This window comes from Nioella nitratireducens (assembly GCF_001879715.1).
Classification (GTDB): domain Bacteria; phylum Pseudomonadota; class Alphaproteobacteria; order Rhodobacterales; family Rhodobacteraceae; genus Nioella; species Nioella nitratireducens.
The window spans coordinates 111,665-166,918 of sequence record NZ_MNBW01000004.1; the positions used below are offsets into that span (position 1 = coordinate 111,665).

The window sequence follows — 55,254 nt, forward strand, 5'->3', positions numbered from 1 at the left end:
GCGGTCGGTCATGTCGAGAAGGTTCGCCGTTGCCATTAATTCCCGCTCCTTATTTCACACCGCAGCACACGCGGCAATGATGCTCATGTTCGCCTCTTGTTCTCAACTCCTTTTGGGACCAAAACGCGAACATTTCAAGTCAATTCTTGTGGAACCCAGTTTTTTCCGGGAAGGGTTAAAATTGCGTTTATGGTGATGGGAAAAGGGGAGACTTGGCGAATGTTGGTGTTCTGGAAACAGAAAATCGTGCTGCTGGCGGTGCCGAAAACGGGAACGACGGCCTTGGAATCGGCCCTGTTGCCCCATGCCAGCGCCGCTATTCTGGACCCACCGGGGCAAAAGCACGTGTCCGCCGCGCAGTATCGCAACCGGCTGTCGAAGTTTTTCGAACAACGCGGAAATCGCCCCATGGAAGTCTACGCCGTGATGCGCGAACCGGTTGAATGGCTGGGCAGTTGGTATCGGTATCGCAGCCGCCCACAGCTCGATGGCAAATCGAATTCGACGGCGGGGATGAGCTTCGATGATTTCGTCGATGCATGGCTTGCCCCGAAACGCCCGGATTTCGCCGATGTCGGGTCGCAGGCCACATTTCTGACCGATGACCAAGGGCGCCTCGCCGTGGATCGGGTCTTTCGCTACGATCAGATGTCCGACCTTGTAGACGTATTGGAGACGCGCCTTGAAACCTCGCTCGATCTGCCCCGCGCGAATGTCTCGCCGCAGGCGCCAGTCGCGTTGTCCGAGGCGATGCAGTCTCGATTGCACCGAGAGGCTGCGGCCGAATTCGATCTCTGGACCTGTATCTGACGCATGCCCCGGTCAGGGCAATTGCCGCTGAACGGTCATGGTCAGGTCCTGAAGGGTAAAGGGTTTCGCGAGGAATACCGAATTGGGCACCTTGGCCTCCATGGCATTCAGGACATCCTCGGCATAGCCCGACACGAAGACGACCTTGACGTCCGGGCGTGTTTTCAGCGCCTCGCATACCCATGTCGGCCCATCCATTCCGGGCATGATCACGTCGGTCACAAAGATATCGACCGCCAGTTCCTGGTCGCGCAGCATGTCGAGGGCGACTTCGGCATTCTCGGCCTCCAACACGGTGAAGCCGCGCAACCGCAAGGCCCGTGAGGCGAAGGCCCGCACAGAAGCCTCGTCCTCGACCAGGAGAACGACGGCCTCCGCTCCGGTTTCCGATAGCTGGGTGGGAAACAACCTGGCTGTGTCCAGGTCCTCCTCGACGATCAGAGAGGGGTCATGCGCCGGGAAATAGAGGGTAAACGCCGAACCTTTGCCGACCACACTGTCGGCGAATACGAACCCGCCCGATTGCTTGACGATGCCATAGACCATCGACAGGCCCAGACCGGTCCCCTCTCCCGTGGGTTTGGTGGTGAAAAACGGCTCGAAAATTCGGGTTATCTGGTCCGGCGGAATACCGACACCTTCATCCGATATCCGGATTGTAACGTAGTCCCCCGGCGGCACCTCGGCCCGGTCTCGGCGGAGCGGGCTGGTAAGGGCAACAACCCGTGTTTCCACAAGGATCGTGCCCCCCTCTGCCATCGCATCGCGGGCATTGACGACAAGGTTCATGATCACCTGGTCCAATTGACGCCGGTCGACGCGGATCGGCTTCAACGCCGGATCGTGATCGAGCGTCAGCCCCACCCGTTCTCCCACCAGACGGTTGAGCAAGTGCGCAAGGTCCGACATGGACGCGCGCAGATCGACGATCTCTGGGCGCATTGTCTGTTTGCGCGAAAAGGCGAGCAGTTGGCCGACGAGACTGGCCGCCCGGTTGGCATTCTGCTGGATCTGGGCAAGGTCGGCGAAATCGGGCTCGCCCTGGTCATGGCGCAACATCATCAGGTCGCAATGGCCGGTAATGGCCGTCAGCAAGTTGTTGAAATCATGGGCAATGCCACCGGCCAATTCGCCGATGGCCTGCATCTTCTGGCTCTGAACGAATTGTTGTTCCATCGACTTCAGGGCCGTTGCATCGTGCAGCACGCCCAGCAAGGTTGGCCCGCCCTCGCCCGTGATCCGGCCCAGGGTGATTTGCACGAAGCATTCTTCATCGCGCAGGCAGGCCCGCACCATTTCCGGGCGCGACGGTATCCGCTCTTCCAGCGTATCGGACAGCCAGTCGTTGATCGGGCGCCCCAGCCCCTCGACCACGTCCGACAGGTCCAGATCGCTGCCGGGATGAAGGTTGAGCAAGGTCTGGGCCCGCGGGTTCGCGGCCAGGATTCGGCCATCGCCTGCGATATGGACCAAGGCCACGGGCAGCGCCCCGAAGGCGCGCGCGGCAACGCTGTCTTCTACCGGCAGCAGGTCCACCGGCAGAATGTAAATCTCTCGGCGGCCATCCCCGCCCGATTGCAGGTCGATCGCCACGACCTCGATCCAGCCCTCTGCCCCCCTAAGACGCAGGCGCTGACCCGATTGCACCGGCAGGTGTTCGAACACATCGGACAGGGCGCGCTTGCGGTGGCCGAGCGTTCGCCGCATCGCGTCATTCATCGACAGGATCGTGCCATTGCGGCTGACCACCATCATCGGCAGGCTTCCGGCGGCACCGCGGACGGGCGTGTCACCGCCATCTTCGACGCGCCAGATGGTTCCGGAGCCGACGCGATAGGCCGTGACAAAGACCGCCCCGCGCACCGTAACCACCGCTTCCTGCGCCGAGGGCGCGCGCACAAGCGTCGATTCCAGCCGAAAGGCGACGGCAGAGGCATTGGGCAACGCCCTGGAAAGAGCGCGGGACATGGGCTGTCCCTGGCACGCGCCGAAACGGGTTTCAGCCGCGGGGTTCTGGGTCAGGATCGAGCCATGACGATCTGTGCAAAAGACCGGGGCGGGATCGGTCGCAGCGGTGGACATGGCCAGCGCGAGGCGGGCCTTGTCGCGCCGTTGGAGGCGATTGTGACCGATGCTGAGCAGCGCAGCAGAGGCGACGATCGAGGCAGAGACGGCCAGCGCCGACGCCTGAACGACCAACTCTTCCGCGATGAACGCCACCGGCAGACAGGCAAGCGCGGCAAGGATGAGCACCCAAAACGGCCGCAGGCGCAAACGGGCTGTGCGCTTGCGCGCTACGATTGACTGTTCAGCCACCCTGATCCTCCGGCTCGATTCCTCGACCGCGATCACAGCAGAAAAGTCTTAATGCCCCCTTAACGCTCCGACGCGCCGTTTTGCAGTTCCGCGACGTAGAACCCGTCCGAGGCGTCAAGCGGGCCATAGCGGCGCTCTTGCAGAACTTGCCAATCAGACCCGGCCACCGCGGTGGCTACCACCCCCCCATTCTCGGCCTCCAGCATGGAACAGGTCATGTAGATCACGCGTCCACCATGGCCGACAAGCCCTTGAGCTTGCGCGATAATATCTTGTTGCTGGCGCCCGAGATCAGCCAGCGATTCCGGCGTCAAGCGCCACTTCGCCTCGGGGTCGCGCCGCCATGTCCCCGACCCGGAACATGGCACATCGCACAACACCAGATCGTAGGGCGCATGACCCGGCACATCTTCGGTCGTCACGGATGTATAGGCCACACCGGCCCGCGCCGCGCGCTCTGCCAGGTCGGTCATGCGTTTGGGGTTGGCATCGTGGGCAAACAACATCGCGCGGGTGTGATCGGCAATGGCCAAGGTCTTGCCGCCACCGCCGGCGCAATAGTCCAAGATGCGTCCGGTTCCCGGCCAGTCGATCCCGGCGCAGGCCAGTTGCACAGACAGGTCCTGGATCTCGACAAGGCCGTCCGTGTAGACGATCGACTGGTGCAGCTTTCGCCGCCCCTCGACAACCTCCAGGGCGCTGGACAAGTCAGTTTTTATCGTTTCAATACCGTCTCTTGCCAGCCGATCCGCAACGTCTTCAGCCGTCGCTTTCCGCTGGTTGACCCGCAGGTAGAGCGGCGCGCGGGCCTGCAGGCAGGCCACCACATCATCGGCGCGATGCCCAAGGCTGTCGCGCAGCGGGACGTGCAACCAGTCGGGGATGTCTCGCCATGGGTCAAAGGCGGCGCCTGAAACGGAGGCCTCGGCAGACGACAGCGGGGCGGGTGCATGGCCCTCGCCCGTGAACAGCGTTTCGGGCGCAATCCCTTGCAGCCGCAGAAGGCCCGACATCACGGACCGGCCCGCTTCCCCGCCGCCAAGCATCGCCGCGTTGCCCTTGCAGCGCAGCGCATCATAGACGTGGTCGCGCACCGCAGCCCGGTCCTTGGACCCGGCATAGCGCGCGCCACGGGCCCATCCGGTCAACGCCTTTTCGGCGGCGGTGCCGTCCAACCAGCGATCCAGAACCTCAATGGCCGCCGCAATGCGGGCCGCAGGGGTCATCGCACCACCTCAAGAACGCAGGACAACCTTAACCACCCAAACGATAATTCGGGCTTTCGCGGGTGATCTGCACATCATGAACATGGCTTTCGCTCAGGCCCGAGCCGGTGATGCGCACGAAGCGGCAGCCGCCGCGCATGTCATCGACCGTGGCCGAACCGGTATAGCCCATGGCCGCCCGCAGACCGCCCACCAGCTGGTGCACAACCGCGTTGGCAGACCCCTTGTAGGGCACCTGCCCCTCGATCCCTTCGGGCACCAGCTTGTCGCTGGCCGCATCCTTCTGGAAATAGCGGTCAGCCGACCCTCGTGCCATGGCGCCAAGGCTGCCCATCCCGCGATAGGATTTGAAAGACCGGCCCTGATAGAGGATGACTTCGCCGGGGCTTTCGTCGGTGCCCGCAATCATGCTGCCCACCATGGCGCAATTGGCGCCCGCCGCGATGGCCTTGGCGAAATCGCCGGAATACTTGATGCCGCCATCGGCGATGATCGGCGTGCCGCTGTCGGCGGCAGCGGCGGCACAATCGAGGATGGCGGTCAACTGCGGCACGCCCACGCCCGCAACGATCCGCGTGGTACAGATCGACCCCGGCCCGATCCCCACCTTGATCGCATCCGCACCGGCCCCGATCAGCGCCTTGGTCGCCTCTGCCGTGGCAACGTTGCCCGCGACAACCTGCACGGCATTGGACAGGCTTTTCACACGCTCGACAGCTCGCGCCACGCCTTCGGAATGGCCGTGGGCCGTGTCAATCACGATCAGGTCGCAGCCCGCGTCGATCAGCGCCTCGGACCGCTCAAAGCCCGCATCGCCCACCGTGGTTGCCGCCGCCACCCGCAAGCGGCCCAGGTCGTCCTTGCAGGCGGTCGGGTTCAAAACGGCCTGTTCCGTGTCCTTCAGGGTCAACAGGCCGGTCAGCTTGCCGTTCTCGTCCGAGACCAGCAGCTTCTCGATCCGCCGCGCCTTCATCAGCGACTTGGCTTCCTCCAGGTCGGCGGGCTCTCGCAGCATCGCCAGATCGTTCGAGGTCATCATCACATGCACCGGCGTATCGTCCGAAGTGGCAAAGCGCATGTCGCGGTTGGTGACGATGCCGACCACATGGCCCTTTTCGTCCACCACCGGGAAGCCGGTGAAGTTATAGCGTTCGATAAGCGCCTTGGCGTCGGCCAGCGTCTGATCGGGGCGTAAAGTCACCGGATTGTAGACGATACCGGATTCAAAGCGCTTTACCCGCCGCACTTCGCGGGCCTGTTCATCGACCGTCAGGTTCCGGTGGATCACCCCCATACCGCCCGCCTGCGCCATGGTGATCGCCATACGGCTTTCGGTGACCGTATCCATGGCCGAGCTAAGCAGCGGGATGTTCAGGCTGATGGTCTTTGTGACCCGCGTCCGCGTGTCAGCGTCGCTCGGCAGGACCGAGGATGCACCGGGCACGAGAAGGACGTCGTCGAAGGTAAGTGCCTCACGAATCTCCATGGGGGCCTCCTTGGGCAGGGAGTTTCATTTGGCACGTCCCTATCTCATGGGTCGGGGGGAAGGGAAAGCCCAAAATCGAGTGCTGCGACGGGAAAACAACCCCGCCCGTTGCCTCTCTGCCGCGTGCCGAGACATCCTTGGCCCAGGAGGACCGACCCCAAGTGGCCGACAAGGCCCTGCCCACGCCGCGCCTTAGCCGCGAAAGCCGGTCGCCACGACAAACTTCTCAGAGGAATCCGAGCGGCTCGCCTCGGGTTTGACATTGGCGACCTTGGTGAATTTCTGCTTGAGAAGCTGCTGCAAGTCGCCCTCGGCCCCGCCCGCCAGAACCTTGGCCACGAAAGTGCCGCCCTCTTCCAGCACGTCAAAGGCCAGATAGGCGGCGGCCTCGCACAGCGCGATGATGCGCAGGTGGTCGGTTTGTTTGTGCCCCGAGGCAGAGGCGGCCATGTCGCTCATCACAACGTCGGCCTTGCCGCCAAGCCAGGCCTTCACCTTGTCGTCGGCGCCGTCCTCCATGAAATCGAGCTGGTGGATCTCGCAGCCAGCGATCGGCTCGACCTCCTGCAAGTCGACGCCCAGAATGGTGCCCACCTTCTTGCCTGCCTTGTCGCCAAGCGCATTCACGCGCTTCACGGCCACCTGGCACCAACCGCCCGGCGCGCAGCCAAGATCGACGACCCGCGCGCCAGGCACGAGGAAGCGATACTTGTCGTCAAGTTCAAGGATCTTGAAGGCGGCCCGTCCGCGATAGCCCTCGCGCTTGGCGCGCAGCACATAGGGATCGTTGAGCTGACGCTCCAGCCACAGCGTCGAGGACAGCTTGCGCCCCCGGGCCGATTTGACCTTCACCCTCAATTCGCGCTGCCCGCGCCCGCTTGTCTTGCGTGCCATCCGATGCCCTTCCTTGCGGCCCTGTTTACCCTGCCGTCCGGCCAACGGAAAGCCCCGTCACAACGCGTCCCACGCAGCCTAGCGGGCCACGCAACACCAGTCGTCAGGAAGGGATTGGAGCGGGTAACGGGAATCGAACCCGTAACTTAAGCTTGGGAAGCTCGCGTGATACCTTTTCACCATACCCGCGCTCTGGGAGGCTGAGGTAATCCGGGCCGCGCGGACAGTCAAGACGCGTTCGATGGCTTTGCGGGCGCCGGGGGCACATTTCGCGGTCGACCGAACCGCCAATCTGCCCGGCATGACAGACACGGTCCAGCCGATAGCGGTAACGGCAAGTGGCGCGCGCGGCGATGTGCGTTTGCGGCCCCCCCACCGAAACCGCGCGTGTTGGAATCCGGCACGGCGGTTACCCCCTTGATCGTCAGCCCCTCCGACGCCGACGGCGACCGCCTTCCCCACCGCCACCGGAGGCACCGTAGTTCACATCAGGCAACGGCACCACGCTGGACAGGATCGGGAATGGCTCCACCGAATTGGGAATGGCAGAGGCATTGACGAAATGCTCCTGAAACTTGGGCTCCACCGCCGTTTCCACCTTGTGGATCTGGCCGACGACCTGCTCGATCCGGCTGCGCGCGGCCCGCGAGCAGAGCGCGATGCGCGCACCGTGACCGGCCGCGTTGCCCGCCGAGGTCACCTTGTCGAGCGGCGCGTCGGGGATCATGCCAAGAACCATCGCATGTTTCGGGCTGATATGGGCCCCAAACGCCCCTGCCAGCGTCACCCGGTCGACGGTATCGACGCCCATCTCGTCCATCAGCAGGCGCGCACCTGCATAAAGTGCCGATTTCGCCAGTTGGATCGCACGGATGTCGCCTTGGGTGACGGTAATCCGTGGCCCGCCATCGGCGCTGCCGTCATGGATCAGGTAGGCATGGGTCCGCCCCTCTGGCTCGCAACGCGGGGTGCCGACCTGTTCTGCCGACCCGATCAGGCCCGACGGGTCCAGCACGCCTGCCATGCGCATTTCGGCCACCGCCTCGATGATGCCCGAGCCGCAGATGCCGGTGACACCGGTCGCGGCGCTTGCCTCGGCAAAGCCCGGATCGTCTGACCACAGGTCGCAGCCGATGATGCGGAAGCGAGGCTCCTTCGTTTCGGGGTTGATCTCGATACGCTCGATGGCGCCCGGCGCGGCCCGTTGACCAGAGGAAATCTGTGCCCCCTCGAAAGCCGGTCCGGTTGGGGAAGAGCAGGCCAGAACCTTGTGCTTGTTGCCAAGCAGGATTTCAGCATTGGTGCCGACATCGACAACCAGCACCAGGTCTTCCGACAGGTTCGGCTCCTCCGACAGCGCAACGGCAGCGGCATCCGCGCCCACATGGCCCGCGATGCAGGGCAGGATATAGACCTGCGCCTCGGGGTTTATGGCGGTCAGGTCAAGCGCCACCGCCGGCAGCGTCATCGAAGAGGAGGTGGCCAAGGCAAAAGGCGCCTGCCCAAGCTCTACCGGGTCGATGCCGAGCAGCAAATGGTGCATCACCGGGTTACAGACAAACACTGTCTCGACGATCAGGCGCGGGTCGATGCCGCCCTCTTCCGCGATTTCGCTGGCCAGCGTGTTGATCGCGTCGCGTACGGCGGTGGTCATCTCGACATCCCCGCCCGGATTCATCATGGCATAGGACACCCTGCTCATCAGATCTTCGCCAAAGCGGATCTGCGGGTTCATCAGGCCTGACGACGCCAGAACGTGACCATCGGACAGATCGCATAGATGCGCGGCAATGGTGGTGGAGCCGAGGTCGATCGCCAACCCGTAAATCCCGCTCTCGTGCAGGCCCGGCCAGATATCGAGAATGCGAGAGCCCTCGCCCCCCTGCCCCATGTAAAGCGCCACGGTGACCTGCCATTTGCCCTTGCGCAACGCCGGTTGCAGCTTCTTCAGGATCGGCAGGCCAGCCGAGACATCCTCGATCTGCCATTGCGCGGACAGGGCCTTGCGCAGACGCTCCAGGTCGCCCGAAGGTTCGTGCATGTCCGGCTCGTCGACCTCGACGAAGACCAGCCGCGTGGCCGGGTCCATGATGATGGGCCGCGCCGACGCCGCCTTGCGGACGACCTGACGATGCACCTGGCTTTCCGACGGCACGTCGATCACGACATCGCCCTGCACCGTGGCCTGACAGCCAAGGCGCCGACCGGTTTTCAAACCGCGCACCCGATCGTACCGGGCTTCGACCGCGTTCCATTCCGAAAGGGCATCTTCCCGCACGGTTACGCCGTGCTTGGGAAAATCGCCATAGGACGGGGCAATCTGGCACTTGGAACAAATGCCCCGCCCGCCGCAGACGGAATCAAGGTCGACCCCCAGTTTGCGGGCTGCTGTCAGGATGGGGGTGCCCGCCGGGAAACGGCCCCGTTTGCCCGAGGGGGTGAAGATGACGAGAGGATCTTGAGACATGCGCGCGCCTTTTTCCTTTTGTCCTGTTGTATCTCTCCCCGCAGCGGGGAAAAGCCGTGAAACGTCATTCTCCGGCCAGCCAGCGGCATTGCCCGGCCTGTCAGCTCAATTCGGCAACCACGGCATCCAGCCCGAACTGCCGGCGCTCCACATGAAAACCGGGAAGGGCAGGATCGCAACGGTCAGCAACAAGACCGTCTTGCGCGGCACGAAAAGACCGCTCGCCCCGGCCATCAGGCAAATCCCGCCGCCGCCGCCGATCAGCCCAGACCCCGGCATGTTGATCAGTGCGGCCATGGCCAGATAGCGGTGACGCAGGGCCATTTGCGAAAACCGGTGCGGCAGGGCCGATGCCAGCATCTCGACCCGCTGGTCGGGCGAGAGGGGATCGAGCTGTTCAACCAGTTGGGCCGCGCGGGTCAGGTGCAGATCGAGGAACAAGTGGCGCAGCGACCGGATCGGCACCAGCCGCCCCACGCAATAGGCCAGCATCAACCCCGCCAGCGTCGATATGTAGATCGGCACCGCGAATTCCGGTCCGCGCAACATGAGCAGGGCGATGGCGATCTCGATCCCCGGCACGAAGGGCACGGCAATCAACAGCCCGTAGCAGAGAAATATCGCAACGAATACGAGACGGTGCATCGGCGCCTGAACATGCGCGGGAAGGGAATCGACCCAAGCCAGGGCCACGCCAATCAGACCGTGCGCCAGCAGCACCACGCCGACCAGAACCGCCAGCTTCAGGGCCAGCCGTGGCAGGGCCTCGCGCCATGATGGCGGGGCGGCGGGGGGGCGAGAATGCTCGGACATGGGCCTGTCGGACTGCGAAGATGAGCGCTGGATGTAGGCGAAAACGCAGCCGGAAAGAAGATTTTTCCGGAAAAATCTTCTTTCCGCACCGGCGCCTGACAGTATTTTCGTGAAAATTCCGTCAGGTCCACTGAGAAATCCCTTCAAGAAGGGAATTCTCAGCAAATCAGCCGCACGTCTCGGGGATCGCAGATGATCACGACCTGGTGGCCAGCCTCCACAAGGTGAAATCCGCGGCGGCGCACGGCCAGTTCCAAGCGGGCAAGGCCAATCTCGCGTTCCACGTCAGCCTTGCGCCGCCGGATGACACCGCCCGATTGCACGGCCTTGGCCCAGAATATCTGGTTGAACCAAACATCGTTTCCGTGACTTGGGCGAAGATGGCGAATATCGCCACCCTCGCCCGGAACCGGTTAACGCTGGATCAAGCCCGGCGACGTCCGCCGCGACGCCCGCCCCGGCCTCCGCCGGCCGCCATGGCGGCCTTGGCCGCGTCAGGGAAGGGGGTGCCTTCCTTGGTCGCTTCCAGCACCTTGGCGAAGTTGATCCACTTGCCGCCGTTCGGGTCGTGGTTCATCAGGAAGTTGGCGGCGTTGATCGCCTCCATCTCCACCGGGCGCACCGGGTTCATGATGGCGCTGGTCATGCCCGCGCCGATGGCCATCGGCAGGAAGGCCGCGTTGATGCCGTGGCGGTTGGGCAGTCCGAAGCTGATGTTGGACGCGCCACAGGTAGTGTTCACCCCCAGTTCCTCGCGCAGCTTGCGCACAAGGGTAAAGACCTGCTGACCCGCAGTCGCCATCGCGCCCACCGGCATTACCAGCGGATCGACCACGATGTCATGGGCGGGAATGCCGAAATCGGCCGCCCGTTCCACGATTTTCTTGGCCACGGCAAAGCGGACGTCGGGGTCTTCCGAAATCCCGGTGTCGTCGTTCGAAATCGCCACGACAGGCACGTTGTATTTCTTGACCAGCGGCAGAACCAGCTCCAGCCGGTCCTCTTCCCCGGTGACCGAGTTCAGCAGGGGGCGGCCTTCGGCGGCGGCAAGACCGGCTTCCAACGCGGCGGGAACCGACGAGTCGATGCACAGCGGCGTGTCCACCAGACCCTGCACAAGCTGGATCATCTTGACCATGAGCGGCGGCTCGGTCTCGTTCGGGTTGGGGTTCGAGTTGTAGACCACGCCCGCATTCACATCGAGAACCATCGCCCCGCAGGCGACCTGCTCCAGCGCGTCCTTTTCGACAGTCGAGAAATCGCCCGCTTCCAGTTCGGCCGCCAGCTTCTTGCGGCCGGTGGGGTTGATGCGTTCGCCGATGACGCAGAACGGTTCGTCAAAGCCGATGACGACGGTTTTGGATTTGGATTCGAGAACGGTACGGGTCATTGGCTCTTTCTCAATTCTGGTTTGCGGGGACGCCGGACGCGCCGCCGTTGTCGATGGCCCACTGGGCATTGGTCTTGATGCCGCCGAGCGGGAAGAAGTGGACCTTCTCGATGTTGAAATCCGGGTTGGCGGCCTTGTGCGCGGCCAGTTCGTTCAGGATTTCGTTCGGCTCGAAGGGCATCAGCAGCTTGGTCACGTCCTTGGCGCGTTTTTGCAGCACTTTCAGCGACGGACCGACCCCGCAAGCGATAGCGAACTTGATCAGGGTCTGCAACTTGGCGGGGCCAGCGATACCGATATGGATGGGCAGGGCGATGCCCTCTTCGGACAGGCGATTGGCCCAGGCGATGACCGGCTTGGCCTCGAACGCGAACTGGGTGGCCATCGCCATCTTGGCGTCGGTCCGTTCCGAGAAGGACTGCTTCCAGCGCAGCGCGTCCATCACGGCGGCGTCGCCCCCGTCGGGGTCGATGTCGCGGTTACCTTCGGGGTGACCGGCCACGTGCAGGCGCTGGAAGCCGGCCTTGTCGAACAGACCGGTTTCCATCAGCTGCATGGAGCTGTGGAAATCGCCATGGGGTTTTTCCACGCCACCGGCCAGCAGCAGCGCCTGTTTCACATTTGCTTCGCCCTGATACATGGAGATCCAGTTTTCCAGGGTCTTCGCATCCTTGATGATGCGCGCCGGGAAGTGGGGCATCACGTCGTAGCCTTCGCCGTTCAGGCGCTTGGCGGTTTCGACCATGTCCTCGATTGGTGTGCCCTCGATATGGGCGATGTAGACACGGGTGCCTGCGGGCAGCAGGTCGCGGAAGGACTCGACCTTGGACGCGGTGCGCGGCATCACCTCGATGGAATATCCCTCGAGAAAGGCCTCAAGAGCCGCGGTGTTGCCCGAGGGGGCGGCGGGGGCAGCGGAAGAGCGGAATTTGAGCAGGGCCATCAGTTTCTCCCAAAACGAGGGTGGCGGGGCTTTGGTCATTCGGCGGGGGCGTCGGCGTAGCCGTCCTTGGCGATCAGCTGCTTGAGCCTGTCGGCGTCGTATGCGGCATCCAGCGACGCAGCTTGAGCGTTTGCGACCTCCTGCGGGTCTCCTTCGACCTCAAAGGGCTCTGCCTTGCGAAACCCGGACATATAGGCGTCGTCATCCTTGGCCCCGGCCTTCATGGCCGCGCGGTCGATGGCCTGCTCGAACCGCTCGGGCAGCGGCGCCTTGGCCCCGCGTCGGCCCTTTCCGACAATGACCTGCGCGGGAATATCGCGCCAATAGACGATGGTGACGGCTGGCATGTCCTGTTGTCCTCCTGCGTGCGCTCGGCGCATTGCGTGTTGACGGCCACTCTAGGCAACACAACGGCCCCGACCCGTCCCGTTTTCGACGTCAATCCGCGTCCCTGCGACCTGCCTGTTCATGAATAAGGATCGACAGGGGCCAGAGCCACCCCACCAAAAGCCCAAACCGCTCATGAAGATGATGAGCCGGGCCAGACGCCGCATCGTGGGGCGGGCGTGGCCGGTCGGAAGAGACAAAGCGGCGCAAGGGCATTGTAGCCCAGGGGGCGACCGACTATCGTCAGGGGCAAGAGAGAAAAAAGGTACAGGTAAATGGGCCGCCGTCGCCCCCGCCGGGGCAAATCGAAACAAGGCAATCAGAGCCAGAGCGCCGCAGCCGCGCCCCGGATCAGCGCTGTTTCCCCGCCGCCCCCTGCCCCGACCACGTCGCCCCGCCCCGATCCGGCCGACCTTTACGCCGCGCTCGACCTTGGCACCAATTCCTGCCGGATGCTGATTGCGCAACCCAAGGGAAACCAACTTCACGTTGTCGATTCCTTTTCAAAGTCGGTGCAGCTCGGGCTCGGACTGGAAAGCTCGGGTCGGCTGTCGCGCCAATCCATGGCGCGCACGGTGGCGGCGTTGAAAATCTGCAAGAACAAGCTGCAACGCCACGACGTCAAACGCATGCGGCTGGTGGCCACAGAAGCCTGCCGCCGGGCCACCAATGCCGTCGAATTCATCAGCGTTGTGAAACGCGAAACGGGTCTGGCGCTGGAAATCATCGAACCAGAGGAAGAGGCCCGCCTTGCAGTGGTGGCCTGCGCACCGCTGGTCTCGACCCGGACGGAACAATTGCTGGTCGTCGATATCGGCGGCGGCTCCACCGAACTGGTCTGGATAGACCTCAGCCGCGTGCCCCGCGTTGAACGCCCGCGCGCCATCATGCGGCTGCACCAGGGCTTTGACCACCACGACACCATCTTTCCCAAGGCCAAGGTGGTGGACTGGATCTCGATTCCACTCGGGGTGGCGACGCTCAAGGATCTCTATCGCGACGTGCTGGACGATGGCGCACGCTTTGCCCTCATGAGCTGGTATTTCGAGGAACAACTGGCCGAGTTTTCACCCTATGACGACGCTGCCGACCAAGCGCGAGACGGCTTCCAGATCATCGGCACCTCGGGCACCGTCACCACTGTCGCGGCGTCCCATCTCGGGCTGCGCCGGTATGACCGCAACAAGGTCGATGGTCTGCGGATGACCTCGGACCAGATCGACTCGGTCATTCAGGATTACCTGTCGCTCGGCCCCGTCGGCCGCCGCCGCGACCCGCGCATCGGGCGCGACCGTCAGTCACTGATCATGTCGGGCGCGGCGATCCTTCAGGCGCTGTTGCGGGCCTGGCCCACCGACCGCCTCAGCGTCGCCGACCGTGGCCTGCGCGAAGGGCTGCTCTACGCGCAAATGTCCTCCGACGGTGTGCTCGAAGACGGCCCGTTCTGAGAACAGCTCCGCCCGCCCCGCAGCCCTCGAACCGCCCCCTTCTTCTTGGTGAAAATACTCCGGGGAGCGCGAGGGGCAGCGCCCCTCGCCCGGATCGGCGCGCGTCAGCGCGACGATCCCCTTGGCCTCACGCGTGCCCGCCCGTTACATAGCGCACCAACCCAAGGGTCGAGCCATCCTTGCCCGCCCCGTCGGCCTCACCGGTCAGGACCGGGTCCAGCGCCTTGGCCAATTCCTTTCCCAGTTCCACGCCCCATTGGTCATAGCTGTTGATCCCAAGGATCACCCCCTCCACGAACACGCGATGCTCATACAGGGCGATGATCTGGCCCAGAACGAAAGGTGTCAGTTTCGGGTAGAGTAACGTGGTCGAGGGCCGGTTGCCGGGGAACACCCGGTGGTTGGCCTGCCGTGTCAACTCCTCGCCCTTCAGCCCCTTGGCCGCCATCAGCGCCAGTGCCTCATCGACCGGCCGCCCGCGCATCAGCGCCTCGGACTGGGCAAGGCAGTTGGCCACGAGCAGCCGATGGTGATGCGCCAAATCGGGCTCGTGGCCTTCGGCGGCGACGAGGAATTCGCAAGGCACCACGCGGGTGCCCTGGTGAATCAGCTGGTAAAACGCGTGCTGACCGTTGGTTCCCGGCTCTCCCCAGACGATTGGGCCGGAATTCATGGTTAGATCCTGCCCGTCCATCGACACGCGCTTGCCGTTCGATTCCATCTCCAATTGCTGCAAATAGGCGGGCAACCGCAGCAGCCGCTGGTCATAGGGCAGCGCCGCGCGCGTGGCATGGCCCTGCACCTGGTTGTGCCAGATTCCGACAAGCGCCAGCAGCACCGGCAGATTGTCGGCAAGGTCGGCCTCGCGGAAATGGGTATCCATGGCGTGGCCCCCGGCCAGGAACTGGCTGAAATCCTCGGGCCCCACGGCCAACATCATGCCAAGCCCGATCGGCCCCCACATGGAATACCGCCCGCCGACCCAGTCCTCGAAGCCGAAAACCCGCTCCGGCGCAATCCCGAACGCTGCCGTCAGATCGGCCGCCGTGGACAGAGCCACGAACTGGCTGGCCGGGTCGGCCACGGCGCCCGCCATCCAGTCGCGGGCGGTGCGGGCGTTGGTCATGGTTTCGATGGTGGTAAAGGTCTTGGAGGCGACAATGACAAGGGTCCGTGTCGGGTCGAGCCCCTGCAACGTGTCATGGATATGCGCGCCATCGACGTTCGAGACATAGTGTACGCGCGGCCCGTCATGATAGGGGGCCAGCGCCAAAGTGCCCATCACCGGGCCGAGGTCCGATCCACCGATGCCGATATTGACCACGTCGGTATAGGCCCCGCCCTGCCCCACGATCTCACCAGACCGAACGGCAGTGGCAAAAGCTTCCATCCGTGCGCGGGTTTCCAGAACGCCCGGAATGACGTTTTCGCCATCCACCTCAACCACGCCACCGGGTGCACGCAGGGCGGTGTGCAGCACCGCGCGGCCCTCGGTCTCGTTGATCTTCTCGCCGGTGAACATCGCCTCGCGCTTGGCCTCGACCTTGGCGGCGCGGGCCAGTTCCATCAGCAACGACATTGCCCCGGCATCGAGGCTGGTCTTGGAGAAATCGAACAGCATATCGCCCGCACGGCGGCTGAACCCCTCGAACCTGTCGGGATCGTCAAAGAGGTCGAGGATCGAGCGGCCCGCCTTGGCCGCGTTGTGCGCTTTCAGGTCGTCCCAGATCGACATGGGGAGAACATCCTTTTGCTGATAAATCGGGATCGGATCAGGGCGCCCAATGTACGGTTGCGCCCGACAGGACAGCCCGCACCGGGGCCTCGGCCACCGGCAAACGCTGCGCGCGTTCCAGTGCCTCGCGTTTCTCGTCGCCGGCGATAACGATATGGGTCGACACGGCGTCGGCCAGAACCCGTGCCGACAGGGTCACGCGCGGCTCGGGCGCGCCGCCGCCGCGCATCGGCACAAGGATCGGCGCATCGTCGGCCAGCGCGTCGGCCAGCCGATCGGCGCCGGGAAAAAGCGAGGCGGTGTGCATGTCCGCGCCCATCCCCAGCAGCAGCAGGGTGATCGGCAAATAGGGTTCCAGCCGCTTGCCGAGATCATCCACCATATCCTCGGGCTGAGGTGCGGCGGCGTAGAGCGGGGCAAACCGCGCCCGCGCGGCCTTTGACACCAGCAGCCGATCCCGGATCAGCCCGGTGTTCGAGCGCGGGTTGTCAGCAGGCACCCACCGTTCATCCGACAAGAACACCGTCACCCGGTTCCAGTCGAGCGCCTGTTCGCTGAGCACATCGAAGATCGGTCCCGGCGTGGTGCCGCCGGGCACGCAAAAGCTGACCTGATCGTGACGGCGCAGATGGTCGGCCAGTTCGCTGGCCAGCGCATCGGCAAGGTCCAGCATCATCATTTCACGATCGGGGTATTTGATCAGGTTCATCAGGCGGAAATCTCCCTCCAGCGGCGGCCGTCGCGGTAGAGCAGGATCAACGCATCCTCCGGCCCGGCCGTACCCGGTTCATAGGGCAAGGGTACATGTTCAGACCGGGTCCATCCAGCGATGATCGGATCGGTCCAGCCCCACGCGGCCTCGACCTCGTCGCCGCGCATGAACAGCGTCTGGTTGCCCCGGATCACATCCATGATCAGGCGTTCGTAGGCATCCGGGATGTCGGCGACCTCGGGTCCGAGCGCCTCGGCAAAGGTCATGTCCATCGGCACCTCGACCAGGCGCATCCCGCCCGGCCCCGGTTCCTTGATGGTCATGCGCAGGTCGATGCCCTCGTCCGGTTGCAGCCTGATGGTCAGGATGTTGCAGCGCGGGCTGACCGCCTCGGTAAAGATGTTGTGGGGCGGTTCCTTGAACTGGATCACGATCTCGGACATGCGTGATTTCATGCGCTTGCCAGTGCGCAGGTAGAAGGGCGTTCCATTCCAGCGCCAGTTCGAGATATGCAGCTTCATCGCCACGAAGCTTTCCGTGCGGCTGGCGCTGTCCTCCACGTCATCGAGATAGGAGGCTCCGTCCGCCCCGGCCTGATACTGGCCACGCACGATATCGCCGGGCTCCACCGGATCGAGCGCGCGGATCACCTTGAGCTTTTCGTCGCGCACGGCATTGGGTTCGAAATGCGCGGGCGGCTCCATCGCGGTCAGACACAAAAGCTGCATCAGGTGGTTCTGCACCATGTCCCGCATTGCCCCGGACTTGTCGTAATACGACCCGCGCCCGCCGACGCCCACGGTTTCGGCCACGGTGATCTGCACATGGTCGATATATTGCGCATTCCACAGCGGCTCGAACAGCATGTTGGCGAAGCGTACCGCCATCAGGTTCTGCACCGTCTCTTTGCCCAGGTAATGGTCGATGCGGTAGATCTGTGCCTCGTCGAAATGCGTGGCGAGGGTCGCGTTCAGCGCCTTGGCGGTCTCCAGATCGCGGCCAAAGGGTTTTTCGACCACGATCCGGGCGTCATCCCGCGCGATGGCGTTGTCCTTCAGCCGTTCGGCAATGGGGCCGAACAGGCTCGGGGCGACCGAGAAGTAAAACGCCTGCACAGCCTCGGGGCGCATCAGCGCGCGCAGGTCTGCCCAGCCATCGGTGCCCATGGCGTCGATGGGCACATAGCTGAGGCAATCGAGAAATGCCTCGACGGTTTCTGGCACCCGCTTGGCGGGCGACACGAATTCCTCGATCGCCTCTCGCACGAAGGCACGCCACGCATCGCTGTCCTGATCGGTGCGGGCGGCGCCGATGATACGGGCTGCGGGCGGCATCTGTTCGGACCAGAAACGCCGGTACAAGCCGGGCAAGATCTTGCGGCGGGCCAGATCGCCCGTGCCGCCAAAAATGACCAGATCGAAATCGTCCACCGGAATGACGCGCGCGACCATGAGAGTTCCTCCGGAAGTCCTGAAAAGTGACGCAGCCCATCAGGACCGCTGGCAAGCATGTTAGCGCTATCATACGCTCTTGGTGGCGCGTTTACACCGATAACTTTCGCACGTCCAGTGTTTCGCTGAAAGTCCGCAGGGGACCTAGCGCGGCAACTGGCGCAAAGCGGTTTCCATCGCTTCGAGAAATCGACTGCGATCCCCCTTGGAAAACGGTCTTTGACCGCCGATCCCCTGCCCGTCCAGCCCGGCGCGCAGATCGGCCATGATGGCCCGGGTGGCGATCTGCCCGCCGATTCCGTCCATGGTGAAGCGGTCCCCGCGATGGCCCAGAACCGCTGCCCCCACCTTGAGGCAGCGCTCGGCCAACAGGATATCGGCAGTGATGACCAGCACACCGGGCCCCGATGCCTCGGCAATTGCATCATCCGCAGCGTCGAACCCGTCCGAGACGGTGAATTGCCGGATCAAAGGGTGATCGGGCAGCCGAAGCCCCTGGTTGGCAACGAAGACGATGGACTGCTGGTGGCGCAGCGCGACGCGAATCGCCTCTTGCTTGACCGGGCAGGCATCGGCATCGACCAGGATCATGGACGCTCGGCGGCCAAATCCCGCATTGCCCCCGATAACAGCGACGCTTCGCTGGCCATGCCGAGGAAATTCACACCCAGATCGACGGCCCATCTCCGCGCCTCCGGGGTTCCAAGAATAATGCCAGCGGCTTTGCCCTGCGCCCTGATCTTGGGGATAGCGCCCGCGATGGCCGCCCGCACCATGTCATGGTCGATCTCGTCGCGATGGCCCATATCGGCGGCCAGATCGGCAGGACCGATGAAGACGCCATCGACCCCGTCAACTGCGGCGATCTCGTCGACCACATCAATGGCGGCGCGGCTTTCGGCCTGCACGAGAATGCAGATTTCATCATTGGCGTCGGTGGTATAGTCGGCAACTGCCCCGAACCGCGCCGAACGGGTCACCGCCGCGCCCTGCCCCCGCACACCGTCGGGCGGATAGCGGCAGGCGCGCACAACGGCGCGCGCCTGTTCCGGCGTGTCGACCATCGGCACCAGAACGCTTTGCGCGCCCAGGTCCAGCACCTGTTTCAGCACCCAGTCCTCGGCCACCGGCACCCGCACGACCGCCTGCGCCGGGGTGGCGGCCAGCGCCATCAACTGCGCGCGAATGCCGACCGGGTCCCATGGGCTGTGCTCGCCGTCGATCAGGCACCAGTCGAAGCCGCTGTGACCGGCCGCTTCCGTCACAAGCGCCGATCCGAAGTTCAGCCAAAGCCCCTTCAGCAAACGTCCGTCGGACAGTGCGATCTTCAGATGGTTTGTCGGGGCGGGCATGGTGGACTCCTCCGTTAGGCGTTTGGCCTCTTTTTGGCCTGTCGCGGGCGCCGGGGAAACCTGTTTTGCGCAAGGCCCGCGCAGATTGCCGATCCGGGCCGCTGTCCTGCCGGGAAAGGTCCAAATCGGCCCTTTTCAATCACGGAAACCCGACATAACGTGTTGCCACAAGAACAAACAGTTCAATCAGGGAGAACATCATGAAAAAGCTTCTGCTGGCGTCTGCCGCGACACTGGCCATGACCGGCGCGTCTTTCGCCGACAGTCATGGCGGCGGCGGAGAAGTGAAGATCGGGGTCATCCTCGGCTTCACCGGACCCATCGAATCGCTGACCCCGCAAATGGCCCAAGGCGCCGAACTGGCGATGGCCGAAGTGACCGCGTCCGGCGGGCTGATGGGCGGCATGACCGTCACTTCGGTGCGCGCGGACTCCACCTGCATCGACTCCGCCGCCGCACAGGCCGCCGCGGAACGTCTAATCACCGCAGAGGGCGTGTCCGGCATCATGGGCGCCGACTGCTCGGGCGTGACCACGTCGATCCTGTCCAACGTCGCCGTGCCGAACGGCATGGTGATGATTTCGCCCTCGGCCACCTCGCCTGCGCTGACCTCGGTCGAAGACAACGGCCTTTTCTTCCGCACCTCGCCCTCTGACGCCCGTCAGGGCCAAGTCATGAGCGATGTGTTGATGGATCGCGGCATCGACACCGTGGCCGTGACCTACACCAACAACGACTATGGCCAAGGTCTGGCTGACAGCTTTGCCGCGGCCTTCGAAGCGGCCGGCGGCACCGTCACTCTCGTGGCAGCCCACGAAGACGGCCGCGCCGACTACTCGGCCGAAGTTGGCGCGCTGGCCTCTGCTGGCGGTCAGGCTCTGGTTGTGGCGGGCTATGTCGATCAAGGCGGCTCCGGCGTTGTTCAAGCGGCACTGGACACCGGCGCATTCGACACGTTCGTGTTCCCCGACGGCATGATCAGCCAGGCGCTGGTCGATAACTTCGGCACCGATATCGACGGGTCGTTCGGCCAGCACCCCGGCACCGACTCTGAAGGGGCGGCGTTGTTCCAGGAGATGGCCACCGAGGCCGGCTTCGACGGCACCTCGCCCTTCACCGGCGAAAGCTATGACGCGGCTGCGCTGATGCTGCTGGCGATGGCCGCGGCGGGGTCCACCGATCCGGGCGATTATGCAGGCCATATCATGGACGTCGCAAACGCCCCCGGCGAACTGATCCAGCCCGGCCAATTGGCCCATGCCCTTGAACTGATCGCTGCCGGTGAGGATGTCGATTACGAAGGTGCCACGGCTGTGGAACTGATCGAGCCGGGCGAATCCGCGGGCAACTACCGCGAGATCGAGATCGAAAACGGTGAAATCGTCACCGCGCAATATCGCTGATCCCCGGCAAAGGGATTGCACAGGGGCAGCCCGGTTCATCGCCGGGCTGCTTCGTTTACAGCATGTCGTGCAAAATTGGGAACCGGTATTGCGCTCCTTGGACATGCAAAATCAATAGGTTAGAGCGGGGCGCGGGATTGTGAATGATCGTGGCACGCTCTCAGGAGCCGATAAACAAAGAGAGTTCCGGCATGATCGACGTTCATGACCTTCATAAACATTTCGGCGGGTTTCATGCCGTGGACGGAGCGACGCTCAGCATCGAGGGCGGCTCAATCACCGGGTTGATCGGCCCAAACGGCGCCGGAAAAACAACCCTTTTCAATGTGATCGCTGGCGTTCTTCAACCCACCTCCGGGCATGTGACCATGGCTGGCGAGGACATCACCGGCTTGCCGCCGCATGAGCTGTTTCACAAGGGGCTGCTGCGCACCTTCCAGATCGCGCATGAATTCGGGTCGATGACCTGCCGGGAAAACCTGATGATGGTGCCGGGCGATCAGTCGGGCGAGAGCCTCTGGAACACGTGGTTTGGGCGCAAACGGATCGCCGACGAGGAACGCGCGCTGCGCGCCAAGGCCGACGAAGTGCTTGAATTCCTGACGATTTCTCACATCGCCGATCTCAAGGCAGGCGAGATTTCCGGTGGGCAAAAGAAGCTGTTGGAACTGGGCCGGACGATGATGGTGGATGCCAAGATCGTCTTCCTCGACGAGGTCGGCGCAGGCGTCAACCGGACCCTGCTGTATACCATTGCCGACGCCATCAAGCGGCTGAACACCGAGCGCGGATACACTTTTGTTGTCATCGAGCATGATATGGATTTCATTGAGAAAATTTGCGATCCGGTGATCTGCATGGCCGAGGGCAAGGTGCTGGCGCAGGGCACGTTGGCCGAGATCAAGGCCAATGAGCATGTGATCGAGGCCTACCTTGGCACCGGTCTGAAGAACAAGGAAACGGCATGATGGCGCGGGCCGAAAAAGGGGTATCGCCATGCGTGCACCCCCCGTACACCCCCTGTACACCCCCCGTACAGACAAACCGCCACCTTGCCGACAGGGCCATGGAGGGCGCGAAATGAGTGGAAACGCCTATCAGGATGACCGCGGCAACAAGGATGCCTCGATCACCAACCCCTCTGGCGTGGGCACGATGCAACCTGCCGAGGGGCTCGACAACAGCACCACCCCGGCCGAGGGCGCGCCTTACCTGATCGGCGAGGCGATGACCGGAGGCTACGGCAAGGGCGCCGATATTCTGCACGACTGCACCATCGCCGTCGAAAAGGGCCAGATCGCGGTGATTGTCGGCCCCAACGGCGCGGGCAAATCCACCGCCATGAAGGCAGTTTTCGGAATGCTGAACCTGCGCCAAGGCCGCGTGGTGCTGGATGGCGAAGACATCACCCACCTGACCCCGCAGGCACGCGTGGCCAAGGGCATGGGGTTCGTGCCCCAGACCTCGAATATCTTTACCTCGATGACCGTCGAGGAGAACCTCGAAATGGGGGCCTTTATCCGCCATGACGATTTCCGGGGCACGATGGAACAGGTCTATGAGCTGTTCCCGATCCTCAGGGAAAAACGCTATCAGGCCGCGGGCGAGTTGTCGGGCGGCCAGCGCCAGCAGGTGGCCGTGGGCCGGGCGCTGATGACGCAGCCCAAGCTGTTGATGCTGGACGAACCGACGGCTGGCGTCAGCCCGATTGTCATGGATGAACTATTTGATCGGATTATCGAAGTTGCCCGCACCGGGATCTCTATCCTGATGGTCGAGCAGAACGCTCGACAAGCCCTTGAAATTGCTGACAAGGGTTATGTCATGGTGCAGGGCCGCAATGCCTATACAGACACCGGCAAGGCCCTGTTGGCCGACCCCGAGGTCAGGAAGAGTTTTCTTGGAGGATAATGTTCATGACAAGATTTCTGACACTGAGCATCCTGCTGACCGGGCTGGCCGCCCCGGCATTGGCACAAGACCGCACATTCGCCTGCACCATGACCGAGGCCTGCCGCACGGATGGCGGCAACTGCCAGCCGGAAGACCTGACCTACAATTTCACCCTGAACCCGACCACGGGCGCGGGCGAGATGGAGCAGCGAGAGGGCAATTTCTTCGACGGTCATGTCTACGACAGCGATGGGGCGCTGCATTTCCTGTTCGTGAACGCGGCGGGCGCGGAACTGGCCACGATCAGCGAAGAAGGGCCGATTGTCTTTACCGGCAACATGGCCGTGGGCCGCGACATGCTGCATTACCGGCTGAACGGCACCTGCCGCGAGACCACCGGCGGCGCGGGCCGCAAGTGACCGGGCGCGGCAGCATAGATGGGCTTTGGCTGGCCCCGATGGTGGTGGCGGCGTTGGGCTGGTCCACCCCGCCCGGCATGGCCGCTGTCGCGGGGCCGCTTCTGTGCCTTCTCAGCCCGGCTTGCGGGGACATTCCCGGTTGCATCCCCGGCGCCTACACAATCGAAATCGCCCCGATCGACCACGAGGACGGACTGTGGTTCGGCTATGCGGGCACCAGCCTGCCGGCGGAAGAACTGCCGCCGGACGACACCGCCGCGCGCAGGTTCAGAACCATTGGCGGCGCGCAGCTTGAACTGCTGAGCGTCTTTGACGACGGCGCAGCGATCCACACCCGCAGCGTCGAGGTGCCGGGCCAAGGCCCGGTGGCGCTGACATCCCACGGACAATGCGAGACCCTGCTATGACCCTGACCGCCGGGCGCATCGCCCTATCCGCCTGTCTGGCCTTCGCGCCCCTGCCCGCCTTGGCGCAGGCCGAAACGGCGCAGGCCGAATTGTCCTGCACCATGGCCACGATCTGCATCGAGGCCGACCCTTGTCAGGACTGGGGGCAAGAGATCGCCGTCACCGAAACCGCCGAGGGCGACTGGCGCGTGGTCTGGGACCCGACGCTGCCTTCGGATTACGATCTGGTGGCAGACCTGCCCGCCCCCGAAGGATCGCTGGAGCCGACCCGCCTGCGGAGCCTTTTCCTGTCCAACCCCGACACGCAGGCGGTGCAACTGGTGACGCTGGCCGAAACCGGCAATATCGTCGTTACCCTGCACCAGCCGCAACTGCGCCCGCGCGCGGTGACCGGCTTTGGCCGCTGCGCCAGCGCCGTGCCGGACACCGAAGCCCCCGAGGTCAGCGAATGAGGGCGCTTGCGCCGATCCTGCTTGTGCTGGCGTCCCCGGCGCTGGCCGAGACCGGATTCCGGTGCAGCTTTACCGTGACATGTGCGGCCGCCGGGGACTGCGCCCCCGCCGACCTGCGCGCCGAGATCGGGCTGGATGAGGACGGATCGGCGCTGTTTTTCGCGGGCGATGCGGGCCCGGTGCCCGCGCTGCGGCTGGCGAGCGGGCCAGACGGCTTTGCCTATCGCCTCGACAATGGGGCGACCGGGCTGATCACCATTCATGCCGACGGCACCGCGCTGAGCAGCCGCCACGCCGACGGGGCGGCCGCGACGCTTTTCGGCACCTGCGAGGATGTGCCATGAGCCGCCTGCCCGCCCCTGCCCTGCTGGTCTGCGCGGCCACACCGACGGGCGCGACAAGCGGCCACCGTGGTGGTGGCCGCCTGCCCCTTTCCCGCCGTCATGCCAAGGCTTGTTTGGCCATGACGGTGCATAGCGCGGGCCAGACTCTGGTCTTCGAAACCTTTTCCGGCCGATGTGAGACGGAGGACTAATGGACCTAATCAACGCCATTGTCGTGCTCGCCAATTTCGTCATCGTGCCAGCCACCGCCTATGGCGCGCAGCTGGCCCTTGGGGCGCTTGGTGTGACGCTAATCTACGGGATCCTCAGGTTCTCGAACTTCGCCCACGGGGACACCATGGCCTTTGGCGCCATGGTGACGATCCTCGTGACATGGGCCTTGCAGGGCGCGGGCATCACGTTGGGGCCGCTGCCCACGGCGCTTTTGGCGCTGCCGGTGGGGATTGCGGCCACGGCGCTGCTGGTGATCGGGACCGACCGGGTGGTTTACCGGTTCTACCGACAGCAAAAGGCCAAGCCGGTGATCTACGTGATCGCCTCGTTGGGCGTGATGTTCATCATGAACGGGCTGGTGCGCTTTATCATCGGGGTGGGCGACCAGCGCTTTGCCGATGGCGAGCGCTTCATCATCTCGGCGCGGACCTTTCGGAGCATGACAGGGCTGGACGAGGCGCTGGCGATCCGCACCAGTCAAGGACTGACGCTGGTGATCGCGGTAATCGCGGTGGCGCTGTTGTTCTGGTTCCTCAACAAGACCCGCACAGGCAAATCCATGCGCGCCTTTTCCGATAACGAGGATCTGGCGCTGCTGTCGGGGATCAACCCCGAAAAGGTGGTGCTGGTGACATGGATCATCGTGGCGGCGCTGGCAACGACGGCGGGGGTGCTTTACGGTCTGGACAAGAGTTTCAAGCCCTTCACCTATTTCCAGTTGTTGCTGCCCATTTTCGCCTCGGCCATCGTCGGCGGGCTGGGCAATCCGCTTGGGGCCATCGCGGGCGGCTTCGTCATCGCCTTTTCCGAGATTTCGGTGACCTATGCATTTCGCCGCTTCGCCGCGCACCTGTTGCCCGAAAGCTGGCAGCCGGAGGGGTTGATGCAGCTTTTGTCCACTGACTACAAATTCGCCGTGAGCTTCGCGATCCTGTTGATCGTGCTGTTGTTCAAGCCCACGGGCCTGTTCAAGGGGAAATCGGTATGACGCGGATCGCACCCAGAAACCTGATCCTCTTCGGCCTTGTGGCGGTGCTGTATATCGCCACCGGGGTCATGCAGTCGTGGAACACCACGCTGACCATCCTGAACATGGGGCTGATTTCAGCCGTCATGGCGCTTGGGGTAAACATGCAATGGGGCTACGCCGGGCTGTTCAACGTCGGTATCCTCGGCTTTACCGCGCTTGGCGGGGTGGCGGCGGTGATCGTGTCCATGCCGCCGGTGCCCGAGGCGTGGGCGGCAGGTGGCCCGCGTATCCTGCTGGCGCTGCTGATCGGGGCGGCGACGATCTTCGCCGCCAGCCAGGCGTGGAAGCGGCTGCCAGCCGGGGTGCTGCGCGTGGCGGCGATGCTGGCCGTGCTGATCGGGGGCTTCATCCTCTACCGGGCGATCTTCGATCCTGCGCGTGACGCGGTGGAAAGCGTCAACCCGGCGCTGACCGGCTATCTCGGCGGGCTTGGCCTGCCGATCGTGCTGGCCTGGCCGGTGGGCGGGCTGTTCGCCGCCGGCGCCGCCTGGATCGTGGGCAAGACAGCGCTCGGCCTGCGGTCCGACTACCTGGCCATCGCCACGCTGGGGATTGCCGAGATCATTCTGGCCGTCCTGAAGAACGAGGACTGGATGGCGCGGGGCGTCAAGAACGTCACCGGCCTGCCCCGGCCCGTGCCCTATGAAATCGACCTGCAAAACGCCGACTGGTTCCTGTCGCTGTCGGATCGGTTGGGGGTGAGTGCCGTCACCTTTTCGTCGATTACCGTCAAGCTCAGCTATGCGGCGCTGTTCACCGTGGTGCTGCTGCTGCTGATATGGATGACGCAGATGGCGCTCAACTCGCCCTGGGGCCGGATGATGCGCGCGATCCGCGACAACGAGGTCAGTTCCGAGGCCATGGGCAAGGACGTGACCCGGCGGCATTTGCAGATCTTCATCCTCGGCTCTGCCGTCTGCGGGCTGGCGGGCGCGATGATGACCACGCTGGATGGCCAGCTTGTGCCCGGCACCTATAACCCGCTGCGGTTCACCTTCCTGATCTGGGTGATGGTGATCGTGGGCGGATCGGGAAACAACTGGGGCTCGGTGTTGGGGGGCTTCCTGATCTGGTGGTTGTGGATCATGGTCGAACCGATCGGGTTGTGGCTGATCCAGACACTGACTGCTGGCATGGCGGAGGATAACGCCCTGCGGGTTCACCTGATTGACTCGGCGGCGCATATGCGGCTGCTGACGATGGGGGTGTTCCTGCTGGTGATGCTGCGCTTCAACCCCAGGGGCCTGATCCCGGAGAGGTGAGCGGTCTCGGTTGTGCCGCTGGAAGAGCGTTTGAAAAGGGCCGGAAACGGCCCTTTTTCATGGTCCATCGACGCTGTCGCGCGCGGAGGTTACGGCAAATCCAGCCAGTCGCCCGCCCCGCCCGGCAATTGCGGACGAAAATAGACGATGGCACGTCCCTCCTCGGGCGCCTCTGCGCCTTCGGCCCACGGGGACACGCCATGCAGAACCAGCCGATGCAACAGCGTCGCCTCGCCGGGATCGGCGGGCAGGGCCACCCGGCGGCACCTCTGGAACACGTCACGGCGGGCGGCGTGGTAAGCGTCGGTCAGGTCAATCTCGGTCCACACCTCGACCGGGTGGGCGCGCAGCACGGCCCCGAGGCGCGCGCGGATAATGGCATGGCTGCCCTCCCACACCACCAGAGGCGCGGCCCCTGCCCCGCATCGGGTCAACGGCACGCCGAGAATCCAGCCATGCGGCTCTTTCAGATAGCGGCGGCGCTCTGGCCCCACGGGCAACAGTCCGTCGAGATGCGCCGCATCGCGGTCGCGCCGGTAACGGTGATTGGCATCGCTTTCCTGCGGGTCTTGCCGGGGATAGCCGGGATAGGTGACCGAGACCTGCCCGGTGTCGAGCGGCAGCCGCCCGGTGATCTGTTGTGCCGCATCGAGCGCCGCGCAGGCGAACGGCGGCGATCCGTTGATCCGGCCCGCGCCGTCATTGTCCAGCACGTTGACCCCGGCAAACCACGTGCCGCCATGGCGCAGCCACGCCGCGCGCAGTGCCGGGTCGCGGGCGGTGGCCAGCGCCGCCGGCGTTGCCTGCGCAAGCCAGTCTTGCAGCCGGGGGTCCGGCCCGAAGACCTGATACCCGGCGGCAAGCCAGCTCAAAACCCGAGCGCCTTTCGAAGCATGTTGAGTGCCATGATCATGATGAACCCGGCGAAGATCCGCTTCAGGGGTTTCGGGTCCATCGCATGGGCCAGTTTCACACCGATGGGGGCGGTGATCATGGTCATGGCGACGACGACCACGAAGGCCACCAGGTTGACCTGCCCGATCGTGTAGGGCGGACGCCCCGGACCGTCACCGCCGACCAGCAGAAAGCCGATCATCGAGGGCACCGCGATGATGACACCAAAGCCCGCCGCCGTGGCAACCGCGCGGTGGATGGGCCGGTTATAAAGCGTCATCAGCGGCACGCCGAAGCTGCCGCCGCCAATCCCCATCAACACCGAAAGAAACCCGATCAGGGGCGATACGACGGCCCGCGCCGCACCCTTGGGCATCTCGTCGCCAAGCCGCCAACTGGACCGTCCAAAGGCAAGATACAGGCCAACGCAAAGGCCAAGCACGCCGAAAATGCCCATCAAGACCTCGTTCTTGAGGCCCGAGGCCGCCACCACGCCAAGCGCCGCGCCAATGGCAATGCCGGGGCCCCATGTCTTGAGAATCGCCCAATCCACCGCGCCCTTGCGGTTATGCGCCAGAACCGAGCGGATGGAGGTGACGACGATGGTGGCAAGCGAGGTGGCCAGACAGATCTGCATCAGTTCGGGTGTGTCATAGCCGAGCGAGGAAAAGGCGAAGAAAAAGGCGGGAACGAGGATGATGCCGCCACCGACCCCGAGCAGCCCCGCAACCACACCGGCAAAGGCCCCTATGGCAAGGATAAGCCCCAGAAGCGGCAAGTATTGGGTGAAGTCGGCCATCGCATGTCCCCTCGCGTGTTTTGCGGCGACTTAACCAGAGCTTGCGGGGAATGGAAAGCGCCCTCAGGCGGCAAACTGGCCAACCGCCGCCAGCGCCCGCGCCACCACCTCGGGGCCCGCGCCGGGCTTGTGGGCTTCTTGCGACAGGATGCGTTTCCAGTGGCGCGCGCCGGGGCGGCCCGCGAAGAGGCCCAGCATATGCCGGGTGATCTGATTCAGCTTGCCGCCCGCGGCCAGATGCGCTTCGATATAGGGCAGCATGGCCTCGGCCACCTGATGCGCGGTCTTTGGCGGATGGGCCGCGCCGAACACCCTCTGGTCGGCATCGAGCAGCACATCGGCCGGGGTGTGATAGGCGGCGCGCCCGATCATTGCCCCGTCCATGCCGGCGGCGAGATGGGCCTCGACCTCATCAAGCGTGGCGATGCCGCCGTTCACTGACAGGTGCAGATGCGGAAATTCTGCCTTCATTCGATGCACCAGCGCGTAGTCGAGCGGCGGGATATCGCGATTTTCCTTGGGGCTGAGCCCTTGCAACCACGCCTTGCGCGCGTGGATGGAAAAACGGGTCACACCTGCCGCCGAGACCTGCCGCAGAAAGTCGGGCAGCACCTGCTCGGGGTTTTGGTCGTCCACTCCGATCCGGCATTTGACGGTCACTTCGACCGGGCTGGCGTCGATCATCGCCGCGACACACGCGGCCACAAGCGCGGGCCGTTCCATCAGCACGGCCCCGAAGAGGCCCGATTGCACCCGATCCGAGGGGCAGCCGACGTTGAGGTTGACCTCGTCATAACCATAACCCGCCGCAATCCGCGTGGCTTTGGCCAAATCCGCAGGATCAGAGCCGCCAAGCTGCAAGGCCACCGGATGTTCGGCAGGATGATAGGCCAGCAACCGGTCGCGGTCGCCATGCAGGATCGCAGGTGCCGTGACCATCTCGGAATAGAGCAAGGTCTGCGAGGTCATCTGCCGGTGAAAAAACCGGCAATGGCGATCGGTCCAATCCATCATAGGCGCGGAAGATAGGCGCGCTGCCGCGGTGGCTGCGTTGTCGGGCATTCAGAGTTCTCCTCAGGTGCGCCCACTACCAGAACGGACCCGCTGTGCACACCATACGCACACGGCGTCTGTCCCGCCACCCCACCCCGTACATAGACAGGAAGACGGCGGTGTTTGGGTGGGCTCGCTTCGAGAATGGGACGTCGTCGGACCCTCTTGCTTCAACAAATGTTGTAATGTGGGGCGTGTTCGACTATCCTTCATGGCATGCCCAGACTCTCGATCGATATCTCGCCGGAAGACCACCAGAAGCTCAAGGCCATCGCTGCTCTCAAGGGGCAGAGCATCAAGGACTATGTCCTGGGTCGGGCGCTTGGTGACGCCCCTACCCTTGCCGGGATGAGCGAGGACCAGGCTTTCATGGCGCTGGCCAACTTCCTGGAGCCGAGGATCAAGCAAGCACGGCGCGGCGAGCTTTCCGGCAAGTCCCTTGACGAGATCCGGCGCGAAGAACGCAAGCGCGCAGGGGTCTAGCCCGATCCATGCCGAGCTACGACCTTACGCTTGCGGCGGAAGAAGACCTTCGGGGTATATGGCGGTACACCTTTGAAACCTGGGGACCCCAACAAGCGGACAAGTACCTGGATCAGCTCGGGGACTGCTTCGACGCGATCGGGAGCAGACGAGCACCGTCACGATCATTACCGCAATTGCCTGACGAGATCTGCATCCATCGATGCCAGCGTCACTACATCTTCTGGACAGTCATCGACCGCCCCATCATCATCGCCGTCTTGCACGAGAAAATGGATGTCCTGCAGCGGCTGGCAAACCGGCTCTGATGGCCGGCCTGAGTGCTTGAATTCGGAAGCGCGGTCATGCCGAGCTGTACGGAGCCAAACTATAAAAGATGATCGATTTTAAATGACTTTGTCCGAAACGCGAAATAGGGCGCAGCGGTTTTACCGGACAAGAGAGCATCATCGAACGGCCAGCGTTCCGATTTTTTGCATGTCGTACGCACAGAACGCGCAGCTCCGGATACAGCGAGAGGTGCGGAATGCGATAAACGCATGATTAACCAGGGATTAACTGCATAACGGCAATCTGTCGAAGTTTTGCAAAACTGGTCTGGGGATCACCATGAACGAATTTCGCGGCGCAACGCTTCAGGAGGCCATTCACCAGGCGCTCCGATATCCAGCTTTGTCGACAAAGAAACTGGCCAAGGTGTCGGCGAAATTCGACTTTCCCGCCCGCATGCGCACGGGAAGTGTTCTGTTTGTCGGTGAAGGCAATCTGAGTTTTGCGCTAACGATGTCGCGCAAGCCGCGCGTTCCAACCTCCTCGATCCTGGCGACAGTGTTCGAGGCAGAGGAGGACCTGACGGACACGGCCTACGACAATGCGCGAAGACTTCTGAAGCTGGGATGCCGCGTCAAAACCGGCGTGGATGCCACACGGCTCTCCGACCCCATTGGGAAACGCCAGTTCCGAACGATCATCTTCCAGTTTCCAAACGTGGCCTCACGCGACCCAAGCTACGGGCAAAATCCAAATCATGTCCTGGTGACAAGGTTCCTCAAGAGCGCTCGGAACCATTTGAAACCGGGCGGCCTGGTCGTCATCTCGACCGTGGACAGCCCGTTCTACGAGGGCGCGTTCAAGATGGACGAGGCGGCGCGGAAGGCGGGTTTTGCGGCTCCGGCGATCTACACTTTCGACCCCAAAGACTACCCGGGATATACCCACCAGAACACGGCCAACGAGGAGTCCGCCGCCGATGGCCACACCGCCTTCGCAACTTTCGTTTTTTCCGGATGAGTGGCCCGACGGGCTGACCTATCTGGAAAACTACATCCCTGAGGATGAGGCCGACAGGCTTGTTCAGACAATCGACGCGGCCCCCTGGCGCACCGATCTGAAGCGACGGGTGCAGCACTACGGCTATCGTTACGACTACAAGGCGCGGCAGGCCCGGCGGGAAGATTACCTTGGGCCACTGCCAGACCTGTTCCAGCAGTTGGCGAAGCGATTGACCGATGAAGGTCATTTTCAAACCGTGCCTGAGCAGATGATTGTCAATGAGTACCAGCCGGGACAAGGAATCTCGGCTCACGTGGATTGCCAACCCTGCTTCGGGGAGACGATAGCATCCCTGAGCCTTCTCTCGGCATGCGTGATGCGGTTCGCCTCGCAGAAGTCTTCCCGGAAAATGGATCTTCTTCTCCGGCCCGACAGCCTGTTGGTTATGGCAGGCGAAGCCCGCCATGAATGGACGCATGCCATTCCGGCCAGAAAGACAGATCTTGTCAAAAGCCAGAGGTTCCAACGAACGCGGCGCATTTCGCTGACATTTCGGCAGATGAGATTTGAGAACTGATTTTCGCCGCCTTGAAAAAAAGGAGCGAAGAAAACGCGACGTAGCGCGATATCACGCGATCAAAACATGAACACACGCTGCACACGGTCACACACAACACATTGATATTCAGCGGAAATCGCCACCATCCATCATGGGCGCGACGGACAATCTGGCGTGGTGTTCTATCTGCATGGTTCGTGGATCTTCGAATTGTGCGCGGCGGCGGGGAGGTTCGCTGGACTGCGCCCTGATCGTCCCGAACGTGCCCGTTTCGGGCGTCTCATCGCACAAATCAGCCGGATATGGAAATGGCCGCCGTTTTCCGAGTGTCCCTGTGCGGTCGCCCCCCGACGGCATTGATGATGATGTGACCGCCCCGTTCCACTGAAAACGCTTGATGCAAAACGAAATCGGGCAAGGATTTTTTGAGATAGACAATTTGGTCAGGGTATTGGTTATTCCGGCGTCAATCTTCAGGCTCGCCGGGTGCGAGAGCACGACGACTCCGTCTCAGGGGATGTGCTGGCAGGATAGGACCGTTTCGCCGCCCGAGACGATCTGCCTGCCGTCTGTCAGATCTCTGGCCAGCCACGGCGCGCTGAGACGGTTCACCACAGACCGGTTTCCAAATGGTCCGGGCCAGCCCCCTGCGCCCGTTACCGCGCCAGAACCAGATCGACCCGCAGCCCGCCAAGATCCTCGCTCTCTGACAACCGCATGGTGCCGCCGTGCCCGCGAGCGATGTCATTGGCGATGGCCAGCCCCAGACCGACGCCACCGCCCCGGTTCTGGTTGCGCGACTCGTCGAGCCGGGCAAATGGCCGGACAGCACGCGCGCGGTCCTCGGGCGCGATGCCGGGGCCATCATCCTCGACCGTGAACCGCAGGGCGCGGTCCAGCACGGTCACGGTCAGCCGCGCGCGACTGCCATAGCGCAGGGCATTGGTCAGCAGGTTGGACACCGCACGGCGCACGGCGCCCCCGCGCAGCGCCACGCTCGGGGCCTCGTCCGGCAAAACCATTTCGACCGTGCCGCCCATGCGGCGCACATCCTCGACAACGCTGCGGGCGAGGTCCAGCACATCGAGCTGTTCGGGGTCATCCAACGCCTCGGACCGGGCAAAGGCAAGAAAGGTGTCGAGAAGCGACTCCATTTCGGACACGTCCCGCAACAGGTCTTCCGCTTCGGTCGGATCGTCCAGCATCGACAGGCCCAGCTTCATCCGGGTCAGCGGCGTGCGCAGATCGTGACTGACGCCCGACAACATCATTGTGCGCTGTTCGATCTGCCGTTCGATCCGGGCCCGCATATCCAGAAAGGCGCGCCCTGCCGCCCGCACCTCAAGCGCGCCAGACGGCTTGTAGGGCACCACCCGCCCCTTGCCGAAAGCCTCTGCCGCGCGGGCCAGCCGGCGAATGGGGCGCAACTGGTTGCGCAAGAAGATGAAGGCCACGGCGGTCATCAGGATACCGGTGAAAAACATGATGACGAAAAGCTGGTGCGGGTTCGAGGCAGAAACCCGCCGCCGGGCCGCCTCGATCCGCAGCGACCGCCCGCCCGCATCGAGGCCCAGAATGACCGCCCGCTCGTTTTCCGCCAGATCCACCCATGTCACATCCGGCAACATGCTGTGCAGCGTGCGCACGACAACCAGGCCCGACAGGTCGTACCACCGCCGCCGCTCGGTTTGCACCGCCGCCCAATCCGGCGGGTCGGCAAGGCTCACGTCGAGGTCCAGACGGTTGGCCAGCCGCAGCGCCGTCGCCAGGTCGGTCTCTTGCAGTTCCTGTTCCACCAATTGCAGGTCAAGCCCGAGCGCCGAGGTCAGTTGCAACGTGACATCCTCGAAATGGCGTTGCAGGAAGACCACTGACACGACAAGTTGCACCGTGACAATCGGCACGATCAGGATGAGTGCGGCGCGCCCGTAAAGCCCGCGCGGCATGAAGGTCTTGAGCCAGGTCCAACGCATACCCCATCTAACCCGCAGGGGAAGCCCGAGGAAAGAGAGATGACCATCCTTCAGCTAACCCCCGGCCTGCGCCGCCTGACCGCGCCAAACCCGTCGCCCATGACGCTGCACGGCACCAACACGTTCCTCATCGGCGAGACCGACATCGCAGTGATCGACCCCGGCCCGCAGAGCGAGCCGCATCTTCAGGCGATTCTGGACGCCGTGGGCCCGGGTCAACGGATTACCTGTATCCTTGTTACCCATTCCCATCTGGACCACTCGCCGCTGGCCCGGCCCCTCGCCACGGCCACCGGCGCCCCCGTTCTGGCGGCAGGCCCGAGCGATTGGGGCCGCTCGCCAAGGATGCAGGCGCTGGCAACCGAGGGGCTGATCGGCGGCGGAGAAGGTGTCGATGCGGCGTTCAACCCGGACCGCCTGTTGGCGGATGGCGAGATTGTGGAGGGCGACGGTTGGCGCATCGAGGCGATCCATACGCCCGGCCACATGGCCAACCACCTCGCCTTCGCGTGGAACCGCGCGGTGTTCGTCGGTGATCTTGTCATGGCGTGGGCGACCTCGCTGATCTCGCCCCCCGATGGCGACCTGACCGCGTTTCGCAAGTCCCTGCGACGCCTGATCGCGCGCGATGACCGCATCCATTACCCGGCCCATGGAGAGGCGATAATTGATCCGTCGGCGCGCTGTCAGCAGTTGCTGGACCACCGCGATGGACGCGAGGCACAGATTCTGAAGGCCCTTGCCAACGGGCCCGCCACCCCCTCCGCCCTGACGCGCCGGATCTACACCGACGTCGACCCTCGGCTTCTACCGATGGCAGAGCGCAATGTGCTCGCGCATCTCATTGATCTGGTTGAAAGAAACCTCGCGGAACCAGTAGACACGCTTTCCGCAACAGGCCCATTTCGCGCCCCGTAGAAGAAGTTGAACTTTTTGCGTCAAACCCTCTGGACGCCGGGAATCCAGATTGCTATATCGCCCCCAGTTCCGGCGTAGCTCAGCGGTAGAGCAGTTGACTGTTAATCAATTGGTCGTAGGTTCGATCCCTACCGCCGGAGCCATATATCTTGCCCCCATTGCTACCGCGTCGCGCAAGATGATTGTTATGTCCTGATTAAATCAGTGTCCAACCTGAAGCTTGCGCTTGAGCAATCTACCGACAAGGACCGACAACATCGCTGACCGGCCGGTCAAAATTCGGCCAAAGCGATGGAGACGGTCATGCCGCACCAGAAGATCACCCAGGGCCTCGTTGACGGCAGGATTTCACTCAGCGGTATCATGATACCGACCTTGCAAGGTTCAACCTGTCAGTGGGACGACGCAGCACAACCTACTATGCCGCTGGCGAAGCGGGCGGACGCTTCATCCGCGTGAAAACTAGCCGTGCCGACGTTACCAATGCGAACGGGGCGCGGGCACTGCCGAAGACGGGTGCGCGGCGCTGACCATTGCCTTGGCCTGCACAAGATCGGCTCAGCAAGGGGTCACCGTACAACCAAGCTATGTCGGCTAACCCTCTGGCCCCAGGGCAGAAAACCCACCCCTTTATCCGCCCCTCTGCGCGTGGCTTCGCAAAGGGTACAGGTTTTACCGCATCCAGTGAACCCCGGCTGGTGGCAGGGTCACGCCCTCGAACGTAACCGGCTCGGCCCCGTAGTTGATCAGAAACCGAATGCCCCCGGCCTGCCGTTGCCGCAGCCCTTCCGGCATCGCGACGGTCTTGACCCCGGTCTCTTGCAACGCAGCCGATAGCAAGCGGATCAGCGCGGCCTCGTCCAGCCAGCCACCCAGATAGGTGACATGGCCCGCGCGCATCGCCACCGGCTGCCCGTCTTCGGCGGTCGCAAGGATGACCTCCTCCGCCCCTTCCAACTCTTCGCGCCAGAGATGCAGATGCCCGCCACCTGCCAGCGGCACCGGCATGTCGGGGCGCAGGGATTCCACGCGGGCAACGGTCACGTCGAGGCCGGGGATCGCGGGCGGCAGCGGCACAGGCATATGCATCTCGGCCGTCTTGGCATTTGTGCGCGGCCCAAGGATTACCGGCCCGTCGTGGGCGGCCATCGCGGCCTGGAAGCGGTCGGACAGCGTGACCGCGCCGGGGGCCAGAACCAGCCGATACCCCGTCAGGTCGTCGGTGTCCGGCGGCAGGATGTCAACCGACTGCCCCAGTTTTCGCAGCGCCCGGTAGGTCTCGAACACCAGACGGAAATAGTCTTGCCCCCGGCCCTGCGGCTGCACGGCCCAAGCCCAAGCTGCGGCATAGTCAAAAACCAGCCCCACCGGGGCTTGGCCCGCTTCCACCTCGGGCAGGTCCGCCAATTCGCGGGCGACCTGCGCGGCCTCGTGAAAGGCCTGCGCGGGCGCGCTGTCAGGGCGCAACATGCCCGCATGCATTTGTTCCTGCGCAAAGGGGGCCTGCCGCCAACGGAAATAGCACACCGCCTCGGCCCCGTGGGCGAACGCCTCCCACGCCCAAAGGCGCGGCATCCCCGGCAGCGGCGTAGGGTTGTAGGGGGCCCAGTTCACCGGGCCGGGCTGCTGTTCCATCACCCACCAACGACCCTGTCCGACGGCGCGGTACAGGTCGTGGTGAAAAGCTTGAAAATCAGGATCTCCCTGCCGCGCGTAGCGGCGCTTGTGGGCTGCATCGGCCTCGATCCGGTCTTCGAGGAATCCCATGGGATAGCTGTCCCACGTGGCAATCTCCATCTGTCGCCCGGTATCGTAGTGATCGAAGGCAACCTCGCGGCCCATGTAGTTGTGTGAAATCGGCGCATCCGACAGCTCCCGAATGATCTCGACCTGCACCGCGTTGAACCGCGCCACCTGATCCGAACTGAAGCGCCGGAAGGCCAGGGCATGTGCCGGGTTCGGCTCTGTCACCGTCAAGGTGGGCAGGTCGATCTGGTTGAACTCGTTGTAGTCCATTGACCAGAAGACATTGCCCCATGCATCGTTCAGGGCCTTGATGGTGCCGTAGCGCGCCGTGCACCATGCCCGAAACGCGACGCGCGCGGCGTCGGAATAGGACACCACCGTGTCGTGGCAGCCATATTCGTTGTCTGTCTGCCACGCCGCCACATGCGGGTTGGCCCCGTAGCGTTCGGCCAATAGCCGCGTGATCCGCGCCGATTCCCGCAAATAGCCCTCGTGGCTGAAACAGTAATGCCGACGAGAGCCAAAGCCGCGTGGCCGACCCTCGGCATCGACGGCCAGCATGTCGGGGTGTTTGTCCAGCATCCAGCGCGGAGGGGTTGCCGTGGGTGTGCCCAGCACAACCTTCAGCCCCGCCGCCCCGAGCGTTTCAGTCGCCCGGTCAAGCCAGTCAAAGCGCAGATCGCCCGGTGTCGGTTCCAGCCGCGACCACGCGAATTCGCCGATCCTCACCCATGTCAGGCCGACCTCGGCCATGCGGGTGGCGTCTTCTGCCCACTGCGCTTCGGGCCAGTGTTCCGGGTAATAACAAGTGCCAAGCGTGCGTTTCACAGGATGACCTCGTGTTCGCGTTGTCCTTGAGCGGTTTCGGTGGCGACGAAGACCTGCCCCGCCAATGGTTCCCGCGCAAGATCGGTTTCGGTCAGGCTTTCGCGCGCGGTGGTAACGTAGAGATCCCGCAACTCCGGTCCGCCGAACGCGGGGCAGGACGGCTGCGACACGGGCAGCCCCACATCGCGGTGAACGGACCCGTCGCGCGCATAGGCCCGCACGCGGGACGATCCCCATTCGGCGCACCAGAAATTGCCATCTGAATCCACCACCGCGCCATCGGGATTGGGGCCATCGGGGCCATGATCGAGGAACACCTCCGGCTCTCCTAGGGGCCAGCCATCCTTGTCGGACAGGCGCTGCCGCCAGACGGTCCCGCGCTTGGTATCGGCAAAATGGGCATAGCCGCCATCGGGCGCGAAACAGATCGCGTTGGTGATGGTGATCCCGTCGAAGAGGCGCCGCACGTCGCCCCGGAAATAGCGATAGATCGCGCCCGCGCCTGGTTCGGCCCCCTTCCCCATCGTGCCGATCCAGAAACCGCCCCACGGGTCAGCGCGGCCATCGTTCGAGCGGGTGCCCGGATTGTCGGCCTCCAGCGGCGCAACGTGCTGTTGCGTGCCGCTCTCGACATTGACCAGCAAAAGGTCGGTTTCCGTCGCCACCAGCAGCGCGTCGCGCCCGACCCAGCCGGCAGCCGAGGCATGGCGATCAAAAGCCCAATCCTGACCCCGCGTCATCAGCCGTTTGCCATTGATATCGAACCAGAAAAGCTGCCCCCGCTCGGGGTGCCAAAGCGGCCCTTCGCCAAGGTCGCAGGGGCGCGCATCGAAGACACTTGCCCTCATGCCGTGGCCTCATCGAAGGCGGCGACAAGCGCCGTCGCCCGGTGACTGATGTCCTCGGCGGACAGACCGGGGGTGTAGAGCGCGGTGCCGATGCCGAACCCGTCGATACCCGCCTGCCACCACTCGGCAAAGTTTCCCGACCCCGCGCCGCCCACGGCATAGACCTGGGTGCCCGTGGGCAACACCGCGCGGATCGCCTTCACGCCACCGGGGCCAATCAGGCTGGCCGGGAAGATCTTTAGTCCATCCGCCCCGGCCTGAAGTGCGGCGAAGCATTCCGTGGGCGTCATCACGCCGGGAAAACTCTGCAATCCCAAGCGTTTGGTTTCTGCGATCACCTCGGCATCCATGTTGGGTGACACCACCAGTTGGCCGCCGACCTTGGCCACACGGGCGGCATCCTTCGGCGTCAGAACCGTGCCTGCACCGATCAGCGCGTCGGCGCCAAAGCGGCGTGCCATGCGGGCAATGCTGTCGAACGGGTCGGGGGAATTCAGCGGCACCTCGATCCGGGAGATCCCGGCGGCGATGAGCGCTTCGGTGATCGGTTCGGCCTCGGGCGGTGTGATGCCACGCAGGATGGCGATGATAGGGCGGCTCATGGGGCCTCCGTCAGTTTGGCATGGGCGAGGCGCAGCCCCGCAAGGGTCAGTGTTTCAGAGTCCCGTGTAAGGCATTGAACCCCTTGAATTTCCAGCGCACGGGCATAGAGCGCCACCAGCGCGGGCGCGCCCCCGATCTGCACCTGTTGACCAAGCCAATAGGGTTTGGCGGCGGCCAGGTCCGCGCCGATCAGAAGACCGGACAGGCGCCCCTTGGCTGCGGCATTCGACTGGCCGTGCAACAGCCCCTCGGCACGGATGGTAAACAGCGATTGTGCGAGGCGTTCCGGGCGGGAGAGGGTTTCGCCAACGGCCGTGTCAAATGCATCGCGGTCGAAATCGTCGCCCCCGACCGAATGGCGCAAGACCGAGTGCTGCGACAACAGCGCAAAAAGCTCGCCGGTCATCGCGGTGCGGAAACTGACGATCTCTTTCGCAGAGATGTGAATCCATTTCGTGTGGGTGCCGGGCAGGCAAAGGACCCCATCGAAGGCAGCGTTTTCGTGAATGACACCAGCGGTTTGCGTCTCTTCCCCGCGCATCACATCGGCGGGACTGTCCTGACTGACGCCGGGCAGGATGTGGAGCTTGATCCGCCTGTCCTGGGTGGGGGGTGTCATCGGCACGGCCGCGCCGGGTTGGCAGGGAACGGCGCGATACGGGGCCTCGACCCAGCCTTGTTTCGCACCAACCATACCACAGGCGATGACGGGGGTGGGTCCGTCCCCAAGCCACGGGGCGATGAGGCGCAGGAGCGCGGGTTCGAACTCTGCCTGCGTCAACCCGCCCATTCCATCCGCAGACGCGGCCCTGTCCAGCACCGCGCCGTCCAGGCCGATGGCCCATGCCCTGAGCTGCGATGTGCCCCAGTCGACCGCGATCCAATTCGTCTTTTTCATCCCGTCACCACGACCCCGCCATCTATGACAAGTACCTGACCTGTCATCATTTTCGCGCTGTCGGAGGCAAGGAAGAGCGTGCCGCCGACGATGTCTTCGGGGGCCAGTGTATCCTTCAGGCATTGGCGGTCCAGATGCGCGGCAAGACCTTCGGGGGTGACCCAGAGATCCTTTTGTTTTTGCGTCAGAACCCAACCCGGCGCGAGGGCGTTGACGCGAATGCGGTGGGGGCCAAATTCGCGCGCAAGGCTGCGGGTCATGGCGGTGATGCCGCCATTGGCCGTGGTGTAGGCGGGATAGCCTGAATTGCCCATCATGTAGGAGATCGACGAGAAGTTGATGATTGCGCCTTTTCCGTTTTCTTTCATATGCTTGGCGGCAGCCTGGCAGGCGAAGAAATAGGCTTTGAGGTTGATCGACTGGGACCAGTCCCAGAACTCTTCGGTCACGTCTTCGGTGGTGTGGCGCTTGTCGTTGGCGGCGTTGTTGACCAACACGTCAAGTGGGCCGTGGGCCTGTGCGGCCTGCGCGATGCAGCTTTGCAAGGCGGTGATATCGGTGATATCGCAAGGCAGGAAAAGCGGGCGATTTCCTGTACTTGCCTCCATTTCTTCCACGAAGCCGGAGGCATCGGACCGCTGCACGAACGCCACTTTCGCACCCTGGCGCAGGAAGCCCTCGGTCAAGGCCGCGCCGATGCCGGAGCCGCCGCCGGTGATGAAGACGGACGCGCCGTCCAGGTCGGGATAGATCGGGTGAGTCATCGGGTTTTCCTTCGAATTTCGGGGGCTGCCCCCCGTGCACCGGGCGTACACCCCCTGTACACCCCCCCGTGCATATGAATTGCGGTTTCGCCGCCTTTGGCGTCGATCCGGGAGCGCCCCTCGTCAACCCCCGCTTGCGCGGGGGCCTCCTCGGGCCGCGTTGCCACGGGAAATCGAAATGACTGGCGCATGGATCGGCAGGTCGGTCAATTGAGAGGTCGGGATGCCTCCGGCGGGAGTATTTGGGCCAAGAAGAAGGTGGGGTCAGTGGCTTTCACGGGTGACGGGGCGGGTGTCCTTGCCGGTTAGGAAGTCGAGGTCCGCGCCCTTGTCGGCCTGGAGCACATGATCGACATACATCCTGGCGTAGCCACGGGTGTAGTGAGGTGGGTCGGGTTGCCATGTGGCGCGGCGGGTGGCGAGCTCCTCTTCCGAGATCAGCAGTTCGAGCTGGCCTTGCGCGGCGGACAGGCGGATGCGGTCGCCGGTCTTGACCAGCGCCAGAGTGCCGCCCGCCTGCGCCTCGGGCGAGACATGCAGAACGACGGTGCCATAGGCGGTGCCGGACATGCGGGCGTCGGATACCCGGACCATGTCGCGCACGCCCTGCTGGACCAGCTTTTTCGGGATCGGCATGTTGCCCACTTCCGGCATACCCGGATAGCCCTTGGGGCCACAGCCCTTGAGCACAAGGATCGTGTCGGGGGTCACGGGCAGGTCGTCGCGGTCGATATTGGCCTTGAGGTCTTCGATGGTCTCGAAGACGTAAGCCTCGCCTTCATGTTCCAGCAGCGCGTCGGTGGCAGCAGAGGGTTTGATGATTGCACCATCCGGGGCGAGGTTGCCGCGCAGGACGCGCAGGCCCGCCGCCGGTTTCAACGGATCGTCGAAGGCGCGGATCACATCGCGGTTGTAGCATTCGGCCCCATCGGCATAGGCGGAGATATCGCCGCCAAGCACGGTTTTCGCCGCGCGCAGGTGGTTGCCCAGCTCGTTCAGCACCACCGGCATACCGCCCGCGTAGCAGAAATCCTCCATCAGGTATGTGCCTGACGGCATGCAGTTCACCAGCAGGGGAATGTCGCCGCCCAGTTCGAAATCTTTCAGCGTCAGATCGACGCCGACGCGGCCTGCCATGGCCAGCAGGTGAACGACGGCATTGGTCGACCCGCCCACGGCGGCATTGGCGAGAATGGCGTTTTCAAACGCCGCGCGGGTGAGGATGTCGGAAGGTTTCAGATCCTCGTCCACCATTTCCACGATGCGCTTGCCGGTCAGATGCGCCAGCGCCATGCGGCGGGCGTCGACGGCGGGAAGGGCGGCGTTGGTGGGCAGGCAGATCCCCATCGCTTCGCAGAGCGACGCCATGGTGCTGGCGGTGCCCATGGTCATGCAGACACCCTTGGACCGGCTCATGCCGGATTCGGCGGCCATGAAATCCTGCAACGTCATGTCACCGGCGCGCACGGCTTCGGAGAACTTCCAGACATCGGTGCCAGAGCCGATATCCTGCCCCTTCCACTTGCCGTTCAGCATCGGGCCGGAGCTGACCACGATGGTCGGCAGGTCGACAGAGGCCGCGCCCATGAGCTGACCGGGCGTGGTCTTGTCGCAGCCACCGAGCAGCACGACGCCATCGAGGCCATAGGCGCGGATCGATTCCTCGACATCCATTGCCAGCAGGTTGCGAAACAGCATCGCCGTGGGCTTCATCTGGGTTTCGCCAAGTGACATGACGGGGAATTCCACGGGGAAACCGCCCGCCTCCCACACGCCGCGCTTGACGCCTTCGGCAAGGTCGCGCAGGCCCGAGTTGCACGGGGTCAGTTCCGACCACGTGTTGCAGATGCCGATGACCGGACGACCGTCGAAGGCGTGGTCGGGGAAGCCCTGGTTCTTCATCCAGCTGCGGTGAATGAACCCGTCCTTATCCATCTTGCCATACCAGCCGCGGCTCCGTCTCTCCTTCGTCATTGGATTTGTCCTTCCACGACCCACATCGTCTGGGGAAATTGCCACGGCAGGGTCAGGCCGTGGTTCATCAGGTAGGCGCCGCTGAGCGTGAGCGGCCCGGTCTTGAGGGCGGGTGCGCCGCGCGAGAGGCCCGGCGCGTCGCCGCGGTTCAGAACCTCGATCTTGTAAGTGGCCGCTGGCGTCAAGCCGGTCAGCCGCAAGGGGCGCGGCGCGATCTGGGCAGAGCTGTCGGTTTTGCCAGCGAAAACGACGAAGCGGTCGCCCCGATGCGACATCTGCTGTTCGGCGATCACGGTGGGATCGGCGCTGTCGAGGCGCAGGACGTCGGCACGCTGCATCCAGTCGCGGTTGGCCTTCCACCAGGTGGTGACCCGGGTCAGCACGGTGGCCTCGTCCTCGGTCAGTTCGCGCGGGTCCATCTCGAAGCCCATATGCCGCTGCGCCGCGACCCAGGCCCGGAAGCGGATGTCGAGCACGCGGCCCGAGGTGTGGCAGTGGCGGGGGCCGACATGGCTGCCGGTGACGGCCATGGGCAGGAACAACGCCGCGTTGTGCTGGATGCGCAGGCGTTCCAGCGCGTCGTTGCTGTCGGAAAGCCAGACCCGTTGCGTGCGGGAGAGAATGCCGAAGTCGATGCGGCCGCCGCCCGAGGCGCAGCTTTCGATTTCCACCTTGGGGAAGGCCGCGCGCAGGCGGTCGATCAGCGCGTAGGTGCCGCGGGTCTGCGCCGCGTCGGGCATCGGCAGCACGCGGTTATGGTCCCATTTTATGTAGTCGATGGGGTAGGTCGAGAGCAGCGCGGAGAGGCTGTCGAACAGCGCATCGCGCACCTCTGGCAGGGCCATGTTCAGGACGTTTTGCTGCCGCCCGAGGATCTGGTCCCCTGCCCCCAACACCCAATCGGGATGGGCAGCGCAGATGCGAGACTGCCGGTTGATCATCTCGGGTTCGAACCAGAGGCCGAAGCGCATGCCTAGCTCGTGGACATGGTCGATCAACGGGGTCAGCCCGTCGGGGTATTTGCGCGGGTTCACCTGCCAGTCGCCGAGCGACGTGGTGTCGTCGTCGCGTTCCCCGAACCAGCCGTCATCCAGCACGAAGCGTTCGGCACCAAGGGCGGCGGCGCGGGTGGCGATGTCTTTCAGGTCGGGCAGGCTGTGGTCAAAATAGACCGCTTCCCAGCAATTGTAGTGCACCGGGCGCGGGCGATCGGGCTCGGGCCATTGCACGATGCGGTCGCGCAGGTAGCGCTGGAAGCCGATGGCGCAGCCGTTCAGGCCGGTCTCGGAGTGCATGGCGTAAAGCGGCGCGGTTTCGAAATGGGTGCCGGGGGTGGTTTCGGTCCCGCTCGCGTGGCCGAACTGAATCTGGCGGCGGCCATCGGGCAGCTCTTCGGCCACCATGCGGTGCCCGCCGGACCAGCCGTAGTGAAAGGCATAGGCCTGCCCTGCGGTGTTCGTCGCGCCCCGGCAGGGCACGATCAGGCCGGGGAAATGTTCATGCCCGGTGCGGCCGGTGCGGTTTTCGCGTTCGCGGATCCCGGCGGACCATGGCGTGGTGGCCATCTGGAATTCACCACACCAGCGACCGGAGAAGTCGATCATCTCGTCGGCCTGTTGGGGCGCGGGAAAGACCGGGGCAGCCAGCCAGTGCAGGTGCACCGGCGCGGTGGAATCCAGGGTGGCCTGCGCCGCGACCGTGTGGGTCTGTGGGTCGACCGACAGGCGCGCCGTATAGGTCAGACCGTGGGCCGGGTCTGTGAAGACCAGTGTCAGGGCGTCCGGGGACTCTTCGGCGCGGTCAAAGCGCAAACGTGGCCAGATCGGCGCGCCGACGGCATCGTGCAGGATCAGGCCGGGCTGGCCGGGAAAGCTCTGCGTGGCGTCCGGGCAGATCGACAGGGCCGGGTTTTCGTCCAGCATCCCGCCGGTCACGTCGAGGGCATGGGCGCGGTAGAGCGACACCAGATCCTCGCCATCCGGCAGGCGCGGGCCCCAATAGACCAGTTCCGCCAGCCCGTCGGCGCCGGACCCAAGCACAAGGGTTTGACCGGAATCGTCCAGCCGCCAGGTTCGGATCATTTCACGGCCCCAAGCGTCAGACCGGCGATGAAATGTCGCTGCATGGCGAAGAACATGGCCACCGGCGGAATCGCGGCAACGATGCTGCCCGCGCTCATCAGATGGTATTGCGCCACGAACTGGCTGTTGAAGCTGGTGATACCGGCGGTCACGGGCTGCGCGCCGGACCCTTGGGTCAGCACGATGGCCCAGAAATAGTCGTTCCAGATGAAGGTGAAGACCAACACGCTGAGCGCCGCGATGGCAGGGCGCATCAGGGGCAGCACCACGAACCAGAAAATACGCCATTCGGCAACGCCCTCGACCCGCGCGGCCTCGATCAGTTCATAGGGCAGCGCGCGGATGAAATTGCGCATGAAAAGGGTGCAGAACCCGGTCTGGAAGGCGATGTGGAACAGGATCAGCCCGGTCTTGGTGTCATAAAGCCCGGTCGAAACGGTCAGGTCGCGCACCGGCACCATCAGGATCTGGAAGGGCACGAAGTTGCCCGCGATGAACATGAAGAAGATCAGCAGGTTGCCCCGGAAGCGGTAGATGCCCAGTGCAAAGCCCGTCATGCAGGACAGGGCCACCGCGCCGATGACGGTGGGCACGGTGATGAAGACCGAATTCATCAGGTAACGCGGCATGTCGCTTTCGAAGAAGACCCGGCCATAGTTGTGGAACATCTCGAAAGAGGACGGCACGCCCCAGTAATTGCCATTGGTGAAATCGCTGAGCGGCCGGATGGAAAACAGCATCACGGCCAAGAGCGGCAGAAGCCACAGGATCAGCGCCAGCGGCAGGAAGGTCTGGTAGGTGATCTGCACCGGGCGGCTGCGTTTCTGGATCGGGGTCGGGAACATGGTCTCTCTCCTTGCTCAGCGCCGCGCGACGCGTTCGTCGTGCCACATCTGCCACAGGAAGTAGCCGATAAAGATCAGCATGATCAGGAACAGCACCACCGCGATGGCCGAGCCATAGCCCATGCGGAACCCGTATTCGGACAGCGCCTTTTCGAACATCAGGAAACTCAGCACGCGGGTCGAGCCGAAGGGGCCGCCATTGGTCATGATCGAAATCAGGTCAAAGCTGCGCAGCGCGCCGATGATCGTTACCACGAAGGCGATGAAGGTGGCGGGTTTGAGTTGTGGCAGCACCACGTGCCACAGCATCCGCCAGCCCTTGGCCCCATCGAGACGCCCGGCCTCGATCTGCTCGGGGTTCACGGCGTTCAGCCCGGTGAGGTAGAGGATCATGCAATAGGCCGTCTGAGGCCACAGGCCCGCCGCGATGATGCCATAGGTGGCAAGGCCGGGGTCGCCCAACACGTTGACCGGCCCTGCCCCGAAGAGGCCAAGCACCGCGTTCAGCAGCCCTTCTCGCGGCAGGTAGAACCACGAAAAGACAAGGCCCACGACGACCTGGCTCAGCACGAAGGGAAAGAAGAAGAGCGACTTGTAAAGGCGGATGCCCGGCACCGTCTGGTTCAGGAAAAGCGCGATGAACAGCCCCGCCGGGATCGCCAGCAGGTAGAGCACCAGCCACTTAACGTTGTTCCACAATGACACCTCGAAGGATCGGTCGGTCATCAATTCGCGGTAGTTGTCGAGACCGATATAGTCCGCCTGCCCCAGCCCGTCCCATTCATAGAGCGAGATCGAGAAGCTCTGGAAAATCGGGCTGATGACATAGACGATGAAGAACAGCAGACCCGGCAAAAGGAACAGGATCGGCGTGATCGTCATACGGTTGCGTTGGACCCAGGTCTGGTCCGGGGTGGCGGGGGTCATGTCCTCTCCTCCGGCAGAGCGCGCATTCGAAAGCCGCCCTCGGGGACAGCAGCTTGCGGATGCGATGGCAACGGGGGCGTGGACGCCCCGCCGTCAAGCGGGGCGTCGCTGTGGGGCGGGATCAGTCGTAGATGCGCTGACGCGCCTGTTCCAGCCGACCGAGGATGTCGTCGAGATGGTCGGGGAAGACCATGAACTCTTGCAGGCCCTCCATGCCGATCGACGCCATTTCGGCCGGGAAATCGCGGTCGAAGAACTGCGCGATGCCGCCTTGGGCATTCTGGCTGAGCATCTCGAAGCCCTGCTGGTTGAACTCGTCATCCGCAACGCTGGCATTGGCGTTCACCGGAAGCTGGCCGAGGCCATCGGGTCCATTGATCGCGGTCTGCACATCGGGCGACGTGATATAGGCGAGGAAGGCCCGCGCGGCCTCGACATTCTGCGCCCCGGACGGAACGTGGAACGTGTCGGTCGGCGCGTCTTCGCCCTGCGGCAGTCCTTCGGTGATGATCGGGAACTGGTAGAAGTCGATCTGGTCATCGGTCAAACCGGCTTCGCGCAGGTGCGGCACCACGAAATTGCCCATCAGGTAGGCCGCCGCTTCGCCATTGACCATGTAGGGCAGCGCATCCTGCCAGCTATAGGTCTGGTGATCGGGGATGAAGGCACCCATGTCGATCAGCTGGCGCCAGTTGGCGAAGGTCTGGCGCACCCGCTCGTCCGTCCACGGCACTTCGCCCCGTGCCAGGGCCATGTGGAAGTCGAAGCCGTTGGTGCGCATGTTGAGATAGTCGAACCAGCCGCCAGCGGTCCACAAGTAGCGGGTGCCGATGGTGTAGCAGGAGCGGCCCGAGTCGATGATCGCCTGGCAATTGGCCAGTTCCTCGTCCCAGGTGGTCGGTTCGCTCAGGCCCAGTTCGTTATAGATGTCTTCGCGGTAATAGACGCCCCACTGGTAGTAGGTGTAGGGCACGCCCCACTGGCGGTCATCCAGGGTCATCGCGCCACGCACGGAGTCGAGCCCGTCATAATCGCCCGCGTCCCACCAATCGGTGATGTCCATGAACAGGCCCGCGTCCACATAGGGGCGCATACGGTTGGCGGCATACCAGTTCACCACGTCCGGCGGGTTGGCCGACAGCGCGTTGCGGATCTGGGTCTTCCATGCTTCGCGGTCGACCACGGTCAGTTCAACCGTCAGATCGGGGTGCATGGCGTCGAAATCCGCCGCCAGCCCTTCGATGATCGCACGCGGGGCTGGGTTCGACATATCCGAGAAGATGCGCAATGTGCCGCTCAGGTCATCCTGCGCGACGGCCATTCCCGAAAGCATGGTGGTTGCCGCCAGCACAGCCAGCGGAGTCTTGATGATGGAACGCATAGTGTCCTCCCTTTGGTTCCATTATGTGAAACTTAGTTTCTATAGTTGAAAACATGCAGACTGATCGCTAGTGTGTCAACAGTTTCCTCGGGGCGCCGGGGCAGTCTTGGGAGGGACAGGATGACGAAAGCTGGGGACGGAACGGTCGGCAAAGCCTTGGACGTGCTGGATTCTGTCGCCGCGTTCGGTCGCCCGGTAAAATTCTCGGACCTGCTGGACCAAAGCCCCCACCCCAAGGCAACGCTGTATCGTCTGCTGCAAACCCTGACGAATCAGGGAATGCTGACCCATGATCCCGATACCGGCAGCTACACGCTGGGCCTGCGGCTGGTGAAGCTGGCGCATTCGGCATGGAAACAGGCGACACTGGCCACGGTGGCGCGGCCTTACGTGGATGTGCTGGCCGCCAAGGTGGGCGAGACCATTCACCTGGCCCAGATGGAATCGGGGCAGGTTCTGTTCGTCGACAAGCAGAAGATGAGCGACCGGTTCGAAACGCTGGCCCAAACCGGGCTGGTGGCGCCGGGATATTGCACCGGGGTGGGCAAGGCGATCCTTGCCTTCATGACGCCGGAACGGCGCGAGCGAGCGTTGAAGCAGCAGCATTTCCTGAAATATACGCCCGCGACCCATACCAGCGTCGACACGCTGCTCAAGGAACTGGACCAGATCCGCGCCGAGGGCGTTGCCTTCGACCGGGAAGAACACGAGGCGGGCATCATCTCGATCGCCGCGCCGATCATGACCAATGGCGGTCGGGTCATCGGGGCGATTTCCATCGCCACATCGACCACCCGCCATTCGCTCGACAGCATCCGCGCGTTTCAGCCGGACCTGCTGCAAACCACACAGAAAGTCGGGGAAGAGGCCACAGCGTGGCAATTTCCCACCGTCAATTGACGCCATCCGGGGAGGACCAAGGCCATGTCAGGCGTATCGCTGAACAGTGTCATCAAGAAATATGGGGATGTGCAGGTGGTCCACGGCGTGGACATGCAGATCGAGGACGGGGAATTCTGCGTTTTCGTTGGGCCTTCGGGCTGCGGGAAATCCACCTTGCTGCGCATGATCGCGGGGCTGGAGGAAACCACCGACGGCGTGATCCAGATCGGCCCGCGCGACGTGACACGGGTGGACCCGTCGGAACGCGGCGTGGCGATGGTGTTTCAGACCTACGCGCTCTACCCTCATATGACAGTCGAAGAGAACATGGGCTTTGGCCTGCGCATGACCGGCCATCCCAAGGCCGAGATCAAGGCCAAGGTGGCCGAGGCGTCGCGCGTGCTGAAGCTGGACGATTACCTGAGCCGCAAACCCAAGGCCCTCTCGGGCGGTCAGCGGCAGCGGGTGGCCATCGGGCGCGCCATCGTGCGCGGGCCGGAAGTGTTCCTGTTCGATGAGCCGCTGTCCAACCTTGACGCCGAATTGCGGGTCGAGATGCGGGTTGAAATCGCACGGCTGCACAAGGAAATCGGGGCGACGATGATCTACGTCACCCACGACCAGGTCGAGGCAATGACGCTGGCCGACAAGATCGTGGTGCTGCGCGATGGCCGGGTGGAACAGATCGGCAAGCCGCTGGACCTGTATAACGACCCCGAAAACCAGTTCGTGGCCGGGTTCATCGGCAGCCCGGCGATGAATTTCTTTTCCGGAACGGTGGCCAATGGCGCGGTGTCAGTGCCCGCGCTTGGCGGTCAGGCCCTGCCCGCCCCCGCCTCGGCCAGCGACGGCCCGATCACCGTCGGTGTGCGCCCGCAGCGGTTGCGGCTGGCCCAAGGCGACAGCCACGAGGTGGACCTGTCCGAACAATTGGGCGGCGTGGCCTATCACTACCTGATCGCCGGGGATGGCACCCGGATGATCGTCGAAGCGCATGACCAGAGTTCGCCCCAATCGGGCAGCCGGGTCGGCATCAGCGTCGAGGACGGCGAAGCCCTGTTCTTCGACACGCAAAGCGGCGTCCGCCTGCGCTGAGCACGGGCGAAACGGACGGCGGGGGCTGGGCGACCTGCCGTATTCATCCTTGCGACTGGCCGGGCTCTGCACAAGGGTCCGGACGCGTCCGTTTCGGGGGCTCGCGGCCCGACGGGCGGCCAGTGCCCCCCGGCTGTCGCCCGGCGGCCGCCCCCGAACATCAGTCGGTCACTGCGCGTCTGTCACCCGCGCGTCACGAAACCGACGTCAGGCTGTTACGGAACCTGAGTAACGCATCTGCATTCGCCCCAGCCGGGGTGCTGAAACTCAAGAGGTTCTCAAATGGCGCTGACTCGTCGTTCCGTTCTCAAGCTGTCTACGGCCGCACTGGCCGCCCCCGTCGTTCTGCGCGCAACCGATGCGCTGGCCACCTCGGGCACCGTTCGCGTGCTGGCGTGGCAGGATTACATCCAGCCCAATATCGCCGAGCGCTTTGAAGCCGAAACCGGCATCACGCTGGACCTGACCACCTTTGGCTCGAATGACGAAGCAGAATCGACCATCCGCTCGGCTGGCGGTCGCGGCTTCGACATCGTGTTCCCGTCGATCACCAACTCGGCCAGCTATGTCGACGAGAACGGCGACAGCTATTTCGCCGAAGTTCCGGCCGACGTGAATGTCGATGCCGTGATCCCGTCGTTCCTGCGCGACTCGGCCGGTCTGGGCGGCATGCATAACGGCCAGCAAATCCTGCTGCCCTTCGACTGGGGCACCGAAGGTATCACGCTGAACCGGGCCGACCTGGCCATCGAAGATGCCGACCTGTCCTATTCCGACCTGTTCCGCGACGAAACCATCGGCAAGGCCGCGTTCCGCCAGAAATCGGTGATCATGGGCGTGGGTCTCTACCTTGACGCTATCGGTGAAGTTCCGTCGAACCGCATGCTGGACGTCTATCGCTCGGAAGACGACGCCCGCCGCGTCTGGGGGGCAATCGTCGAATGGATTGTTGCCCGCAAGGAGCATTTCGGCGCCTTCTGGAACAACGCAACCGAAGCCACCTCGGCCTTTACCGAAGCCGGTTGTATCATCGGCCAGACCTGGGACACCACCGGCCTGCTGCTGAACCGCGACAACGCCGATTTCGTCTACCGCGCGCCCAAGGAAGGCATCATCACCTGGCTCGACAGCTTCGGCATGCTGCGCCAGGCCGCCAACCCGGAACAGGCCGTGGCCTTGATGAACTTCCTGTTGCAGCCGGAAGTGGGCGGCATGTTCGCAAACAACACCGGCTACAACTCGGCCGTGACCGGCGCTGCCGACTACGCGTCGGACGAGTTCCGCCGCCAGTTCAACGAAGTCTACACCACCGACGTTCTGAACAACATGTGGTGGTGGCAGGCCGATACCCCCTTCTTCGCTCCGATCCGGAACGAAATGGTGGAAATCATCACCAACGCCTGATCCGCTGGCGTCCGGGTCCGGGGGTCTTCGCCCCCGGACCCATTTCCATTTCCGAAACCCATGCCGGGGCGGCACAGCCCCAAGAGGCCCCATGCAAGGCAATGACGTTGCGCTCGACGGGGTATCCGTCACCTATTCCAACGGGTTCACGGCGGTGCATCCGACCGACCTGACGATCCGTCCGGGCGAGTTCTTTTCCATTCTCGGCCCCTCCGGCTGCGGCAAGACCACGATCCTGCGCGCCGTGTCGGGCTTTGTTCAGCCGTCGGCGGGGCGCATCCTGATCGGGGGCGACGACCAGGCCGGCAAGGCGCCCAATGCGCGGCCGACCGCCCTGATTTTTCAGAACCTCGCGTTGTTCCCGTTGATGAGCGTGCGCGAAAACGTGGCCTTCGGGCTGGAGGCACGCCGCATGTCCAAGCGGGCCCGCCTCGCCAAGGCCGAAGAATTGCTGGACCTCGTTGCGCTGGCCGACCAAGGGTCGAAGAAGCCGGGCGAATTGTCGGGCGGTCAGCGCCAGCGGGTGGCCATTGCCCGTGCTCTGGCGGTGGAGCCATCGGTGCTGCTGCTCGACGAACCGCTTTCGGCGCTCGACCTGAAGCTGCGCCAACATATGCGGACCGAGCTGCGCGGCATCCAGAAAAAGACCGGGGTGACCTTCATCTACATCACCCACGACCAATCCGAGGCGCTGACCATGTCGGACCGGATCGCGGTGATGAACGCAGGCAGGATCGAACAGGTGGGCACCGGCGACGAAGTCTATTCACAGCCCCTGACGGCCTTTGCCGCCACCTTCGTAGGCGAAGTGAACGCGCTGCCCGGCACCATCACATCGCGTGAGGGTGGCTTGGTGCGCATGGACACCGCGCTTGGCCAGATGATCGCCCGCAACCCGACCGACATGGCCGAGGGCAGCAAGGCAATGCTGTTCGTGCGGCCCGAGCATCTGCGGATCGACACCGGCAATCTTGTCAACCGGATCGAAGCCACGCTGGAGCGCCGCGACCTTGAGGGCGCGTTCCTGACCCTGCACCTGAGGGCCACAGCCACCGGGCAGCCGCTGGCCGCCCACATGGTCAACACCGGCGCGCCGCTGCCGCAAGGGACCACGAGCGTCGGCTTCCTGCCCGAGGCGGCGCTGGTCCTGCCCGAAGGCCCGGTGGCCAAGACCGGTGGGGAACACGCCGCATGACCGCGCTTCTCCGCACCTATGGCAAGGCGCTGACGGCGGTCTTTGTGGCGGCGGTTCTGGCGTGGGGGCTGGCGCTGATCATCCTGCCGCAGATCACCATGGTCGAGCGTGCGTTGACCCCGCCTGCCCGCGATCTGGACAGTTCCATCGCCGCCACCCTGCGTTTTGATGCCAATACCTGCCGCTCGGTCCTGACGACCTATCCCGAGGATGACGCCCCCGCCCCCGCCGACACTGGCGGGCTGGCCGTGCCCTCGCCCGGCGCCATGGCCGTGCCCTCGTCCAGCACCATGGCGGTGCCCTCGGCAGGCGGCATGGCGATCCCGTCTATGAGCAACAATTCCCCCGCCGGTCAAACGCGCCCCTATATCCTGCAATGCGACCGCGCCACGACCCATGTGAGGTTGGTCCGCGAAGCCGGCGTCGAGGAATATCTGGACGAGATCTATGACCTGCCGCTGGTCTTTGTCGACGAGACCGCGCCGCTTGCCGACCAGATCGACCAGGCCGCCGCGCTGGCCGAGCTTGGCAACACGCTCTACCGCGACCTGTTGGAGCGCGAATCCAACGCCCCGGCCTTTACCCTGTCGAATTTCCGGGTGCTGATGGCCCCCCGGCTGATCCCGCTGAGCGACGAGATGCGAGCCACAGAGGATCGGCTGATCTCGAACCGGCTTTACGATCTGATCGGCCTGCGCTTTGAACAGGACGGCGCGCTTTACGAGCGGCTTGGCCTGACCAACCTTGTGCGGACGTTGATTTTTGCCGTGATGGCCACTGGTCTGTCACTGCTGATCTGCTACCCGATTGCCTACAAGGTGGCGCTGGCCACGCCTGCCGACAAGGTGGTGTGGCTGATGCTGGGCCTGATCATTCCCTACGCGATTGTCGAATTGATGCGCGTCTATGCCTGGACGACGATCATCGACAATCGGGGCCTGATCAACTCTTTACTGCTTTGGCTGGGCGCGATTGCCGACCCCATCCAGTTCACGCGGATGCCCGGCACGGTCTTTGTCGTGATCGCCTACACCTACGTGCTGTTCATGGTTTTCCCGATGTTGAACGTGATGTCGACGCTGGACAAGAACCAGATCGAGGCGGCTCGGGACCTGGGCGCGCGTGCGCCCCGCGTGCATTGGCGGGTGATCATCCCCCATGCCAAGCCCGGCATCGCCGTGGGATGCATCGCCACCTTCATGCTGTCGGCGGGGGCCTTTTCCGTGCCCCGCATCATCAGCAGGGGTCTTCAGGCGGAATGGTTCAGCCAGACGATCTACAACAAGTTCTTCGAGTCCGAGAACTCCAATGTCGGGGCGGCCTATTCCTTTGCCTACACCATCGTCTGCTTTGCGCTCGTCGCGTTGTTCATGTGGCTGATGCGCACGCGGCTCAAAGATTTCGCGAGGGCCCAATGACCTCCAAACGTCTTCTCTCGGCCTATACATGGCTTTTCCTTGCCTTCATGTTCGCGCCGCTTCTGCTGATGATCGTGACCTCGTTCAACGACACGTCGCCGCCAAGCGTCACGGATTGGCAAGGTTTCACGACCAAGTGGTATCGCTTCTTCTGGATGCCGGTCGAGGATCTGCGCGCCGACCCGGTTCTGCGTATTCTGGACCGCGACCGATTTGCCCAGTGCTTTGGCAATTCATTGACCGTGGCGGGGGTGGTCGTGCCGCTGTCGCTGCTGCTTGGCCTTGCCGGGGCGGTGATGCTGACCCGCTGGCAGTCGCGTTTCAACTCGGTCCTGTGGTGGGTGCTGCTGTCGCCCATGCTGGCACCGGGGATCGTGCTTGGGCTGTCGGCGCTGGTGTTCTGGGGCCGGGTCGGGGTGAACGGGGGGCTGTTCACCATCATGATGGCGCAAGTGACGTTCATCGCGGGCTATCCGATGCTGATCCTGATGGCGCGGCTGCAACGCCAGCCCGTGGAACTGGAAGAGGCGGCGCTGGACCTTGGCGCATCGCCCTGGCGGACCTTCCGGCGGATCACCCTGCCCTTCCTTGCGCCAGCGCTGTTTTCCGCTGCCGTGATCGCCTTTCTCGCCTCGATGGAAAACTACAACACCACGATGTTCGCAAAGGGCGGCGCTTGCACCTTCGCCACCGAAATCGGTGCGATGGCGCGCAACCCGAACGGCCACCCGCCGGTGATCAACGCGGTCGGAACGATCATCATCCTCTTGACGGTGGCCTTTGCCGTGGGGCACGCCCTGCTGCAAAGAAAGGAACGCCCCGCGTGATCATCGCCCGTTGCCACCCGGCGCTGAACGACCTGCTGCCGCCGCCGATCCCGGCGGCGCGCGCCCTGCCCGGTTGGCTGCGCGAGATGCCGCAAGAGGTGGCGAGCGAGACACTGGGCGGCGCGACGGTGCGCACGCTGAAGCATTGTCCGCCTTTCATCGACGCGCTGTCGCTGGGGCTGGTGATTCCGCTGCCCTGCGACCTGTATGTGCGGGATGGCGCGCTGAGCTGGGACTGGGATTTCCCCACCATCACCGACGCGCCGATCACCCGCGCGCCCGTGGGTGTGCATGTGCCCGAGCAGGCCACGGGAGTGCCGATTGACCTGGCGGGGCAAGTCGCGGTGAAATTCACCAATTACTGGACATTGGAAGCGCCGCAGGGCTGGGATTTGCTGTTCACCCATCCGCTCAACCGCGCCGATCTGCCCTTTCAGACGCTGTCCGGTGTCGTCAGCGGCGACCGATTCAGCCACGGCTATGTGCATTTCCCCGCCCTGTGGACCGATGCGGCGTTTTCAGGCGTCCTGCCCAAGGGCACGCCGGTCGCGCAGGTCATCCCGGTGCCCCGCGCGCAGCCGGGACTGTCGGTCGAGACCATGAGGCCCGAGGACGTCGCCGAAAGCCGCCGCGTGCAAGAGGCGCTGCAAGCCGCCCCCGGTGTCTATCGCAAGAGCTATCGCGCCTGAGGCAGGCGCAGGGGCAAGGTGCCTTTCGCCACCCGCGTCAACGCC

55 protein-coding genes and 2 tRNA genes (2 of these 57 only partly in view) are annotated in these 55,254 nt (G+C 63.9%); 25 read left to right on the plus strand and 32 right to left on the minus strand.

The features are described from left to right. Window positions 1–36: the 5' portion of a recombinase RecA gene (recA, locus tag BKY27_RS04815; protein WP_071673311.1), read on the minus strand. Its footprint begins 1,032 nt before the window's first position; only the first 36 of its 1,068 coding nucleotides appear in the window; its start codon is at window positions 34–36; its stop codon lies off the left edge, out of view. Between the two features lie 183 nt (window positions 37–219). Here recA and BKY27_RS04820 point away from each other — a divergent pair, with 183 nt between their 5' ends. Beyond that, window positions 220–810, plus strand: coding sequence for a gamma-glutamyl kinase (locus BKY27_RS04820; protein WP_071673312.1), 591 nt, complete (start codon window positions 220–222; stop codon window positions 808–810). 12 nt (window positions 811–822) lie between these two features. Here BKY27_RS04820 and BKY27_RS04825 read toward each other — a convergent pair whose 3' ends face one another. From BKY27_RS04825 to BKY27_RS04875, 11 genes are all read right to left on the minus strand, one after another. Beyond that, window positions 823–3,126, minus strand: a complete 2,304-nt coding sequence (locus tag BKY27_RS04825) for a hybrid sensor histidine kinase/response regulator (protein WP_233491775.1) — start codon at window positions 3,124–3,126, stop codon at window positions 823–825. A 59-nt stretch (window positions 3,127–3,185) separates the two neighbouring features. Beyond that, window positions 3,186–4,352: an RsmB/NOP family class I SAM-dependent RNA methyltransferase gene (locus BKY27_RS04830; protein ID WP_071673313.1), complete on the minus strand. Its 1,167-nt coding sequence runs from the start codon at window positions 4,350–4,352 to the stop codon at window positions 3,186–3,188. A gap of 28 nt (window positions 4,353–4,380) precedes the next feature. Continuing rightward, the gene (gene guaB / locus BKY27_RS04835) at window positions 4,381–5,838 is read right to left on the minus strand and encodes an IMP dehydrogenase (protein ID WP_071673314.1); all 1,458 of its coding nucleotides are present in this window, start codon (window positions 5,836–5,838) and stop codon (window positions 4,381–4,383) included. A gap of 192 nt (window positions 5,839–6,030) precedes the next feature. Beyond that, on the minus strand, window positions 6,031–6,732 hold the full coding sequence (locus tag BKY27_RS04840; protein WP_071673315.1) for an RlmE family RNA methyltransferase: 702 nt from the start codon (window positions 6,730–6,732) through the stop codon (window positions 6,031–6,033). A gap of 115 nt (window positions 6,733–6,847) precedes the next feature. Continuing rightward, window positions 6,848–6,921 (minus strand) — tRNA-Gly (locus BKY27_RS04845). Between the two features lie 235 nt (window positions 6,922–7,156). Then, window positions 7,157–9,199 (minus strand): ASKHA domain-containing protein, encoded by a 2,043-nt coding sequence (locus BKY27_RS04850; RefSeq protein ID WP_071673316.1) that lies wholly within the window; start codon window positions 9,197–9,199, stop codon window positions 7,157–7,159. 105 nt (window positions 9,200–9,304) lie between these two features. Beyond that, window positions 9,305–10,012, minus strand: a complete 708-nt coding sequence (locus BKY27_RS04855) for a hypothetical protein (RefSeq protein WP_071673317.1) — start codon at window positions 10,010–10,012, stop codon at window positions 9,305–9,307. A 158-nt stretch (window positions 10,013–10,170) separates the two neighbouring features. After that, a complete protein-coding gene (locus BKY27_RS20105) occupies window positions 10,171–10,335 on the minus strand; it encodes a hypothetical protein (protein WP_158514962.1) in 165 nt (54 codons plus the stop codon). A 101-nt stretch (window positions 10,336–10,436) separates the two neighbouring features. Then, window positions 10,437–11,402 (minus strand): methyltetrahydrofolate cobalamin methyltransferase, encoded by a 966-nt coding sequence (locus BKY27_RS04865; protein WP_071673319.1) that lies wholly within the window; start codon window positions 11,400–11,402, stop codon window positions 10,437–10,439. A gap of 10 nt (window positions 11,403–11,412) precedes the next feature. Next, the gene (locus BKY27_RS04870; RefSeq protein WP_071673463.1) at window positions 11,413–12,345 is read right to left on the minus strand and encodes a methylenetetrahydrofolate reductase; all 933 of its coding nucleotides are present in this window, start codon (window positions 12,343–12,345) and stop codon (window positions 11,413–11,415) included. A 35-nt stretch (window positions 12,346–12,380) separates the two neighbouring features. After that, the gene (locus BKY27_RS04875) at window positions 12,381–12,692 is read right to left on the minus strand and encodes a virulence factor (protein ID WP_071673320.1); all 312 of its coding nucleotides are present in this window, start codon (window positions 12,690–12,692) and stop codon (window positions 12,381–12,383) included. Between the two features lie 315 nt (window positions 12,693–13,007). On the opposite strand from BKY27_RS04875, the gene BKY27_RS04880 reads away from it, so the two are divergent. Further along, the gene (locus BKY27_RS04880) at window positions 13,008–14,180 is read left to right on the plus strand and encodes a Ppx/GppA phosphatase family protein (protein ID WP_071673321.1); all 1,173 of its coding nucleotides are present in this window, start codon (window positions 13,008–13,010) and stop codon (window positions 14,178–14,180) included. A 127-nt stretch (window positions 14,181–14,307) separates the two neighbouring features. On the opposite strand, the gene pgi is transcribed toward BKY27_RS04880, so the two are convergent. The 5 genes from pgi to BKY27_RS04905 form a co-directional block, all read right to left on the minus strand. After that, window positions 14,308–15,915 (minus strand): glucose-6-phosphate isomerase, encoded by a 1,608-nt coding sequence (gene pgi, locus BKY27_RS04885; RefSeq protein ID WP_071673322.1) that lies wholly within the window; start codon window positions 15,913–15,915, stop codon window positions 14,308–14,310. Between the two features lie 37 nt (window positions 15,916–15,952). Next, window positions 15,953–16,624, minus strand: coding sequence for a 6-phosphogluconolactonase (gene pgl, locus BKY27_RS04890; protein ID WP_071673323.1), 672 nt, complete (start codon window positions 16,622–16,624; stop codon window positions 15,953–15,955). After that, a complete protein-coding gene (gene zwf / locus BKY27_RS04895) occupies window positions 16,624–18,078 on the minus strand; it encodes a glucose-6-phosphate dehydrogenase (protein WP_071673324.1) in 1,455 nt (484 codons plus the stop codon). Before zwf ends, pgl begins: the two co-directional genes overlap by 1 nt. A gap of 144 nt (window positions 18,079–18,222) precedes the next feature. Beyond that, a complete protein-coding gene (locus tag BKY27_RS04900; protein ID WP_071673325.1) occupies window positions 18,223–18,669 on the minus strand; it encodes a YaiI/YqxD family protein in 447 nt (148 codons plus the stop codon). After that, window positions 18,666–19,430, minus strand: a complete 765-nt coding sequence (locus BKY27_RS04905; RefSeq protein WP_071673326.1) for an HpcH/HpaI aldolase family protein — start codon at window positions 19,428–19,430, stop codon at window positions 18,666–18,668. The genes BKY27_RS04900 and BKY27_RS04905 overlap by 4 nt, the downstream gene beginning before the upstream one ends. Window positions 19,431–19,630: 200 nt before the next feature. Between BKY27_RS04905 and BKY27_RS04910 the strand changes: the two genes are divergently transcribed. The 10 genes from BKY27_RS04910 (at window position 19,631) to BKY27_RS04955 (ending at window position 26,853) form a co-directional block, all read left to right on the plus strand. Next, complete coding sequence (locus BKY27_RS04910) at window positions 19,631–20,833, plus strand: ABC transporter substrate-binding protein (RefSeq protein WP_071673327.1); 1,203 nt, start codon at window positions 19,631–19,633, stop codon at window positions 20,831–20,833. Between the two features lie 191 nt (window positions 20,834–21,024). After that, complete coding sequence (locus tag BKY27_RS04915; protein ID WP_071673328.1) at window positions 21,025–21,801, plus strand: ABC transporter ATP-binding protein; 777 nt, start codon at window positions 21,025–21,027, stop codon at window positions 21,799–21,801. A gap of 112 nt (window positions 21,802–21,913) precedes the next feature. After that, window positions 21,914–22,744 (plus strand): ABC transporter ATP-binding protein, encoded by an 831-nt coding sequence (locus BKY27_RS04920; RefSeq protein WP_084667856.1) that lies wholly within the window; start codon window positions 21,914–21,916, stop codon window positions 22,742–22,744. Between the two features lie 5 nt (window positions 22,745–22,749). After that, window positions 22,750–23,145 (plus strand): hypothetical protein, encoded by a 396-nt coding sequence (locus BKY27_RS04925; protein ID WP_146636175.1) that lies wholly within the window; start codon window positions 22,750–22,752, stop codon window positions 23,143–23,145. Further along, window positions 23,142–23,552: a hypothetical protein gene (locus BKY27_RS04930; protein ID WP_071673330.1), complete on the plus strand. Its 411-nt coding sequence runs from the start codon at window positions 23,142–23,144 to the stop codon at window positions 23,550–23,552. The genes BKY27_RS04925 and BKY27_RS04930 overlap by 4 nt, the downstream gene beginning before the upstream one ends. Then, a complete protein-coding gene (locus BKY27_RS04935; RefSeq protein ID WP_071673331.1) occupies window positions 23,549–24,004 on the plus strand; it encodes a hypothetical protein in 456 nt (151 codons plus the stop codon). The genes BKY27_RS04930 and BKY27_RS04935 overlap by 4 nt, the downstream gene beginning before the upstream one ends. Then, on the plus strand, window positions 24,001–24,348 hold the full coding sequence (locus BKY27_RS04940; RefSeq protein ID WP_071673332.1) for a hypothetical protein: 348 nt from the start codon (window positions 24,001–24,003) through the stop codon (window positions 24,346–24,348). Before BKY27_RS04935 ends, BKY27_RS04940 begins: the two co-directional genes overlap by 4 nt. Further along, entirely contained in the window at window positions 24,345–24,539 is a 195-nt protein-coding gene (locus BKY27_RS04945; protein WP_071673333.1) for a hypothetical protein, read from the plus strand. The genes BKY27_RS04940 and BKY27_RS04945 overlap by 4 nt, the downstream gene beginning before the upstream one ends. Further along, window positions 24,539–25,549, plus strand: coding sequence for a branched-chain amino acid ABC transporter permease (locus BKY27_RS04950; RefSeq protein WP_071673334.1), 1,011 nt, complete (start codon window positions 24,539–24,541; stop codon window positions 25,547–25,549). The genes BKY27_RS04945 and BKY27_RS04950 overlap by 1 nt, the downstream gene beginning before the upstream one ends. Then, window positions 25,546–26,853 (plus strand): branched-chain amino acid ABC transporter permease, encoded by a 1,308-nt coding sequence (locus BKY27_RS04955; RefSeq protein WP_071673335.1) that lies wholly within the window; start codon window positions 25,546–25,548, stop codon window positions 26,851–26,853. Before BKY27_RS04950 ends, BKY27_RS04955 begins: the two co-directional genes overlap by 4 nt. A gap of 89 nt (window positions 26,854–26,942) precedes the next feature. On the opposite strand, the gene BKY27_RS04960 is transcribed toward BKY27_RS04955, so the two are convergent. The 3 genes from BKY27_RS04960 to dusA all read right to left on the minus strand — a co-directional run bounded on the left by BKY27_RS04960 (window position 26,943) and on the right by dusA (window position 29,608). Continuing rightward, window positions 26,943–27,725, minus strand: coding sequence for a hypothetical protein (locus tag BKY27_RS04960; RefSeq protein ID WP_071673336.1), 783 nt, complete (start codon window positions 27,723–27,725; stop codon window positions 26,943–26,945). Continuing rightward, the gene (locus BKY27_RS04965; RefSeq protein ID WP_071673337.1) at window positions 27,722–28,546 is read right to left on the minus strand and encodes a sulfite exporter TauE/SafE family protein; all 825 of its coding nucleotides are present in this window, start codon (window positions 28,544–28,546) and stop codon (window positions 27,722–27,724) included. Before BKY27_RS04965 ends, BKY27_RS04960 begins: the two co-directional genes overlap by 4 nt. 63 nt (window positions 28,547–28,609) lie before the next feature. Next, window positions 28,610–29,608 carry a tRNA dihydrouridine(20/20a) synthase DusA gene (gene dusA, locus BKY27_RS04970; protein WP_071673338.1) on the minus strand — a complete coding sequence of 333 codons (999 nt, stop codon included), beginning with the start codon at window positions 29,606–29,608 and terminating at the stop codon, window positions 28,610–28,612. Window positions 29,609–29,815: 207 nt separating this feature from the next. On the opposite strand from dusA, the gene BKY27_RS04975 reads away from it, so the two are divergent. From BKY27_RS04975 to BKY27_RS04990, 4 genes are all read left to right on the plus strand, one after another. Beyond that, window positions 29,816–30,082 carry a hypothetical protein gene (locus BKY27_RS04975; protein WP_071673339.1) on the plus strand — a complete coding sequence of 89 codons (267 nt, stop codon included), beginning with the start codon at window positions 29,816–29,818 and terminating at the stop codon, window positions 30,080–30,082. An 8-nt stretch (window positions 30,083–30,090) separates the two neighbouring features. Further along, entirely contained in the window at window positions 30,091–30,390 is a 300-nt protein-coding gene (locus BKY27_RS04980; protein ID WP_071673340.1) for a type II toxin-antitoxin system RelE/ParE family toxin, read from the plus strand. Window positions 30,391–30,691: 301 nt separating this feature from the next. Then, entirely contained in the window at window positions 30,692–31,372 is a 681-nt protein-coding gene (locus BKY27_RS04985; protein ID WP_071673341.1) for a Rossmann-like fold-containing protein, read from the plus strand. Continuing rightward, window positions 31,332–31,931: an alpha-ketoglutarate-dependent dioxygenase AlkB gene (locus BKY27_RS04990; protein ID WP_071673342.1), complete on the plus strand. Its 600-nt coding sequence runs from the start codon at window positions 31,332–31,334 to the stop codon at window positions 31,929–31,931. Before BKY27_RS04985 ends, BKY27_RS04990 begins: the two co-directional genes overlap by 41 nt. A 638-nt stretch (window positions 31,932–32,569) precedes the next feature. On the opposite strand, the gene BKY27_RS04995 is transcribed toward BKY27_RS04990, so the two are convergent. Next, entirely contained in the window at window positions 32,570–33,886 is a 1,317-nt protein-coding gene (locus tag BKY27_RS04995; RefSeq protein WP_071673343.1) for an ATP-binding protein, read from the minus strand. Between the two features lie 39 nt (window positions 33,887–33,925). Between BKY27_RS04995 and BKY27_RS05000 the strand changes: the two genes are divergently transcribed. Further along, a complete protein-coding gene (locus tag BKY27_RS05000; RefSeq protein WP_071673344.1) occupies window positions 33,926–34,804 on the plus strand; it encodes an MBL fold metallo-hydrolase in 879 nt (292 codons plus the stop codon). A gap of 68 nt (window positions 34,805–34,872) precedes the next feature. Beyond that, a tRNA-Asn gene (locus BKY27_RS05005) sits at window positions 34,873–34,947 on the plus strand. A gap of 529 nt (window positions 34,948–35,476) precedes the next feature. Here the strand turns inward: BKY27_RS05005 and BKY27_RS05010 are convergent. The 10 genes from BKY27_RS05010 to BKY27_RS05055 all read right to left on the minus strand — a co-directional run bounded on the left by BKY27_RS05010 (window position 35,477) and on the right by BKY27_RS05055 (window position 47,699). Further along, window positions 35,477–37,378, minus strand: coding sequence for a beta-galactosidase (locus tag BKY27_RS05010; RefSeq protein WP_071673345.1), 1,902 nt, complete (start codon window positions 37,376–37,378; stop codon window positions 35,477–35,479). Then, window positions 37,375–38,226: an SMP-30/gluconolactonase/LRE family protein gene (locus BKY27_RS05015; protein WP_071673346.1), complete on the minus strand. Its 852-nt coding sequence runs from the start codon at window positions 38,224–38,226 to the stop codon at window positions 37,375–37,377. The genes BKY27_RS05010 and BKY27_RS05015 overlap by 4 nt, the downstream gene beginning before the upstream one ends. Beyond that, window positions 38,223–38,828 (minus strand): 2-dehydro-3-deoxy-6-phosphogalactonate aldolase, encoded by a 606-nt coding sequence (locus BKY27_RS05020; protein WP_071673347.1) that lies wholly within the window; start codon window positions 38,826–38,828, stop codon window positions 38,223–38,225. The genes BKY27_RS05015 and BKY27_RS05020 overlap by 4 nt, the downstream gene beginning before the upstream one ends. Then, window positions 38,825–39,727: a 2-dehydro-3-deoxygalactonokinase gene (locus BKY27_RS05025; protein WP_071673348.1), complete on the minus strand. Its 903-nt coding sequence runs from the start codon at window positions 39,725–39,727 to the stop codon at window positions 38,825–38,827. The genes BKY27_RS05020 and BKY27_RS05025 overlap by 4 nt, the downstream gene beginning before the upstream one ends. After that, entirely contained in the window at window positions 39,724–40,491 is a 768-nt protein-coding gene (locus tag BKY27_RS05030; protein ID WP_071673349.1) for an SDR family NAD(P)-dependent oxidoreductase, read from the minus strand. The genes BKY27_RS05025 and BKY27_RS05030 overlap by 4 nt, the downstream gene beginning before the upstream one ends. Before the next feature lie 264 nt (window positions 40,492–40,755). Further along, window positions 40,756–42,465: an IlvD/Edd family dehydratase gene (locus BKY27_RS05035; RefSeq protein WP_071673350.1), complete on the minus strand. Its 1,710-nt coding sequence runs from the start codon at window positions 42,463–42,465 to the stop codon at window positions 40,756–40,758. Further along, window positions 42,462–44,546, minus strand: coding sequence for an alpha-galactosidase (locus tag BKY27_RS05040; RefSeq protein WP_071673351.1), 2,085 nt, complete (start codon window positions 44,544–44,546; stop codon window positions 42,462–42,464). Before BKY27_RS05040 ends, BKY27_RS05035 begins: the two co-directional genes overlap by 4 nt. Then, window positions 44,543–45,391, minus strand: coding sequence for a carbohydrate ABC transporter permease (locus BKY27_RS05045; protein ID WP_071673352.1), 849 nt, complete (start codon window positions 45,389–45,391; stop codon window positions 44,543–44,545). Before BKY27_RS05045 ends, BKY27_RS05040 begins: the two co-directional genes overlap by 4 nt. A 15-nt stretch (window positions 45,392–45,406) precedes the next feature. Further along, window positions 45,407–46,318, minus strand: a complete 912-nt coding sequence (locus BKY27_RS05050) for a carbohydrate ABC transporter permease (protein ID WP_071673353.1) — start codon at window positions 46,316–46,318, stop codon at window positions 45,407–45,409. Between the two features lie 121 nt (window positions 46,319–46,439). After that, a complete protein-coding gene (locus tag BKY27_RS05055; protein WP_071673354.1) occupies window positions 46,440–47,699 on the minus strand; it encodes an ABC transporter substrate-binding protein in 1,260 nt (419 codons plus the stop codon). Between the two features lie 120 nt (window positions 47,700–47,819). On the opposite strand from BKY27_RS05055, the gene BKY27_RS05060 reads away from it, so the two are divergent. From BKY27_RS05060 to BKY27_RS05090, 7 genes are all read left to right on the plus strand, one after another. Next, window positions 47,820–48,599, plus strand: a complete 780-nt coding sequence (locus BKY27_RS05060) for an IclR family transcriptional regulator (RefSeq protein ID WP_071673355.1) — start codon at window positions 47,820–47,822, stop codon at window positions 48,597–48,599. 24 nt (window positions 48,600–48,623) lie between these two features. Beyond that, on the plus strand, window positions 48,624–49,676 hold the full coding sequence (locus tag BKY27_RS05065; protein ID WP_071673356.1) for an ABC transporter ATP-binding protein: 1,053 nt from the start codon (window positions 48,624–48,626) through the stop codon (window positions 49,674–49,676). Window positions 49,677–49,958: 282 nt separating this feature from the next. After that, window positions 49,959–51,080, plus strand: a complete 1,122-nt coding sequence (locus tag BKY27_RS05070; RefSeq protein WP_071673357.1) for an extracellular solute-binding protein — start codon at window positions 49,959–49,961, stop codon at window positions 51,078–51,080. Window positions 51,081–51,171: 91 nt separating this feature from the next. Continuing rightward, window positions 51,172–52,275 (plus strand): ABC transporter ATP-binding protein, encoded by a 1,104-nt coding sequence (locus BKY27_RS05075; RefSeq protein WP_071673358.1) that lies wholly within the window; start codon window positions 51,172–51,174, stop codon window positions 52,273–52,275. Then, the gene (locus tag BKY27_RS05080; protein WP_071673359.1) at window positions 52,272–53,693 is read left to right on the plus strand and encodes an ABC transporter permease; all 1,422 of its coding nucleotides are present in this window, start codon (window positions 52,272–52,274) and stop codon (window positions 53,691–53,693) included. The genes BKY27_RS05075 and BKY27_RS05080 overlap by 4 nt, the downstream gene beginning before the upstream one ends. After that, on the plus strand, window positions 53,690–54,520 hold the full coding sequence (locus BKY27_RS05085; protein WP_071673360.1) for an ABC transporter permease: 831 nt from the start codon (window positions 53,690–53,692) through the stop codon (window positions 54,518–54,520). Before BKY27_RS05080 ends, BKY27_RS05085 begins: the two co-directional genes overlap by 4 nt. After that, complete coding sequence (locus tag BKY27_RS05090; protein ID WP_071673361.1) at window positions 54,517–55,209, plus strand: hypothetical protein; 693 nt, start codon at window positions 54,517–54,519, stop codon at window positions 55,207–55,209. Before BKY27_RS05085 ends, BKY27_RS05090 begins: the two co-directional genes overlap by 4 nt. On the opposite strand, the gene BKY27_RS05095 is transcribed toward BKY27_RS05090, so the two are convergent. Beyond that, window positions 55,197–55,254, minus strand: the end of a protein-coding gene (locus BKY27_RS05095) for a tetratricopeptide repeat protein (RefSeq protein WP_146636176.1). Its footprint extends 503 nt past the window's final position; only the last 58 of its 561 coding nucleotides appear in the window; its start codon lies off the right edge, out of view; its stop codon occupies window positions 55,197–55,199. The two genes, BKY27_RS05090 and BKY27_RS05095, sit on opposite strands and share 13 nt — an antisense overlap.

What these genes read in the sequence shown, in the direction of transcription:
- BKY27_RS04820 (WP_071673312.1), top strand. Translation starts at nt 220, where the DNA reads ATGTTGGTGTTCTGGAAACAGAAAATCGTGCTGCTGGCGGTGCCGAAA.
- BKY27_RS04830 (WP_071673313.1), bottom strand. Translation starts at nt 4,352, where the DNA reads ATGACCCCTGCGGCCCGCATTGCGGCGGCCATTGAGGTTCTGGATCGC.
- guaB (WP_071673314.1), bottom strand. Translation starts at nt 5,838, where the DNA reads ATGGAGATTCGTGAGGCACTTACCTTCGACGACGTCCTTCTCGTGCCC.
- BKY27_RS04840 (WP_071673315.1), bottom strand. Translation starts at nt 6,732, where the DNA reads ATGGCACGCAAGACAAGCGGGCGCGGGCAGCGCGAATTGAGGGTGAAG.
- BKY27_RS04850 (WP_071673316.1), bottom strand. Translation starts at nt 9,199, where the DNA reads ATGTCTCAAGATCCTCTCGTCATCTTCACCCCCTCGGGCAAACGGGGC.
- BKY27_RS04855 (WP_071673317.1), bottom strand. Translation starts at nt 10,012, where the DNA reads ATGTCCGAGCATTCTCGCCCCCCCGCCGCCCCGCCATCATGGCGCGAG.
- BKY27_RS04865 (WP_071673319.1), bottom strand. Translation starts at nt 11,402, where the DNA reads ATGACCCGTACCGTTCTCGAATCCAAATCCAAAACCGTCGTCATCGGC.
- BKY27_RS04870 (WP_071673463.1), bottom strand. Translation starts at nt 12,345, where the DNA reads ATGGCCCTGCTCAAATTCCGCTCTTCCGCTGCCCCCGCCGCCCCCTCG.
- BKY27_RS04875 (WP_071673320.1), bottom strand. Translation starts at nt 12,692, where the DNA reads ATGCCAGCCGTCACCATCGTCTATTGGCGCGATATTCCCGCGCAGGTC.
- BKY27_RS04880 (WP_071673321.1), top strand. Translation starts at nt 13,008, where the DNA reads ATGGGCCGCCGTCGCCCCCGCCGGGGCAAATCGAAACAAGGCAATCAG.
- pgi (WP_071673322.1), bottom strand. Translation starts at nt 15,915, where the DNA reads ATGTCGATCTGGGACGACCTGAAAGCGCACAACGCGGCCAAGGCGGGC.
- pgl (WP_071673323.1), bottom strand. Translation starts at nt 16,624, where the DNA reads ATGAACCTGATCAAATACCCCGATCGTGAAATGATGATGCTGGACCTT.
- zwf (WP_071673324.1), bottom strand. Translation starts at nt 18,078, where the DNA reads ATGGTCGCGCGCGTCATTCCGGTGGACGATTTCGATCTGGTCATTTTT.
- BKY27_RS04900 (WP_071673325.1), bottom strand. Translation starts at nt 18,669, where the DNA reads ATGATCCTGGTCGATGCCGATGCCTGCCCGGTCAAGCAAGAGGCGATT.
- BKY27_RS04905 (WP_071673326.1), bottom strand. Translation starts at nt 19,430, where the DNA reads ATGCCCGCCCCGACAAACCATCTGAAGATCGCACTGTCCGACGGACGT.
- BKY27_RS04910 (WP_071673327.1), top strand. Translation starts at nt 19,631, where the DNA reads ATGAAAAAGCTTCTGCTGGCGTCTGCCGCGACACTGGCCATGACCGGC.
- BKY27_RS04915 (WP_071673328.1), top strand. Translation starts at nt 21,025, where the DNA reads ATGATCGACGTTCATGACCTTCATAAACATTTCGGCGGGTTTCATGCC.
- BKY27_RS04920 (WP_084667856.1), top strand. Translation starts at nt 21,914, where the DNA reads ATGAGTGGAAACGCCTATCAGGATGACCGCGGCAACAAGGATGCCTCG.
- BKY27_RS04925 (WP_146636175.1), top strand. Translation starts at nt 22,750, where the DNA reads ATGACAAGATTTCTGACACTGAGCATCCTGCTGACCGGGCTGGCCGCC.
- BKY27_RS04935 (WP_071673331.1), top strand. Translation starts at nt 23,549, where the DNA reads ATGACCCTGACCGCCGGGCGCATCGCCCTATCCGCCTGTCTGGCCTTC.
- BKY27_RS04940 (WP_071673332.1), top strand. Translation starts at nt 24,001, where the DNA reads ATGAGGGCGCTTGCGCCGATCCTGCTTGTGCTGGCGTCCCCGGCGCTG.
- BKY27_RS04945 (WP_071673333.1), top strand. Translation starts at nt 24,345, where the DNA reads ATGAGCCGCCTGCCCGCCCCTGCCCTGCTGGTCTGCGCGGCCACACCG.
- BKY27_RS04950 (WP_071673334.1), top strand. Translation starts at nt 24,539, where the DNA reads ATGGACCTAATCAACGCCATTGTCGTGCTCGCCAATTTCGTCATCGTG.
- BKY27_RS04955 (WP_071673335.1), top strand. Translation starts at nt 25,546, where the DNA reads ATGACGCGGATCGCACCCAGAAACCTGATCCTCTTCGGCCTTGTGGCG.
- BKY27_RS04965 (WP_071673337.1), bottom strand. Translation starts at nt 28,546, where the DNA reads ATGGCCGACTTCACCCAATACTTGCCGCTTCTGGGGCTTATCCTTGCC.
- dusA (WP_071673338.1), bottom strand. Translation starts at nt 29,608, where the DNA reads ATGCCCGACAACGCAGCCACCGCGGCAGCGCGCCTATCTTCCGCGCCT.
- BKY27_RS04975 (WP_071673339.1), top strand. Translation starts at nt 29,816, where the DNA reads ATGCCCAGACTCTCGATCGATATCTCGCCGGAAGACCACCAGAAGCTC.
- BKY27_RS04980 (WP_071673340.1), top strand. Translation starts at nt 30,091, where the DNA reads ATGCCGAGCTACGACCTTACGCTTGCGGCGGAAGAAGACCTTCGGGGT.
- BKY27_RS04985 (WP_071673341.1), top strand. Translation starts at nt 30,692, where the DNA reads ATGAACGAATTTCGCGGCGCAACGCTTCAGGAGGCCATTCACCAGGCG.
- BKY27_RS04990 (WP_071673342.1), top strand. Translation starts at nt 31,332, where the DNA reads ATGGCCACACCGCCTTCGCAACTTTCGTTTTTTCCGGATGAGTGGCCC.
- BKY27_RS04995 (WP_071673343.1), bottom strand. Translation starts at nt 33,886, where the DNA reads ATGCGTTGGACCTGGCTCAAGACCTTCATGCCGCGCGGGCTTTACGGG.
- BKY27_RS05000 (WP_071673344.1), top strand. Translation starts at nt 33,926, where the DNA reads ATGACCATCCTTCAGCTAACCCCCGGCCTGCGCCGCCTGACCGCGCCA.
- BKY27_RS05015 (WP_071673346.1), bottom strand. Translation starts at nt 38,226, where the DNA reads ATGAGGGCAAGTGTCTTCGATGCGCGCCCCTGCGACCTTGGCGAAGGG.
- BKY27_RS05020 (WP_071673347.1), bottom strand. Translation starts at nt 38,828, where the DNA reads ATGAGCCGCCCTATCATCGCCATCCTGCGTGGCATCACACCGCCCGAG.
- BKY27_RS05025 (WP_071673348.1), bottom strand. Translation starts at nt 39,727, where the DNA reads ATGAAAAAGACGAATTGGATCGCGGTCGACTGGGGCACATCGCAGCTC.
- BKY27_RS05030 (WP_071673349.1), bottom strand. Translation starts at nt 40,491, where the DNA reads ATGACTCACCCGATCTATCCCGACCTGGACGGCGCGTCCGTCTTCATC.
- BKY27_RS05035 (WP_071673350.1), bottom strand. Translation starts at nt 42,465, where the DNA reads ATGACGAAGGAGAGACGGAGCCGCGGCTGGTATGGCAAGATGGATAAG.
- BKY27_RS05040 (WP_071673351.1), bottom strand. Translation starts at nt 44,546, where the DNA reads ATGATCCGAACCTGGCGGCTGGACGATTCCGGTCAAACCCTTGTGCTT.
- BKY27_RS05045 (WP_071673352.1), bottom strand. Translation starts at nt 45,391, where the DNA reads ATGTTCCCGACCCCGATCCAGAAACGCAGCCGCCCGGTGCAGATCACC.
- BKY27_RS05050 (WP_071673353.1), bottom strand. Translation starts at nt 46,318, where the DNA reads ATGACCCCCGCCACCCCGGACCAGACCTGGGTCCAACGCAACCGTATG.
- BKY27_RS05055 (WP_071673354.1), bottom strand. Translation starts at nt 47,699, where the DNA reads ATGCGTTCCATCATCAAGACTCCGCTGGCTGTGCTGGCGGCAACCACC.
- BKY27_RS05060 (WP_071673355.1), top strand. Translation starts at nt 47,820, where the DNA reads ATGACGAAAGCTGGGGACGGAACGGTCGGCAAAGCCTTGGACGTGCTG.
- BKY27_RS05065 (WP_071673356.1), top strand. Translation starts at nt 48,624, where the DNA reads ATGTCAGGCGTATCGCTGAACAGTGTCATCAAGAAATATGGGGATGTG.
- BKY27_RS05070 (WP_071673357.1), top strand. Translation starts at nt 49,959, where the DNA reads ATGGCGCTGACTCGTCGTTCCGTTCTCAAGCTGTCTACGGCCGCACTG.
- BKY27_RS05075 (WP_071673358.1), top strand. Translation starts at nt 51,172, where the DNA reads ATGCAAGGCAATGACGTTGCGCTCGACGGGGTATCCGTCACCTATTCC.
- BKY27_RS05080 (WP_071673359.1), top strand. Translation starts at nt 52,272, where the DNA reads ATGACCGCGCTTCTCCGCACCTATGGCAAGGCGCTGACGGCGGTCTTT.
- BKY27_RS05085 (WP_071673360.1), top strand. Translation starts at nt 53,690, where the DNA reads ATGACCTCCAAACGTCTTCTCTCGGCCTATACATGGCTTTTCCTTGCC.